Annotated in this window: 50 protein-coding genes (2 of these 50 only partly in view); 28 read left to right on the top strand and 22 right to left on the bottom strand. The window is 69.0% G+C overall.

The features are described from left to right. Positions 1-77, top strand: partial view of a helix-turn-helix domain-containing protein gene (locus FHW81_RS16585; protein WP_078451761.1) — the end only. Its footprint begins 505 nt before the window's first position; 77 of the gene's 582 nt are visible here — the last part of the coding sequence; its start codon lies beyond the left edge, outside the window; it ends in the stop codon at positions 75-77. Positions 78-153: 76 nt separating this feature from the next. Here the strand turns inward: FHW81_RS16585 and FHW81_RS16580 are convergent, their stop codons facing one another. From FHW81_RS16580 to FHW81_RS16570, 3 genes are all read right to left on the bottom strand, one after another. Next, on the bottom strand, positions 154-657 hold the full coding sequence (locus FHW81_RS16580) for a hypothetical protein (protein WP_003113089.1): 504 nt from the start codon (positions 655-657) through the stop codon (positions 154-156). Between the two features lie 298 nt (positions 658-955). Then, positions 956-2209, bottom strand: coding sequence for an MFS transporter (locus FHW81_RS16575; RefSeq protein WP_023128094.1), 1254 nt, complete (start codon positions 2207-2209; stop codon positions 956-958). Beyond that, positions 2209-3384: a serine hydrolase domain-containing protein gene (locus tag FHW81_RS16570; protein ID WP_023128095.1), complete on the bottom strand. Its 1176-nt coding sequence runs from the start codon at positions 3382-3384 to the stop codon at positions 2209-2211. The genes FHW81_RS16575 and FHW81_RS16570 overlap by 1 nt, the downstream gene beginning before the upstream one ends. A 117-nt stretch (positions 3385-3501) precedes the next feature. Between FHW81_RS16570 and FHW81_RS16565 the strand changes: the two genes are divergently transcribed. The 3 genes from FHW81_RS16565 (at position 3502) to FHW81_RS16555 (ending at position 6195) form a co-directional block, all read left to right on the top strand. After that, entirely contained in the window at positions 3502-4395 is an 894-nt protein-coding gene (locus FHW81_RS16565) for a LysR family transcriptional regulator (protein WP_023128096.1), read from the top strand. Positions 4396-4498: 103 nt separating this feature from the next. Next, positions 4499-5797, top strand: coding sequence for an NAD(P)/FAD-dependent oxidoreductase (locus FHW81_RS16560; protein ID WP_003089406.1), 1299 nt, complete (start codon positions 4499-4501; stop codon positions 5795-5797). A gap of 32 nt (positions 5798-5829) precedes the next feature. Continuing rightward, positions 5830-6195: a cupin domain-containing protein gene (locus FHW81_RS16555; RefSeq protein ID WP_003089408.1), complete on the top strand. Its 366-nt coding sequence runs from the start codon at positions 5830-5832 to the stop codon at positions 6193-6195. 484 nt (positions 6196-6679) lie between these two features. Here FHW81_RS16555 and gntR read toward each other — a convergent pair whose 3' ends face one another. Further along, a complete protein-coding gene (gntR, locus tag FHW81_RS16550) occupies positions 6680-7711 on the bottom strand; it encodes a LacI family DNA-binding transcriptional regulator GntR (RefSeq protein ID WP_003107131.1) in 1032 nt (343 codons plus the stop codon). Positions 7712-7905: 194 nt separating this feature from the next. On the opposite strand from gntR, the gene FHW81_RS16545 reads away from it, so the two are divergent. The 6 genes from FHW81_RS16545 to FHW81_RS16520 all read left to right on the top strand — a co-directional run bounded on the left by FHW81_RS16545 (position 7906) and on the right by FHW81_RS16520 (position 14576). Beyond that, positions 7906-8427 (top strand): gluconokinase, GntK/IdnK-type, encoded by a 522-nt coding sequence (locus FHW81_RS16545; protein WP_031684610.1) that lies wholly within the window; start codon positions 7906-7908, stop codon positions 8425-8427. Positions 8428-8523: 96 nt separating this feature from the next. Beyond that, the gene (locus FHW81_RS16540) at positions 8524-9876 is read left to right on the top strand and encodes a GntP family permease (RefSeq protein WP_003107128.1); all 1353 of its coding nucleotides are present in this window, start codon (positions 8524-8526) and stop codon (positions 9874-9876) included. A 25-nt stretch (positions 9877-9901) separates the two neighbouring features. Then, entirely contained in the window at positions 9902-10045 is a 144-nt protein-coding gene (locus FHW81_RS16535) for a hypothetical protein (RefSeq protein WP_003089416.1), read from the top strand. 162 nt (positions 10046-10207) lie between these two features. Continuing rightward, positions 10208-11833, top strand: a complete 1626-nt coding sequence (locus FHW81_RS16530; RefSeq protein WP_003117844.1) for an NADP-dependent glyceraldehyde-3-phosphate dehydrogenase — start codon at positions 10208-10210, stop codon at positions 11831-11833. Between the two features lie 217 nt (positions 11834-12050). Further along, complete coding sequence (locus tag FHW81_RS16525) at positions 12051-13310, top strand: acyl-CoA dehydrogenase family protein (RefSeq protein ID WP_003144055.1); 1260 nt, start codon at positions 12051-12053, stop codon at positions 13308-13310. A 30-nt stretch (positions 13311-13340) separates the two neighbouring features. Further along, positions 13341-14576: an SfnB family sulfur acquisition oxidoreductase gene (locus FHW81_RS16520; protein WP_106120655.1), complete on the top strand. Its 1236-nt coding sequence runs from the start codon at positions 13341-13343 to the stop codon at positions 14574-14576. A 59-nt stretch (positions 14577-14635) separates the two neighbouring features. On the opposite strand, the gene FHW81_RS16515 is transcribed toward FHW81_RS16520, so the two are convergent. The 6 genes from FHW81_RS16515 to FHW81_RS16490 all read right to left on the bottom strand — a co-directional run bounded on the left by FHW81_RS16515 (position 14636) and on the right by FHW81_RS16490 (position 20815). After that, complete coding sequence (locus FHW81_RS16515; protein WP_106120654.1) at positions 14636-16045, bottom strand: LLM class flavin-dependent oxidoreductase; 1410 nt, start codon at positions 16043-16045, stop codon at positions 14636-14638. A gap of 333 nt (positions 16046-16378) precedes the next feature. Then, positions 16379-17143, bottom strand: coding sequence for an ABC transporter permease (locus FHW81_RS16510; protein WP_003107734.1), 765 nt, complete (start codon positions 17141-17143; stop codon positions 16379-16381). Then, positions 17140-18339, bottom strand: coding sequence for an ABC transporter substrate-binding protein (locus FHW81_RS16505; protein WP_033985320.1), 1200 nt, complete (start codon positions 18337-18339; stop codon positions 17140-17142). Before FHW81_RS16505 ends, FHW81_RS16510 begins: the two co-directional genes overlap by 4 nt. Continuing rightward, positions 18305-19141, bottom strand: a complete 837-nt coding sequence (locus tag FHW81_RS16500; RefSeq protein WP_025271093.1) for an ABC transporter ATP-binding protein — start codon at positions 19139-19141, stop codon at positions 18305-18307. Before FHW81_RS16500 ends, FHW81_RS16505 begins: the two co-directional genes overlap by 35 nt. Next, the gene (locus FHW81_RS16495) at positions 19138-20205 is read right to left on the bottom strand and encodes an acyl-CoA dehydrogenase family protein (protein ID WP_003117847.1); all 1068 of its coding nucleotides are present in this window, start codon (positions 20203-20205) and stop codon (positions 19138-19140) included. The genes FHW81_RS16500 and FHW81_RS16495 overlap by 4 nt, the downstream gene beginning before the upstream one ends. Before the next feature lie 49 nt (positions 20206-20254). Continuing rightward, positions 20255-20815 carry a carboxymuconolactone decarboxylase family protein gene (locus FHW81_RS16490; RefSeq protein WP_003089433.1) on the bottom strand — a complete coding sequence of 187 codons (561 nt, stop codon included), beginning with the start codon at positions 20813-20815 and terminating at the stop codon, positions 20255-20257. 104 nt (positions 20816-20919) lie between these two features. On the opposite strand from FHW81_RS16490, the gene FHW81_RS16485 reads away from it, so the two are divergent. Beyond that, positions 20920-21825, top strand: coding sequence for an AraC family transcriptional regulator (locus FHW81_RS16485; protein ID WP_003089436.1), 906 nt, complete (start codon positions 20920-20922; stop codon positions 21823-21825). Here FHW81_RS16485 and FHW81_RS16480 read toward each other — a convergent pair whose 3' ends face one another. Then, positions 21826-23442: an alkaline phosphatase family protein gene (locus FHW81_RS16480; RefSeq protein WP_023088807.1), complete on the bottom strand. Its 1617-nt coding sequence runs from the start codon at positions 23440-23442 to the stop codon at positions 21826-21828. Positions 23443-23538: 96 nt separating this feature from the next. Further along, positions 23539-24450 (bottom strand): LysR family transcriptional regulator, encoded by a 912-nt coding sequence (locus tag FHW81_RS16475; protein WP_003105356.1) that lies wholly within the window; start codon positions 24448-24450, stop codon positions 23539-23541. Positions 24451-24599: 149 nt separating this feature from the next. On the opposite strand from FHW81_RS16475, the gene FHW81_RS16470 reads away from it, so the two are divergent. The 10 genes from FHW81_RS16470 (at position 24600) to FHW81_RS16425 (ending at position 37836) form a co-directional block, all read left to right on the top strand. Beyond that, positions 24600-26969, top strand: coding sequence for a TonB-dependent receptor (locus FHW81_RS16470; RefSeq protein ID WP_003117849.1), 2370 nt, complete (start codon positions 24600-24602; stop codon positions 26967-26969). Between the two features lie 22 nt (positions 26970-26991). Continuing rightward, complete coding sequence (locus FHW81_RS16465) at positions 26992-28332, top strand: aryl-sulfate sulfotransferase (RefSeq protein WP_023088806.1); 1341 nt, start codon at positions 26992-26994, stop codon at positions 28330-28332. 151 nt (positions 28333-28483) lie between these two features. After that, positions 28484-29389 carry an AraC family transcriptional regulator gene (locus FHW81_RS16460; protein ID WP_003089438.1) on the top strand — a complete coding sequence of 302 codons (906 nt, stop codon included), beginning with the start codon at positions 28484-28486 and terminating at the stop codon, positions 29387-29389. A gap of 156 nt (positions 29390-29545) precedes the next feature. Beyond that, positions 29546-30856, top strand: coding sequence for an ABC transporter substrate-binding protein (locus FHW81_RS16455; RefSeq protein ID WP_106120653.1), 1311 nt, complete (start codon positions 29546-29548; stop codon positions 30854-30856). A gap of 75 nt (positions 30857-30931) precedes the next feature. After that, positions 30932-31864 carry a carbohydrate ABC transporter permease gene (locus FHW81_RS16450; protein WP_016561905.1) on the top strand — a complete coding sequence of 311 codons (933 nt, stop codon included), beginning with the start codon at positions 30932-30934 and terminating at the stop codon, positions 31862-31864. 10 nt (positions 31865-31874) lie between these two features. Continuing rightward, on the top strand, positions 31875-32708 hold the full coding sequence (locus FHW81_RS16445; protein ID WP_003105365.1) for a carbohydrate ABC transporter permease: 834 nt from the start codon (positions 31875-31877) through the stop codon (positions 32706-32708). A gap of 39 nt (positions 32709-32747) precedes the next feature. Continuing rightward, positions 32748-33860: an ABC transporter ATP-binding protein gene (locus FHW81_RS16440; RefSeq protein ID WP_003089446.1), complete on the top strand. Its 1113-nt coding sequence runs from the start codon at positions 32748-32750 to the stop codon at positions 33858-33860. A 22-nt stretch (positions 33861-33882) separates the two neighbouring features. Next, a complete protein-coding gene (locus tag FHW81_RS16435; protein ID WP_003105368.1) occupies positions 33883-35358 on the top strand; it encodes a mannitol dehydrogenase family protein in 1476 nt (491 codons plus the stop codon). Beyond that, positions 35355-36863 carry a xylulokinase gene (gene xylB, locus FHW81_RS16430; protein ID WP_003122708.1) on the top strand — a complete coding sequence of 503 codons (1509 nt, stop codon included), beginning with the start codon at positions 35355-35357 and terminating at the stop codon, positions 36861-36863. The genes FHW81_RS16435 and xylB overlap by 4 nt, the downstream gene beginning before the upstream one ends. A 40-nt stretch (positions 36864-36903) precedes the next feature. Next, positions 36904-37836 (top strand): carbohydrate kinase family protein, encoded by a 933-nt coding sequence (locus FHW81_RS16425; protein ID WP_003106865.1) that lies wholly within the window; start codon positions 36904-36906, stop codon positions 37834-37836. A 42-nt stretch (positions 37837-37878) separates the two neighbouring features. On the opposite strand, the gene FHW81_RS16420 is transcribed toward FHW81_RS16425, so the two are convergent. Continuing rightward, positions 37879-39114 (bottom strand): NAD(P)/FAD-dependent oxidoreductase, encoded by a 1236-nt coding sequence (locus tag FHW81_RS16420; RefSeq protein ID WP_003106867.1) that lies wholly within the window; start codon positions 39112-39114, stop codon positions 37879-37881. A gap of 418 nt (positions 39115-39532) precedes the next feature. On the opposite strand from FHW81_RS16420, the gene FHW81_RS16415 reads away from it, so the two are divergent. The 7 genes from FHW81_RS16415 (at position 39533) to FHW81_RS16385 (ending at position 47276) form a co-directional block, all read left to right on the top strand. Further along, complete coding sequence (locus tag FHW81_RS16415) at positions 39533-40768, top strand: SfnB family sulfur acquisition oxidoreductase (protein WP_003106870.1); 1236 nt, start codon at positions 39533-39535, stop codon at positions 40766-40768. 10 nt (positions 40769-40778) lie between these two features. Beyond that, positions 40779-41996, top strand: coding sequence for an SfnB family sulfur acquisition oxidoreductase (locus tag FHW81_RS16410; RefSeq protein ID WP_012614156.1), 1218 nt, complete (start codon positions 40779-40781; stop codon positions 41994-41996). A gap of 17 nt (positions 41997-42013) precedes the next feature. Further along, positions 42014-43402, top strand: a complete 1389-nt coding sequence (locus FHW81_RS16405; protein WP_003106871.1) for an LLM class flavin-dependent oxidoreductase — start codon at positions 42014-42016, stop codon at positions 43400-43402. A gap of 31 nt (positions 43403-43433) precedes the next feature. Further along, on the top strand, positions 43434-44228 hold the full coding sequence (locus tag FHW81_RS16400) for a MetQ/NlpA family ABC transporter substrate-binding protein (protein WP_003115004.1): 795 nt from the start codon (positions 43434-43436) through the stop codon (positions 44226-44228). Then, positions 44225-45334 (top strand): methionine ABC transporter ATP-binding protein, encoded by a 1110-nt coding sequence (locus FHW81_RS16395; protein ID WP_010895607.1) that lies wholly within the window; start codon positions 44225-44227, stop codon positions 45332-45334. Before FHW81_RS16400 ends, FHW81_RS16395 begins: the two co-directional genes overlap by 4 nt. Beyond that, positions 45318-45971 carry a methionine ABC transporter permease gene (locus FHW81_RS16390; RefSeq protein WP_003111646.1) on the top strand — a complete coding sequence of 218 codons (654 nt, stop codon included), beginning with the start codon at positions 45318-45320 and terminating at the stop codon, positions 45969-45971. Before FHW81_RS16395 ends, FHW81_RS16390 begins: the two co-directional genes overlap by 17 nt. 177 nt (positions 45972-46148) lie before the next feature. After that, positions 46149-47276: a glycerophosphodiester phosphodiesterase gene (locus tag FHW81_RS16385; RefSeq protein WP_003122702.1), complete on the top strand. Its 1128-nt coding sequence runs from the start codon at positions 46149-46151 to the stop codon at positions 47274-47276. Between the two features lie 65 nt (positions 47277-47341). Here the strand turns inward: FHW81_RS16385 and zapE are convergent, their stop codons facing one another. The 9 genes from zapE to FHW81_RS16340 all read right to left on the bottom strand — a co-directional run. Then, the gene (zapE, locus tag FHW81_RS16380; RefSeq protein WP_023122514.1) at positions 47342-48496 is read right to left on the bottom strand and encodes a cell division protein ZapE; all 1155 of its coding nucleotides are present in this window, start codon (positions 48494-48496) and stop codon (positions 47342-47344) included. Between the two features lie 171 nt (positions 48497-48667). Next, the gene (locus tag FHW81_RS16375; protein WP_429479490.1) at positions 48668-49798 is read right to left on the bottom strand and encodes a sigma-54 interaction domain-containing protein; all 1131 of its coding nucleotides are present in this window, start codon (positions 49796-49798) and stop codon (positions 48668-48670) included. Then, positions 49795-50979, bottom strand: a complete 1185-nt coding sequence (locus FHW81_RS16370; protein ID WP_003104714.1) for an acyl-CoA dehydrogenase family protein — start codon at positions 50977-50979, stop codon at positions 49795-49797. Before FHW81_RS16370 ends, FHW81_RS16375 begins: the two co-directional genes overlap by 4 nt. Before the next feature lie 29 nt (positions 50980-51008). Further along, a complete protein-coding gene (ssuD, locus tag FHW81_RS16365) occupies positions 51009-52154 on the bottom strand; it encodes an FMNH2-dependent alkanesulfonate monooxygenase (RefSeq protein ID WP_003104713.1) in 1146 nt (381 codons plus the stop codon). 9 nt (positions 52155-52163) lie between these two features. Beyond that, a complete protein-coding gene (msuE, locus tag FHW81_RS16360; protein ID WP_003089470.1) occupies positions 52164-52724 on the bottom strand; it encodes an FMN reductase in 561 nt (186 codons plus the stop codon). A gap of 159 nt (positions 52725-52883) precedes the next feature. Further along, the gene (locus FHW81_RS16355; protein ID WP_003104712.1) at positions 52884-53150 is read right to left on the bottom strand and encodes a hypothetical protein; all 267 of its coding nucleotides are present in this window, start codon (positions 53148-53150) and stop codon (positions 52884-52886) included. Positions 53151-53385: 235 nt separating this feature from the next. Then, complete coding sequence (locus FHW81_RS16350) at positions 53386-54471, bottom strand: sigma-54 interaction domain-containing protein (protein WP_106120652.1); 1086 nt, start codon at positions 54469-54471, stop codon at positions 53386-53388. A 109-nt stretch (positions 54472-54580) separates the two neighbouring features. Continuing rightward, positions 54581-55681 carry a type VI secretion system protein TssA gene (gene tssA / locus FHW81_RS16345; protein WP_014602903.1) on the bottom strand — a complete coding sequence of 367 codons (1101 nt, stop codon included), beginning with the start codon at positions 55679-55681 and terminating at the stop codon, positions 54581-54583. After that, positions 55678-56658: the final stretch of a type VI secretion system protein gene (locus FHW81_RS16340; RefSeq protein WP_429479484.1), read on the bottom strand. It continues 2835 nt past the right edge of the window; the window shows 981 of its 3816 coding nt (coding positions 2836-3816); the start codon falls outside the window, past its right edge; the stop codon is at positions 55678-55680. The genes tssA and FHW81_RS16340 overlap by 4 nt, the downstream gene beginning before the upstream one ends.

Below are 56658 nucleotides of genomic sequence, written 5' to 3'. Positions count from 1 at the left end.
CGCACGGCTACCGCAACCCCGCCGATAGCGAAGCCCTGGCGTACCTGGTGATGACCTACCCGGAGCGCCTGGACTGACCCCCGGCCTTGCTGCCATGGACGAAGAAAGGCCCGCCCGGTCATCCCGGGCGGGCCTTTTCCATCCGGCGACGGATCAGCAGGTGCAGCACATCATCGGCATGCCGTTGCAACTCATCATCATCGGCATGCCGCACTCCATCATCTTCGCCATCAGCATGCAGCAGTTCTTGAACATCTCCATGTCCATGCCCTGCATCGGCATCATCCTGCAGTGCATGGCGTCGCCCTGCATGGAGCACTCCATCATGCACTTCATCGGAGCCATGCCCATCATCGGCATGCCCATCCCCATGCCCATCGTCGGCATCATCGCCATGCAGGCCTGGGACATGCCCATCATCGCCAGGTTGCCGCACTGCATCATCATGGGCATGCCGCAGTTCATCATCATCGCCATCATCTCGGCGCTGTTGCGGAACTGGCCCATGTCCATGCCCATCGCCGGCATCATCTTGCACAGCATGCCGTCGTCCATCGTTTCGCACTGCATGGTCGCCATCATCATCGGCATGCCCATCATGGGCATCATCGGCATGGCGGCATTCATGTTCATCGGCATCTGCATGGCGTTCATCATGGCGGTAACTCCTGTAGGCGAAGCGGGGGTAAGTGCGACTGGGGCCGATTCTAGGCAGCGCCGGCGCACCGGCAAGATGCCGGTGCAACAGCCGCGCCGGGCGCTGCATGGCGGCTACCGGCGAGGCAGCGAAGGCGTTCGGCGCAATGACAGCGGATTCCGCTGCATGACGGAGGAGCGCATCGTCGCGACAGGTATTTCGACGCGATGGATATTCGAATCGGGCCTATCCAAATAACCCAAGTGAATAAACGTTCTAAGACCCGTCGCGTTTTTTGCCTCGCCCGGCGGCGCCCCTCTATTCCGCCGCTTTCCGGCGTTCGGACGATGCCCTGGGGAAACCGCGCGGGCCGACGCGGAACGCGTGCGCGGCATTGCCCCAGGCCAGCGCCGCGGCCAGGCCGATCAGCGGCAGCAGGGTCCAGGGCAGCATCTCGCTGCCCCAGCGCTGCAACACCATGCCGCCCAACGCTCCGCCGCCGGCGATGGCCAGGTTCCAGGCCACCACGATCATCGACTGGGCCAGGTCGGCGCCCTCCCCGGCGGCGTCCGCCGAAGCAGTCTGCAGCAGCGTCGCCGCGCCACCGAACGTCAGCCCCCAGAGGGCCAGGCCGGCGAACGCCAGCCAGCTCCAGCGAGCGCCCAGGCACAGCGCCAGCGCCGCCACGGCGAACAGCGCCAGGCTGGCCAGGACCATCCGCCGCAGGTGCCGGTCGACCAGCACGCCGACCAGCCAGATTCCCGCCACCGCGGCGCTGCCGAATACCAGCAGGGCCAGGTCCACCGAGGCGCCCAGGCCGACCTTGGCGAGGAACGGCGCGATATAGGTGTAGAGGATGTTGTGCGCCAGCACCCAGGCGACGATCACCAGCAATACCGGACGCACGCCCGGCGTGCGCAGCACCCCGAGCAGACGCAGGCGCCGCCCGGCCGGCTGGCCAGGGAAGTCCGGCACGCTGCGCAGCACCCAGCCGACCAGCAGCAGCGCGGTCAGCGACAACAGGCCGAAGGCCCAGCGCCAGCCGAGCAGGCCGCCCAGCCAGGTGCCCAGCGGAACGCCGAGCGACAGCGCCAGCGGCGCACCGAGCATGGCCACCGCCAACGCCCGCCCCTGCTGCTCCGGCGGCACCAGGCGCCGCGCGTAGCCGGCCAGCAGGCCCCAGGCGAGGCCGGCGGCGACGCCGCTGCCGAAGCGCGCCAGCAGGGTCAGGCGGTAATCCGAGGAAACGGCGGTTAGGCTGTTGCAGACGAAGAAGATCAGCAGCGCCAGCAGCAGCACCCGGCGCCGCCGCCAGCCCTGGGTCAGGCTCGCCGCCGGCAGCGCGGCCAGTAGCGAACCCAAGGCGTAGACGCTGACCAGTTGCCCGGCCAGCGCCTCGCTGACCGCCAGCCCCGCGCCGATTTGCGGCAGCAGGCCGGCCGGCAGGGTTTCGCTGAGAATGGCGACGAAGCCGGACATCGCCATCGCCAGCAACGCGCTCAGCGGCAGCCGCGGCGCCACGGCCGACGCAGCGGCCCCGGCGTTCTCCGGAAATGCTTCGCGGCGTCCCATCAGCGCAGCTCCGCGGAACGGTAGACGGCGTCGCGCAGGTCGTTGACGAAGCGTCCCGACATGCCCTCGAACAGGGTGTTGGTGAGCGCCACCACCGACAGTTCGCGGGCCCGGTCGACGAACCAGGAATGCCCGTAGGCGCCGCCCCAGCGCCAGGTGCCGGGAGACTCCGGCGATTGCGCGATGGCCGGGTCACGCAGCACGGAGAAGCCCAGGCCGAAGCCGAAACCGGGATTGGCCGGCAGTTCCAGGCCGGGTACCTGGTCGCGGCCCATTTCCTCCACCAGGCCAGGCGTCAGCAACGGCGCGCCGCCCTGGCGAAGGACCTCCAGAAGGCGCAGCACGTCGCCGGCGCTGCCGATCATCCCCGCCCCGCCAGACGCATAGGCAGACGGCTCGAAGGCCCGACGCGGCTCGAAGCGAATGCCGACGCAGTCCTCGAACGGCGTGACGGTCTCCCGCTCGGCCATCCGCCGCGGGCGTGGCCGGTCGCTGACGTAGACCGCCGCCAGGCGTTGCGCGTCGGCGCAGAGGAAGCCGCTGTCGCGCATGCCGGCCGGAATCCCGACCCGCTGCCGCAGCGCTTCCGCCAGCGGCCGCCCGTCGACCCGCGCCACCAGCGCGCCGAGCACGTCGGTGGCCAGCGAATAGCCCCAGGCGCGGCCGGGCTCGTAGAGCAAGGGCACGGAGGCCAGGCGACGGAGATTCTCGGCCAGGTCGAAGCCCGGCAGGTCCATGCCGTCGGAAATCCCGGCGCGGGCATAGGGGCCGTCTGCCTCGGCTTCGAGGAAGCGATAACCGAGGCCGGCGCTGTGGCTCAGCAACTGCCGCGGCGTGATGCGCGCCTCGCGGCCGTCGGCCAGGCGCGGACGGAACGCCGGCAACCAGTCGGCGATCGGCTCATCGAGGGCCAGCCGGCCCTCGTCCACCAGGCTCAGGGCGGCGACGCTGACGATCGGCTTGCTCACCGAGGCCAGGCGGAACAGGCTGTCCTCGCCCATTGTCCGGCCGGCCTCGCGGTCGGCCAGGCCGGCAGCCCGTCGATAGAGCCACTGCCCCCGGTGCGCCACCAGTACCACCGCTCCCACCAGGCGCTGGTCGGCGAATGCCGCCTCGATCGCCTGATCGACATGTTCCGCCAGGCTGCGCCCTGGCCCTCGTTCGAAACCTGACATGCAGGACTCTCCGCGGACGATGAAGGATGCGGACAGGCTAAGAGCGCTGCAAAAGCGGAAAAAGACGGATAGAGTTCCGCTCTATCCGGACCATCATGTCCGTAATCGGAGCCTTGCATGGACAGCCTCAGCGGTTTCACCGTCTTCGTCCGCGTCGCCGAGACCCGCAGCATCGTCGGCGCCGCCCGGACCCTCGGCGTCAGCGCCTCGGCGGTGGGCAAGCGGGTCGCCCGCCTGGAAGAGAAGCTCGGCGTGCGCCTGTTCCACCGCAGCACCCGCAGCATCACCCTGACCGCCGAAGGCAGCCTGTTCCTCGAGCGCAGCCGGCGCATCCTGGCCGAGATCGAAGCCACCGAGCTGGAGCTGTCGCAAAGCCGCGAGACCCCGCGCGGGCGCCTGCGGGTCAGCCTGCCGCTGGTCAGCGGGCTGGTCCTGCCGGCGCTCGCCGATTTCATGCAGGCCTATCCGGACATCGAGCTAGACCTCGACTTCAGCGATCGCGTGGTGGATGTCGTCGACGAAGGCTTCGACGTGGTCCTGCGCACCGGCCAGCCGGTGGATTCGCGGCTGTCCATGCGCGAACTGGGTGAGTTCCAGCTGAAGCTGGTCGGCTCGCCGGCCTACTTCGCCCGCCACGGCACGCCGCGCTGCCCGGAAGACCTGCTGCGGCACACCTGCCTGCACTACCGCTTCCCCAATACCGGCCGCCTCGAGGAATGGCCGCTGCACCGCGCGGACGGCGAAGCCCCGCCGCAGATCCCGGTGTCGATGGTCTGCAACAACATCGAGACCCGCGTCTGCTTCGCCCTGCGCGACCAGGGCATCGCCTGCCTGCCGGACTTCTCGATCCGCGAGGCGCTGCGCGAAGGGCGCCTGGTCAGCGTCCTCGACACCTTCTGCGAGCGCCGCGCGCGGTTCTTCCTGCTCTGGCCGTCCGGCCGCCAGGTCTCGCCCAAGCTGCGCGCCTTCATCGACTTCGTCGCGCCACGGGTGATCGCCACGCTGGGCTGAAGCGCGCCTGGCAGGGCCGGTCAAGCCGGCGGCAGACAGGAACAAGACCGCGGCGGCCACGGAGCGTCTAATAGGTACATCCACCCCTTGCCAGGCCGCATCCATGATCAACATCGAGACGCCGACCTACTACACGGCGACCAAGAAGTACGAATTGTCCTTCCCCTCCCTGGAAACCGACCTGGACGCCGACGTGGTGGTGATCGGCGGCGGCTTCTCCGGGATCAACACCGCGCTTGAGCTGGCCGAGCACGGCATCACCGACATCGTCGTGCTGGAGGCCCGCCACCTCGGCTTCGGCGGTACCGGGCGCAACGGCGGGCAGATCATGGCCGGCATCGGCCACGACCTGGAGAAGATCCGCAAGGACGTCGGCGAGGACGGCCTGCGGGCGATCTTCGAGATCAGCGACCTCGGCGCCGACATCATCAAGGGCCGTATCGAGAAGTACGCCATCGACGCCGACTTCTGCCATGGCTACGGCTACATGGGCTTCAACGCACGCCAGGCGAAGACCCTGCAGGCCTGGGAAAAGGAATTCCGGTCGCTCGGCTCGCCCCATGAGATCCGTTACCTGCACGGTGCCGAGGTGCGCCAGATCATCGGCTCGGACGCCTACGGCAGTGCCCTGCTGCACATGGGCGGCGGCCATGTGCACTCGCTCAACCTGCTGCTCGGCGAAGCCAAGGCACTGGCCGGCCTCGGCGCACGGATATTCGAATACAGCCCGGCGCTGGAGGTGCAATACGGCGAGCGCATCCGCGTGCGCACGGCCAAGGGCTCGGTCACCGCGAACAAGCTGCTCTGGGCCTGCGACAGCTTCCTCAACCGGCTCGAACCCGAGCTGCACCGCACCACCATCAATACCTACGCGTTCCAGATGATGACCGAGCCGCTGCCGGACGAACTGATCCAGCGGATCAGCCCGATCCGCGGCGCCTACAGCGACATCCGCCCGGTCATCGACTACTACCGGGTGACCAACGAGAACCGCCTGCTGTTCGGCGCCGCCACACCCTTCGTCGAACGCATCCCCGGCGACCTCAAGGCCTGGAACCGCAAGCTGATGCTGAAGATCTTCCCCTACCTGGAGCACGTCCGCATCGACCTCGCCTGGGGTGGGCCGATGGCTTGCAGCGCCAACCTGTTCCCGCAGATCGGCAGCCTCTCGGGGCGGCCCAACGCGTTCTTCGTCCAGGGTTATTCCGGGTTCGGCGTGACCCCCAGCCACATCGTCTGCAAGGTCCTCGCCGAAGGCATGAGCGAAGGCTCGGCGCGCTACGACCTGCTCAGCTCGGTGCGCCGCATCCCGATCCACGGCAAGGACCACTTCCGCCCGCTGCTGCTCAGCGCAGGCAAGACCTGGCACCAGCTCTCCGGCTACTGGAATGGCCGGCGCTGAAACCTACCGATCACTCTACAAGGAGCATTCCCATGGCCATTACCGTTATCCGCCACGGCATCACCCTCGACGAACTGGACGCCTGGGGCAGCGTCGCCGACCTCGGCTCGGAGATCCTCGAAGGCGAGGTGAAAGCCTTCGGCAAGATGACCGCAGGAGCCCCCACCGACCCGGTCAGCGCCGCCTACTTCGGCACCACCGCCGGCAAGTTCCGCATGACCTATCCGTTCAGCGAACAGGCCACGGTGGTCAGCGGCGAGGTCCGCCTCACCGACGAGTCCACCGGCCAGAGCACGCTCTACAAGGCCGGCGACAGCTGGTTCGTCAGCAAGGGCACCCCGGTGCTCTGGGAGGTTGCCGACGGCGGCTTCGTCAAGCATTACTACGCGGTGGCTTGAGACACCGGCGTAACGGCGAGCCATTACGCCCGGAGGCGCTGCCAGCCCTCGACACGCCCCCGTAGGGCGAATAACCGCTCGCGGTTATCCGCCGTGAAACCCGGCGTAACGGCGGATAGCGCCTGCGGCGCTATTCGCCCTACCCGGCAAGCCGTTACGCCCGGAGGCGCAACCCAGCCCTCGACACGCCCCCGTAGGGCGAATAACCGCTCGCGGTTATCCGCCGTGAAATCCGGCGTAACGGCGGATAGCGCCCGCGGCGCTATTCGCCCTACCCGGCGAGCCGTTCCGCCCGGCGGCGCTGCCCAACCCTCGACACGCCCCCGTAGGGCGAATAACCGCTCGCGGTTATCCGCCGTGAAACCCGGCGTAACGGCGGATAGCGCTTGCGGCGCTATCCGCCCTACCTGGCAAGCCGTTACGCCCGGCGGCGCTGCCCAGCCCTCGACATGTCCCTGAACGGCCGCACCGTCGGGCCGCGGGTTCAGGTGCTCTCCCGCGCCATCAGCTCGAACCCCATGTCCAGCGCGCTATCGCGCACCTCCTTGCCGGCGATCAGCGCCAGCAACTGCTCCGCCGCGCGCCGGCCGATGGCTTCGCGCGGGGTGCGGATGCTGCTCAGGCGCGGGACCGTGCAGTCCGAACCCGGCAGGTCGTTGAAACCGAGCACGGCGATCTGTTCCGGCACCTTGACCCCACGGCGCAGGGCCTCCAGCAGCGCGCCCTGGGCCAGGTCGTCGTTGCAGAAGAACACCCCGTCGACCTGCGGCTGGCTGGCCAGCAACTGCACGAAGAGTTCGCCGCCGAGGGCCACCGAGGACGGCCGCGGCGTAAGGATTTCCAGCCCCGGGTCGTAGCAGCCGGCCTTTTGCAAGGCGCGGCGGAACCCCTCGCCGCGCAGCAGGGTGCGCTGGTCGAGCTGGGCGCCGATGTAAGCCAGGCGCCTGCGGCCGCGTGCCAGCAGGTGCTCGGCGGCGGCCTCGCCGGCGCGCAACTGGGAGAAGCCGACGCAATTGAGCCCGGAGCCGGAGTCCAGGTCCATCATGTACACGCAGGGAATGCCGCTGGCCTCGATCATCCGCCGGGCGCTCTCGGTGCGCTCGAAGCCGGTCAGCAGCAGGCCGCGCGGCTGGTAGGCCAGGTAGTTGCGGATCAGGTCCTCTTCCTCGTTGCGCGAGTAGTGGAAGTTGCCGATCAGCACTTCCAGGCCCTGCGGCCGCAGTACCGCGTGGATCGCCTCGAGGGTCTCGATGAACAGCAGGTTGGCCAGCGACGGCACCAGCACCGCCACGCTGTGGCTTTGCGCCGAGGCCAGCGCGCGCGCCGCGGGGTTGGCCACGTAGCCGAGTTCGCGGGCGGCGTCGCGGACCTTCTGCGCCAGTTCTTCGGCGACGCTGGCGACGCCGCGCAACGCGCGCGACGCGGTGATCGGGCTGACCCCGGCGCGGCGCGCGACTTCGTTGAGGGTGGGACGTCCGGTGGTTCGCGTGTTCTTGTCGTTCTTGGTGATGCTCATCGTGGCCTGCTTGCCAAACAAAATTCCAGGCACTAAGGTAGCGCTGTCTCGCGACCTGGGCAATCGCCTGAGGCGGCCTGTCCGCCACTGCCCGCGCGGGATTCGACAGACCACAACGACAAGAAGGCGGAGCCGGGCTCGCGCGATTTTTTCCAGGTCGCAAAGACAGCGCTGTCTCACGCTTGAGGTGTTCCATGCATCCACCCCTCCAAGCCCTGGTCATCATGGGTGTCGCCGGTTGCGGCAAGTCCAGCGTCAGCCAGGCCCTCTGCCAGCGCAGCGGCGCCCACGGCATCGAAGGCGACAGCTTCCATCCCGCCGCCAACATCCGCAAGATGAGCGCCGGCATCCCCCTCACCGACGACGACCGCGCCGGCTGGCTGGACACCCTCGCCGAGCGGCTGCGCCAGGCGGTGGCCGCCGGCAAGCTGCCGGTACTGACCTGTTCCGCCCTCAAGCGCGCCTACCGCGACCGGTTGCGCCGCGCGGTGCCCGGCCTCGGCATCGTCTACCTGGAACTGACCCCGGCGGTCGCCGCCGAGCGCGTCGCCCAGCGCCCCGGCCACTTCATGCCGGCGACCCTGATCGACAGCCAGTTCGCCGCCCTCGAGCCGCCGCTCGACGAACCCCTGACCCTGCGCCTGGACGCCACCCTGCCGGTGGAATGCCTGGCGCAGGCCGCCCACGCCTGGTGGCTGGAGCACGCCGCCGCCTGAATTCTTTCGCTTGTCCGACAAAGATAGCGCTACCCCGAAAAAGCGCTTCAATGAAACAGCAACTCCGGTAGAACAACGACAAAAGGAGAGCCCTCCATGTTCGGCATGTCACACGATGCCTACCTGCTCCTCGACGCCCTGGTGACCATCATCGGCCTGATCGTGCTGATCACCCGCTTCAAGGTGCATCCCTTCATCGCCCTGATCATCGCCGCCGGCTTCCTCGGCCTGACCTCGGGGATGCCGGTGGAGAAAATCGTCAAATCCTTCCAGGACGGCTTCGGCGGCGTGCTCGGCTTCGTCGGCGTGATCCTCGCCCTGGGCACCATGCTCGGCAAGCTGATGGCCGATTCCGGCGGCGCCGACCAGATCGCCCGCACCCTGATCCGCGCCTTCGGCAAGGAGCGGGTGCACTGGTCGATGATGCTCGCCGCGTTCCTGGTGGGCATCCCGCTGTTCTTCGAGATCGGCTTCATCCTGCTGATCCCGCTGGTGTTCATCGTCGCCCGGCGCAGCGGCGTGTCCCTGATCAAGATCGGCATCCCGTTGCTCGCCGGCCTTTCCGCGGTGCACGGTCTGGTGCCGCCGCATCCCGGCCCGCTGCTGGCGATCGGCGTGTTCGGCGCCGACATCGGCAAGACCATCCTCTACGGCCTGATCGTCGCCCTGCCCACCGCCGCCATCGCCGGCCCGCTGTTCGGCGCGCTGGTCTCGCGCTACATACCCGGCACGCCATCGGCGGAACTGGTCGAGCAGATCGCCCACGAGCCCGAGACCCAGGACCTGCCCAGCTTCGGCGTGACCCTGGCGACCGTGCTGCTGCCGGTGTTCCTGATGCTGCTGAAGACCTTCGCCGACGTCGCCTTCCCCGATGGCCACGCGTTCCGCGCCTGGATGGACATGATCGGCCATCCGATCAGCGCCCTGCTCCTGGCCCTGCTGGTGGCGCTCTATACCTTCGGCTACGCCCGTGGCTTCGACTCGAAGAAGATCCTCAGGCTGCTCGACCAGAGCCTGGCACCGACCGCCGCCATCGTGATGATCATCGGCGCCGGCGGCGGCTTCAAGCAGATGCTGGTGGCCAGCGGGGTCGGCGACGTCATCGGCCATCTCGCGGTGAACGCGCAGATCTCGCCGATCCTGCTGGCCTGGCTGGTGGCCGCGGTGATCCGCATCGCCACCGGCTCGGCCACCGTCGCCACCATCACCGGGGCCGGCATCGTGGTGCCGGTGATCGACCTGATTCCCGGCGTCAACCGCGAGTTGCTGGTGCTCGCCACCGGCGCCGGCTCGCTGATCCTCTCCCATGTCAACGACGCCGGGTTCTGGCTGGTCAAGCAGTACTTCAACATGAGCGTCAGCGAGACCTTCAAGACCTGGACCGCGATGGAGACCATCCTCTCCGTGGTCGGCCTGGTCTTCATCCTGTTGCTGTCGCTGGTGCTCTGAGCACCAGCCCGACCGGAGTTCAGCCATGACCGAACCAATGCAACGCCCCGACCACGAAGCCTCGCGCTGGCCGCGCGACTTCGATATCCGCCAGCGCTATGCCGAGCAGCAGGAACTGCTTGAGCCACCGCCGGCGCGGCCCCGCGAAGAGCCTACCGCCGACGCCTGAAGCCAGCCGGCGCCATGCCTTTGCTCCCGCCCCCACGAAGCGGGAGCAAAGGCTGATTTCCGGCAAGGGCGCGACGGTTTTCCTGCTGAAACGATTTACCTTCGATCCGGACCGCGCTACAACAGTCCCACGCCTTTCATCCACGTCATTCGAGGCCCCGCCATGACCGCCCCGCTCCACCTCGATTCGCTGTTTCCCAGCCTCGACGCCATTCCCGAGCAGTACCGCCCCGACGCCCCCATCGAGCAGCGCGACTACCTGGTCGACGGCCAACTGCGACATTGGGACGGCCCGCTGGCGCCGGTACGCAGCCCGGTATTCCTCGCCGAGGCCGACGGCGAGCGCCAGGTGATCCTCGGCAGCACCCCGCTGCTCGACGCCGACGCCGCGCTCGCCGCGCTCGACGCCGCGGTGCGGGCCTACGACCACGGCCAGGGCCTGTGGCCGAACCTGCGGGTGGCCGAGCGCATCCAGCACGTCGAACGCTTCCTGGCGCGGATGCGCGAGCAACGCGAGGCGGTGGTCAAGCTGCTGATGTGGGAAATCGGCAAGAACCTCAAGGACTCCGAGAAAGAGTTCGACCGCACCTGCGACTACATCGTCGATACCATCGAAGCGCTGAAGGAACTCGACCGCCGCTCCAGCCGTTTCGAACTGGAACAGGGCACCCTCGGCCAGATCCGCCGGGTTCCGCTGGGCGTGGCGCTGTGCATGGGGCCGTACAACTACCCGCTGAACGAAACCTTCACCACCCTGATCCCGGCGCTGATCATGGGCAATACGGTGGTGTTCAAGCCGGCCAAGTTCGGCGTGCTGCTGATCCGCCCGTTGCTGGAAGCCTTCCGCGACAGCTTCCCGCCAGGAGTGATCAACGTCATCTACGGGCGCGGCCGGGAAACCGTGTCGGCGCTGATGGCCAGCGGCAAGGTCGACGTGTTCGCCTTCATCGGCACCCATTCTGGCGCCAGCGACCTGAAGAAGCTGCACCCCCGCCCGCACCGCCTGCGCGCCGCCCTCGGCCTGGACGCGAAGAACCCGGGTATCGTCCTGCCGCAGGTCGACCTGGACAACGCGGTGAACGAGGCGGTCACCGGCGCGCTGTCCTTCAACGGCCAGCGCTGCACCGCGCTGAAGATCCTGTTCGTCCACGAAAGCGTGCTGCGACCGTTCCTCGACAAGTTCAGCGCGCGCCTGGCCAGCCTCAAGCCGGGCATGCCGTGGGAACCGGGAGTGGCGCTGACGCCGCTGCCGGAGCCGGGCAAGGTCGACTATCTCGAAGGCCTGCTGAACGACGCCCTGGCCAAGGGCGCACGAGTGGTCAATGCGGGCGGCGGCGAGCATCGGCAAAGTTTCTTCTACCCCGCTCTGCTGAGTCCGGTGAGCCCGGACATGCGCCTCTACCACGAGGAGCAGTTCGGTCCGCTGGTGCCGGTGGTGCCCTATCGCGAGCTGGACGAGGTGATCGACTACGTCCTGCGCTCCGACTACGGCCAGCAGTTGAGCCTGTTCGGCAACGACCCGGCGCAGATCGGCCGGCTGGTCGACGCCTTCGCCAACCAGGTCGGCAGGATCAACGTCAACGCCCAGTGCCAGCGCGGCCCGGACAGCTACCCGTTCAACGGCCGGAAGAATTCGGCGGAAGGCACCCTGTCGGTCCATGACGCGCTGCGGGTGTTCTCCATCCGCACCCTGGTGGCGACCCGCGACACCGAGGCGAACAAGACCCTGGTCAGCGAGATCATCCGCAACCGCGCGTCGAACTTCCTCACCACCGACTACATCTTCTGAAGCGCCTGTCCCTCTCCCGCCGGGAGAGGGACCTGCCGCCACCTCCCCCACTGTCCGCCAGGCAGCAGCCGCGCAACAGGCTGCCGCCCCGGCAACACCTCCTGCTCGCGCGAACCCGCGCAACCAGTGGCCTGCGCGGGTCGGCACAGGCTGTGCAACGGCCCGGACTCCAGGGTAGCCGTCGACCGGACGGCCCCGCTGCCTACCAGGAGTCCGCATGAACGCCCGCGTCCATCCCGAAGCCACCGCCGCCAGTCTCTCCGAAGGCGCCGACTACGAACTGCTCGCCCAGCGTTTCCGACCGATCTTCGCGCGCATCGCCGAAGGCGCCGTCGAGCGCGAACGGCAACGCGAACTGCCCCACGAGGCGATCGCCTGGCTCAAGCAGGCCGGCTTCGGCGCCGTGCGCGTGCCGCGCGAGCACGGCGGCGCCGGCGCCTCGCTGCCGCAGTTGGTTCAGTTGCTGATCGAACTGGCCGAGGCCGACTCCAACATCACCCAGGCCCTGCGCGGCCACTTCGCCTTCGTCGAGGACCGTCTCAATGCCGAGCCCGGCCCTGGCCGCGACCGTTGGCTGCGGCGCTTCGTCGAGGGCGACCTGGTCGGCTGCGCCTGGACCGAGGTCGGTTCGGTACGGCTGGGCGAAGTGCTCACCCGCGTCTCGCGCAAGGACGACGGTCGCTGGGTGGTGAACGGCAGCAAGTACTACAGCACCGGCAGCCTCTTCTCCGACTGGATCGATCTGTATGCCCAGCGCGACGACACCGGCGCCGACGTGATCGCGGCGATCCGCACCGACCAGCCCGGCGTGCGCCAGAGCGACGACTGGGACGGCTTCGGCCAGCGCACCACCGGCAGCGGCACGTCGCTGTTCGAGGACGCCGAGGTGGAGGAAGAGAACCTCATCGACTTCGCCAGCCGCTTCAAGTACCAGACCGCGTTCTACCAGTTGGTCCTGCTCGCGGTGCTGGCCGGCACCGGCCGCGCCGCCTTGCGCGACGTCGCCGCCGAGGTGCGCGGGCGGACCCGTATCTACAGCCACGGCAATGCCCCGCGAGTCAGCCAGGATCCCCAGGTGCAGCAGGTGGTCGGGCGCATCGCCGCGCGCGTCTACGCCGCCGAGGCGGCCACCCTGCGCGCCGCCGAAGCGGCCCAGCGTGCCTACCTGGCGCGCTTCGTAGGCGACCCGCAGGCGGAGAAGGAGGCCAATGTCGCCGCCGAGATCGAATCGGCCAAGGCCCAGGCGATCGTCGCCGAACTGGTGTTGCAGGCCACCAGCGAGCTGTTCGACGCCAGCGGCGCTTCCGCCGTCGGCCGCGGCAAGCAGCTCGACCGCCACTGGCGCAATGCGCGCACCGCCGCCTCGCACAATCCCCTGATCTACAAGCAACGGATCGTCGGCGACTGGGAGATCAACGGCAGCGAGCCGCCCTACGTCTGGCAGATCGGCAGCGGTCCGGCCACGGCGTCCCGCTGAACCTCGCCCATCCCATCGCAAGGAGTTGCCATGAGCGCACTGGAAAAGAACGCCGCCGATCCCTATCGGCAACCGCTGCCACGGACCCCGGCCCGGCGCATCGCCGACGACGCCGAGGCGATCCGCGTCGCCCGCGAACTGGCCGGGCTGTTCGCCGAGGAAGCCTCGCTGCGCGACCGCCAGCGCCGGCTGCCGGTGGCCGAACTGGAAGCCTTCTCGCAGAGCGGCCTATGGGGCATCAGCGTACCGCGCGCCTACGGCGGCGCCGAGGTCGGCTACCGGACCCTGGCCGAAGTACTGAAGATCATCGCCGCGGTAGACCCGTCCCTGGCGCAGTTGCCGCAGAACCACCTGGCGGTGCTCGACCATTTGCGCCTGGACGGCAGCGAGGAGCAGAAACGCTTCTTCTACGGCCTGGTGCTAGACGGCGTGCGCTTCGGCAACGCCTTCTCCGAACGCCACAGCCGTACCGTCGCCGAATTCCAGACACGAGTGCTGGCGGATGGCGACGGGTTCCGCATCGACGGCCGCAAGTTCTATTCGAGCGGCGCCCTGCTCGCCCACTGGGTACCGGCCGTCGGCCTCGACGCCGAGCAGCGCGCGCACCTGGCGTTCATCCCGCGCGACGCGCCGGGGCTGACGGTGATCGACGACTGGTCCGGCTTCGGCCAGCGCACCACCGCCAGCGGCACCGTCATCCTGGACAACGTGCGGGTGCCGGCCGAGCACGTCATCCCGGTGCACCGCGCCTTCGACCGCCCCACCGCCGCCGGCGCCGTATCGCAGTTCATCCAGGCCGCCATCGACGCCGGCATCGCCCGTGGCATCCTCGCCGAGACCGTGCAGCAGGTGCGCCGCCACGCGCGGCCATGGATAGACGCCAACCAGCAGCATGCCTGGGAAGACCCCTACACCATCCAGCAGGTCGGCGACCTGCGCATCCGCGTGCGCGCCGCGGAAGCCGTGCTCGACCTGGCGGCCGACTCCATCGAAGCGGCGCTCGCCGCCCCCGACGAGGAGAGCGTGGCCGCCGCCTCGATCGCGGTGGCCGAGGCCAAGGTGCTCACCACCGAAGCCGCCCTGCTCGCCGCCAACCGGCTGTTCGAACTGGCCGGCACGCGCTCGACCCTGGAGGAACTCAATCTCGACCGCCACTGGCGCAACGCCCGCACCCACACCCTGCATGACCCGGTGCGCTGGAAATACCATGCCATCGGCAACTACCAGTTGAATGGGGTGAAGCCACCGCGGCACGCCTGGCTCTAGGAGCCGTCCCGGGCCCTGGGGCGGATATCGCCACTGGCGTCATCCGCCGTCCGCCCAGGTCAGGCCGGCAGCGCGTTGCGCCCGGCCTCCTTCTCCCAGAGCGCCCGCAGGTCGCGATAGCCGGCCGCCGGATGGGAATCCGGCAGACGCGGGCCGTCGCCGAACAACTTCTCGCGCAGAGTCCCCGGCGCATATTCGGTCTTGTACACCCCGCGCTTCTGCAACTCCGGCACCAGCAATTCGACCACGTCGCTGAAGGTTTCGTGGGCCAGCGCATAGGCCAGGTTGAAGCCATCCACGTCGGTGTCCGCCACCCACTCCTGCAACAGGTCGGCGACGGTCGCCGGGCTGCCGACGAACAGCGGGCCGAAGCCGCCGATACCGACCCAGTCGGCCAGCTCGCGGACCGTCCAGGTGCGCGTCGGATCGGCGCTGGAAAACGCTTCCACCGCCGATTGGATCGCATTGGTGTGGATGTGCCGCAGCACCTGGTCCGGCCGATACTGGCCGAAGTCGATCCCGGCCCAGCCGGAGATCAGCGCCAGGGCCCCTTCGTAGCTGACGAAGGCGCGGTATTCGTCGAACTTGGCCCTGGCCTTGGCGTCGGTTTCGCCCAGCACCACCGTCTGCAGGTTGAACACCAGTACCTTGCGCGGATCGCGGCCGGCCTCGGCGACGCGCTGGCGGATGTCGGCGACCGCCTGCTTGAGCACGGTCTTCGATGGCGCGGCGACGAACACGCACTCGGCGTGCTCGGCGGCGAAGCGCTTGCCACGACTCGACGCGCCGGCCTGGTAGAGCACCGGCGTGCGCTGCGGCGACGGTTCGCAGAGATGGATGCCGGGTACCTGGAAGTGCTCGCCGACATGGCGGATCTCGTGAATCTTGCCCGGGTCGCTGAAGATCCTTCGGCGACGGTCGCGGAGCACCGCGCCGTCCTCCCAACTGCCTTCGAAGAGCTTGTAGAGCACCTGTAGGTATTCGTCGGCATAGTCGTAGCGGCGGTCGTGGTCGAGCTGGGCCTGCTGGCCGAGGTTGCGCGCGCCGCTTTCCAGGTAGGAGGTCACTACGTTCCAGCCGATCCGGCCCTTGGTCAGGTGGTCCAGGGTCGAGAGTCGGCGGGCGAAGGGATAGGGATGCTCGAAGGACAGCGAGGCGGTCAGGCCGAAGCCCAGGTGGCGAGTCACCGCGGCCATCGGCGTGATCAGCGCCAGCGGGTCGTTCACCGGTACCTGAGCGGCCTGGCGGATCGCCGCGTCGCCATTGTCGTCGAGCACATCGTAGATGCCCAGCACGTCGGCGATGAACAGTCCGTCGAAACGGCCGCGTTCGAGCAACCGCGCCAGGTCGGTCCAGTACTCCAGGTCCTTGTACTGCGAGGAGCGGTCGCGCGGATGCGCCCAGAGGCCGGGCGACTGGTGGCCGACACAGTTCATTTCGAAGGCGTTGAGACGGATTTCGCGCGGCATGGGGACTCCTTGGCTTGCCTGTGCATCCGGCACCCCGTGCACAGCCCGTGCCGGGCCGCGGGGCCGCGCCGGACAAGGCCTGGGTGGCAAGCCCCTGTCGCTGTGCGGGCGCAACTGCTGGGCAAGTGTTGGTGGATCAACACATTCGCCCGCCCCACCCGAGCCCCGAATCCCGAATCCCGTAGGGCGATAGCGCCCTGGCGCTATCCGCCAGCGCACCGGTACCCCGTCCGGCGGATAGCCGCGAGCGGCTATTCGCCCTACCCGAGCTCCTCGTAACCCGTAGGGCGAATAGCGCCCCGGCGCTATCCGCCAGCGCACCGGTACCTCGTCCTACCCGAGCGCCCCGTGCGCCCAGCGCCGGTAGAGTCCGCGCGCCGCCGCGTCGAGCAGGTAGCCGAGCAGGCCGATCAGCAGCACCATCGCCATCAGCTCGGAGTACGCCAGGCGGTCGCGGGTGTCGAGGATGTAGTAGCCGAGCCCGGCGCTGACGCCGAGCATCTCGCAGGGCACCAGGACGATCCAGAGGATGCCGATGGCCAGGCGCACGCCGGTCAGCACATGGCCGAGGATGCCCGGCAGGATCACCCGGCGCAGGGTTTCCCAGGGCGTGGCGGCGAGGCTGCGGCTCAGTTGCAGCCAGCGCGGGTCGAGCTGGCGCACGCCGGCGGCGGTATTCAGCAGGATCGGCCAGAGCGCGGCGAAGGCCAGCAGGAAATAGATCGGCTGGTCGCCCACGCCCATCAGCATCACCGCGATGGGCATCCACGACAGCGGCGAGATCATCCGCAGGAACTGGAACGCCGGAGTGGTCGCCGCTTCCAGGTTGCGCGAGGCGCCCACCAGCAGCCCCAGCGGCACTCCCACCAGCAGCGCCAGGAACAAGCCCAGCAGGACCCGTTTCAGGCTCACCAGCACGTGCTCGTAGAGTTCGCGGCGTTCCAGCAGTTCACCCAGGCTGAGCAACGTCGCCTGCGGCGAGAAGCGTGCCGAAAGGCCGTCGGCGGCGCCGAACAGGGCCACGCCGAGCCACCACAGGGCGAACAGCGTCAACAGCCCGGCGACGCCTAGCGCGCCCTGGCGCAGCGTCTGCCTCACGGGCTGATCTCCTCGCTGCGCTGGAAGCCCTCGGCGAGGCCGAACGCCTGCAACCCGCCGACCTCTGCCAGGGCCTGGCGGACGAAGCGGTCGTCCACCAGGTCACTGGCCACCTGGCGCGGATCGAGGCTGGCGAGGAAGACATTATTGCCTTCGATCAGGGTGTCCTTCAGCCGCCGCACCAGTTCCTCGGTATAGCTCGGATAGGGATAGGGCTGGAAGTCGATGCGCCGCTCCTGCCAGTCGGCGTGGCGGATCGCGCCGCTGGCGAGATAGGCCTGCTGCTCCTCGGCGCCCGGCGCCAGCACCCGGCCGAGGACCTCCGGTGCGTGCGGCGTATAGCGGTTGGCTCCGGCCTTGGACAGCAACTGTGCGGCCTCGGCGCGGTGCTCGCGAGTCCATAGCTGGGCCTTGACGATGGCGTTGACCACCTTTTGCGACCACTGCGGCCGCCGCTCCAGGTCGTGTTCGTGCATGAACACCACGCAGCAGGCGTGGTTGCGCCAGACATCGCCGGTGAAGCGCTGTACCCGGCCGACCTTGAGGTTCTCCGCCAGGGCGTTGAACGGCTCGGCGACGATGTAGCCGTGGATGCGCTTGCTGGCCAGCGCCGGTGGCATGTCCGAAGGCGGCAGCACCACCAGGTTGACCTCGTCGGCGGCCAGCGCCGCGCCCACCGCACGGCTCACCGCGCGCAGGCCGTTGTCGCGCAGCAGTTGCTGCAACACCACGTTGTGGATCGAGTACCAGAACGGGATCGCCACGCTCTTGCCGCCGAGCTGGCGCACGTCGGCGATCTCCGGAGCCACCGTGAGCCCCGAGCCGCCGACGTGGTTCCAGGCCACCACCTTGGCCGGCACCTTGCTGCCGTAGCGGGCCCAGACGGTCATCGGCGACAGCAGGTGGATGACGTTGACCTGGCCGGAGATGAACGCCTCGATCACCTGCGCCCAGCTACGCAACAGCACCGGCCGTTCGGCCTGGATGCCCTCGGCCTCGAACAGGCCGTTGGCATGGGCCACCAGCAAGGGCGTGGCGTCGGTGATCGGCAGGTAGCCGATGCGCACCGGCGCGTCGGGTTCGGCGGCGGCACGCGCCTGCAGGCTGCTCAGCAGCGGCAACGCGCCGGCAGCGCTGAGTAGCGCGGCGAGCTTGAGGATGTCACGTCGGGAATGGGTCGGGTCGTCCAGGCACATGGGAGGCCTCCGGCTGAGCGATGGGATGGGCATGGGTGCGGCTCGCCCGCCGTAGGGTTTTCAGGATCTCGATGCGCAACGCGCCCAGTTCCTCGACCAGCTCCGCGCGTGGCTGCGGCAGGTCGATGCGCCACTCGCCGAGGGTCCGCGCCGGGCTGTCACCCAGTAGCAGGATGCGTTCGGAGAGCAGCAGGGCCTCGTCGATATCGTGGGTGATCAGGACCACGGCGGTGCCGCGCTCGTGGATCGCCCGCAGCAGCAGCTGCTGCATGTCGGCGCGGGTCACTTCGTCCAGCGCGCCGAAAGGTTCGTCGAGCAGCAGCACTTTCGGCTGCCGCGCCAGGCAGCGGGCCAGCGCGGTGCGCTGGGCCATGCCGCCAGAGAGTTGCGCCGGGTAGCGGGCATGGGCATGTTCCAGGCCGACCGCGGCGATCGCCTGGTCGACGCGGGCCTGGCGGGTGGCCGCGTCGAGGTGCGGCTGGCGGGCGAAATCGAGGCCGAAGGCGACGTTCTTCTCCAGGTTCAGCCAGGGCAGCAGGCTGGGGTCCTGGAACGCCACCGCGACGCCCGGATGCGGTCCGCGCAGGGGCTCGCCGAGTACCCGCACGCTGCCGGCGGCCGGCTCCTGCAGGCCGGCCAGCACGCGCAGCAGGCTGGACTTGCCGACGCCGCTGGGACCGAGGATCGAGACCACCTCGCCGGCGCCCAGGCGCAATTCGAAATCGCCGAGCACCGCCTGCCAGCCGGCACCGCGCGGATAGCCGAGGGCGATCCCGCGAGCGTCGAGGAGCGCCTCGCTCATGCCTTGGCCTCGGCCTGGCGTTGCAGTTCGGCGCGCAGTTGCACCAGGCTCGGCGTAACGATCGGGACGAACGCCGACTCGCGCCAGCGGCGGGCGAAACCGGCGCCGTGCTCGCTCAGGTAGGCCTTGCCGCCGCTGGCCTGCAACTCCAGTTGCACGGCATTGGCGGCGGCTTCGGCGAGCCCGATGCGGATGCGGAACAGGCGTGCCGGCTGGCTGGCGAACTCGCCGCTGGCCAGTCCGGCGTGCAGCGCCGCCACGTGCCCGTCGAGGGTTTCGCGCTGTGCCGCCAGCTCGCCATCCAGCAGCGAACGACTGCCGCCCAGGTGCCGCTGCACTTCGTCCAGTGCGCGGCGCGCCAGGCCGATGGCCATGCCGCATTGCAGGCCGAGGAAGGCCGGGCGCACCCGTGGCAGGAACTGCCGGGCGTCGTCGTGCAACAGCCAGTCGCGCCCGACCGCCACCGCGCGCAGATCGAGGGCGGCGGTGTTGCTGCATTGCAGGCCGAGCAGGCGCAGGTCCGCCGAGCGCTGCAAGCCGGCGAGGCCTTCGGGAATCGCCAGGACGAAGGGCTTGCCGCCCTCCCCGTGTTCGATCGCCGCCGCCACCACGAAATCGCCGCTGCGCAGGTTGGTCACCCACGGCAGGCGACCGTCCAGGCGCCAGCCGGCCTCCTCCGCGTGCGCCACCACCTGCAGCGCCTCGATCCCGGAAAGGAACTTCATCGCGTTGGACAGCCCGGTGGCGCCGGCCAGGCGGCCGGCCAGCAGGTCGCCGAGCAGGCGTTGGCGCAGTTCCTGGTTGGGACTCTGCAACAGGTACTCGATGAAGGCGCGCTGGCCCCAGAAGACGAACGCCGCGGTCAGCGAGCGCGCCGCCACTGCGGCCACCCGCTCCACCGCGTCGGCGAGCGTGCCGCCGGCGCCGCCGAGGCGTTCCTCCACCGCCACGCCGAGCACGCCGGCTGCGGCCAGGCGCGGCAGCAGCGCGGCGGGATCGGCGTCGCCGCGGTCGAGGGCGTCGGCCTGGCGGTCGAGCCAGTCGCTCAGGGTCGGGTCAAGCATGGTCGTCACTCCTTGCGCCGGCGCGGCATGCCGCCCGGCAAGCGCAGGCTCAGGCCTGCGGGTTGGTCCAGCGATATTGCTCCAGCTCGGCATTGAGCGGCGTGCGGGCGAACACGTTGGCGAAGTTGCAGAGCGTCGCCAGGCTCACCCCGAGGATCACTTCCAGGGCCTGGGCCTGGTCGAAACCGGCGGCGCGGAAGGCTTCGAACTGCTCGTCGGTGACCGCACCGCGGCTGGCGATCACCGCGCGGGTGAAGTCGGCCAGGGCTTCGTAGCGGGCATCGGGCAGTTCGCCGCGGGCGCGCAGGGCCTCGATCACCGGCTCCGGCAGGCGCGCCTTGTTGCGCGCCACCGCGGTGTGCCCGGCAACGCAGAAGTCGCAGCCATGGGTGGTGGCCGCCACCAGTTGCACCACTTCCCGCTCGGGCAGGCCGAGGCTGGCCTTGGCGTTCAGCCCGGACACGGTGAGGTAGGTTTCCAGGGCGGCCGGCGCATTGGCCAGCACGCCGAGCAGATTCGGGATATAACCCGAGTTGTTCAGCGCGGTCTGGAGGAACGGACGCGCCGCCTCGGGGGCGTTTTCCAGGGTGAGCACGGGAACGCGTGACATGCTTTCGACTCCGGTGGTTGAGGTGTCGAAGAAGTCTCTTGGTAATAAGAAATCCATTCAATATTCTAAAGTCGCTATCACTTGCTCTTGAGTCTTTCCCTTAGATGAATTCGTCCAACCCCCTTGTCGATTGGTTATTAGACAGCCTCGAAGTCGACACCAGCCTGTTCCATGTCGGTCGCTACTGCGGCGGCTGGCATGCCTCCACCCACGGTCTGGCGCGTGCCAGCTTCCACCTGGTGGTGCAGGGACACTGCTGGGCGCACGTCGCCGGAAGCGCCCGGGGCTGGCGACTGGACAGCGGCGACGCGCTGTTCTTCCTGCGCGACGTCGAGTTCCGCCTGTCCAGCGAGGCCACCGCCGAGGCCGCGCGCTGCCAGCCGCGTGGCGAAATGCAGGCGCTGGAGTGGAACGCGGCAGACGGTGCCGGCCTGGTCTGCGGGTTCTTCCACTTCCATTCGGGATTGTCCGGGCTGATCGTCGACGCCCTGCCCGACTGGCTGATCCTGCGCGCCGGCGATCCGGCGCTGGACGCGGCGCGACGCCTGTTCGCCCTGATCGTCGACGAGTGCCGCCGCCAGCCGGCGCCGTCGCCGGTTCTGCTGGAGCGCCTCAGCCACCTGCTGTTCCTCTACGTGTTGCGCCAGCAGGTGCTCGACAACCCGACCCTCGGCGGCCTGGTGGCACTGGCACGCCAGCCGCAGTTCGCCGGCCTGCTGGAAGCGCTGATCGAGGCACCCGAACAGCCCTGGAGCCTGGAACAGATGGCCGAACGCACCGGACTCTCGCGCTCGGCCTTCTTCAAGCGCTTCAACGAACTCAGCGGTCAGTCGCCGGGGCAGGTCCTGCTGGCCCTGCGCATGCACCGCGCCTGCGCCCTGCTGCGCGCCGACGCCAGCGTCGCCGAGGTCGCGGCGGCGGTCGGCTACCAGTCCACCGCCGCCTTCACCCGTGCCTTCCACAAGGCCACCGGACAGCAGCCGGGGGCCTATCGCAAGGCCAGCCGCTGATCACCAGAGACCGATCGGTACCAGGCGCCCGCCTTCCGGCTCGCCGTAGCGGAACGCCTGGCCGCGCAGGTCGATCTCCGCGTTGCTGATGGTAGTCCGCCGCTTCAGCCCGCGCAGCCAGTCGAACAGCATCCCGGCATGGGCCTCGCGCACCGCCGCATGCGCCGGGTCGGCGCCGAGGTCGCGCAATTCGCCGGGGTCGCTGGCAAGGTCGAACAGTTGGGCGCGGAAGCCGTCGTAGGCGATGTACTTCCAGCGCTCGCTGCGCACCATGTACATGCGGCAGGCATCGATGGGTCGGCCCAGGCGCTCCCGCGCCGGCGCCTGGAAGGCGTAGTCGTACTCGGCGATGGCGTAGCGGCGCCAGTCCGCCGGCGGCGCGCCATGGACGAAGGGCAGCAGCGAACGGCCCTCGATGCGATGGCTGGCGGGCTCGACGGCGAAGGCTTCGAGGATGCTCGGCAGTACGTCGATGGACTGCACCAGCGCCTCCTCCACCCGGCCGCGGGTGGCGTCCGCCTCGGGGCGCGGATCGCGGATCAGCAACGGCACGCCCACCGCCGACTCGAGGAGGAACTCCTTCTCGCCCAGGCCGTGGTCGCCGAGGAAATCGCCATGGTCACTGGTGAAGACGATCAGGGTATCGTCCCAGCGCCCGCTGGCGCGCATGTGCTGGAAGAGCCGGCCGAGCTGGTCGTCGACCTGGCGGATCAGCCCCATGTAGGTAGGTATCACCTGCCGGCGCACGTCTTCGCGGGAGAAATTGAGGCTCTCGCGATGTTCGCGGAAGGCGCGGTACACCGGGTGGTCGCTTTCTTCGCCGGGCGCCGCGCGTAGCGCCGGGAGCACCTGGTCGGCGCGGTACAGCGCGTGGTACGGCGCCGGCGCGATGTAGGGCCAGTGCGGCTTGATGTAGGACAGGTGCAGGCACCAGGGACGCTCGCCCTGCTCGTCGATGAAATCCATGGCGCGACGGGTGGTATAGGCGGTCTCGCTGTGCGCCTCCGGCAAGCGTGTCGGCAATCCGGCATGGCGCATCCGCCAGCCGCTGAGGATTTCCCCGTCGGCGCTGGCGGCGGAGTTGGCCCAGTCGTGCCAGGGGTTGTCGCCGGTGAAGCCGAGGCGCCGCAGGTAGTGGGTGTAGGGCGCGCGTTCGCGCTTGTCGGCGAAGGCCGGGTCATCCGGGTAGACCCCGTCATTGCGGTCGTAGGGCTCGAAGCCGGCTTCGGCGAGGGCCGCGCCGCGCGCGCTGGCCGGATCGATGCCGAGCCGCCGCATGCCTTCCAGGTTGGCCGTGGCGTGGGTCTTGCCGACCAGCGCGGTGCGGACTCCCGCGGCGCGCAGGTAGTCGCCCAGGGTCAGCTCCTCCAGCGGCAGCGGCACCGCGTTCCAGGCCACCTGGTGGCTGCTGACGTAGCGCCCGGTGTACGAGGACATCCGCGACGGCCCGCAGATGGTGCCCTGGGTATAGGCACGGGCGAAGCGCACGCCCTCCGCGGCCAGGCGGTCGATGTTCGGCGTGTGCAGATAGGGATGGCCGTAGCAGGACAGGTAATCGCGACGCAGTTGGTCGCACATGATGTAGAGGACGTTGCGGATCGGCTTGGGCTGGCTCATGACGGCTCGCGAAAAGGAAACGACGCTTCATTTCGCGGTCCGCCGCGTCCGGCGGCAAGCGCATTCGGAACATAGTTGGCATGCGTGCGACGCAATTCAGGTGGCGTCGTCGACCCGCTTCAGTTCGTCGATCATCGCCTCCGCCAGCGGCGACAGGCTGTAGCCGGCGCGGCTGACGATGCCGTAGCGGGTATGCAGTTCGTCGAGGTCGTCGGGCAGCTCGCGCACCCGCAGCGGACGCAGGCCTCCCTGTCCCGGCGGCGCCAGGTCGCCGAGGCCGCTGCTGATGCCGATGGCATCCGAGGCGAGAACCACGCCGAGCAGGCTATGGCCGTTCTCGCACTCGATGGCCGGGCGGAAGTCGGGACGCCCGCTGAGGTCCACCAGCACCTTGCGGATGTTCGGCGGGCTGATGTTGGTCGCCAGCGGGAAGCTCAACAGCTCCTCGGCGGAAACGCTCTCGCGAGCGGCCAGTGGATGCCCCTCGCGGCAGCAGAAATGCCAGCGCCGGGGACGCAGGCGCGAGGTCCGGTATTGCGGGTCGGCCTCGAAATGCCGGGTGTCGGCGACGAAGAACTCGAACTCCTCGGCCTGCAGGCGGCGGTTCAGCGCCTGCCAGTGTTCGACCTGGAAACTCACCCGCGCCTTCGGATAACGCACGTTGAAGCGCCCCACCGCACGCGGCACCAGCCAGGTGGCGGGAGCCGGCCCGGCGCCGAAGCGCAGTTCGCCGGCCTCCAGGCCGTTGAACAGGGCGATCTCGTTGGCCAGGTTGTGCGCGCCGCTGACCAGCCGGCGCGCATGTTCGAGGACGATCAGGCCCTGCTTGGTCGGACGCAGGTCCTTGGCCGCGCGGTCCACCAGGCGGCAGCCAGCGCTGTGTTCGAGCGCCTGGATGCTGCGGCTGAAGGCCGATTGCGAAAGGTTAACCGCCAGCGCCGCGGCGACGAAGCTGCGGTGCTCGTGAAGGGCGATGAAGTGGCGGAGCTGGCGGAGATCGATATGCATTTTCTACATGGAAAATATCGGGCGAATGCAATTGCCGGGGACGGCGTGGGCTTTTTATAAAGGCAATCTCTTATTCCGTAAAAGCAATATAAAACATAAATAAATAACCATACGGAATTAGCAGTCACCCCTTCATCCAGGACCCACACATGAATCGCCGACCCGCGTACCGCTCCATCCCGTCGTCCCGCAGCGCACCGTTCCGCCGTCGCCTGCTGCCCCTGTCGATCTGCCTGGCCTGCGCCGGAGGGGCGCAACTGGCCGGCGCCGACGACACCCCCGCGGGCACCGAAGAGGCGCGCCAGGCGCAGCCGGCCACCACCCTGCAGACCGTCACGGTGACCTCGCGGCGACGGGTGGAAAACTCCCAGGATGTGCCCACCGCGATGAGCGTGCTCGGCGGCGAAACCCTGGAGAGCCAGCGCATCTACCGGGTGCAGGACCTGCAGCAACTGGTGCCGAGCACCAACGTCGCCTACGTCCACGCGCGCCAGTCCAGCGTGTCGATCCGCGGCCTCGGCAACAACCCGGCCAGCGACGGCCTGGAAGGCAGCGTCGGGCTGTACCTCGACAACGTCTACCTCGGCCGCCCCGGCATGGCCTCGTTCGACCTTCTCGACATCGAGCAGCTGGAGGTCTTGCGCGGCCCGCAGGGCACCCTGTTCGGCAAGAACACCACGGCCGGGGTGATCAACATCGGCACCCGTGCGCCGAGCTTCACTCCGGAGCGCAGCGTTGAGATATCCGGCGGCGAGGACGGCTACTTCCAGGCCAGGGGCACGATTTCCGGACCGCTCGGCGAGACCCTCGCCGGGCGCCTGTCGGCCTACCGCACCCGCGACGACGGCTACGTGAAGAACCTCCACGACGGCAATACCCTCAACGGCGGCGCACGCCAGGGTTTCCGCGGGCAGTTGCTGTTCAAGCCGAACGACGACTTCAGCCTGCGCTGGATCGGCGACTACAACGAGGAAGACTCCGACAATGGTGTCCTTACCCTGTTCAGCAGCGGCCCCACGGTGAACGGCGTGAACCGCTACGAACAGCGCGCCGCTGCGGCCGGCGCGACGCTGGTGGACGGCCATCGGCGCAAGGTCAACTTCGACTCGGACCAGCAGGTCACGGTGTTCCAGGGCGGAACCTCGGTGGAAGCCAACTGGAAGCTGGCCAACGACTTCACCCTCACTTCCATCAGCGCCTACCGCTGGTGGGATTTCACGCCGCGCAACGACGACGGCCTGGACGTACCGGCGGCCTATAACGCCGGAGTCTCGGTGCGCGACAAGCAGTGGTCGCAGGAAATCCGCCTGGCTTCGCCCAGCGGCGGCTTCTTCGACTACGTGCTCGGCGCCTACTACTTCGGCCAGGACCTCGACAACAAGTCCTTCACCGACTACGGGCCCAGGGCAGACATCTGGAACGGAACCCCCGCCGGCGCCCTGAGCGACGTCAGCACCCGCGGTCGCGGGCACATCGACACCGACAGCTACGCGCTGTTCGCCCAGGGCACCTGGCACCTAACCGAGCGCCTGGACCTCACCGCCGGCGTGCGCGGCACCTACGAGGAAAAGTCCGCCTGGGTCGAACGCTACGCCCCGCTCGGCGGCGCCGCGGTGAGCGGCGCGGCGGCGGCCGCGCGCAACGGCAGGGTCGGCGCCTACGACAGCGGCGACATCGGCCTGCACAGCGTCAGTCCGTCCGCTCTGCTCAGCCTCAGCTACCGCTTCAGCGACCAGGTTCTGGGCTACGCCTCGCTGTCCCACGGCGAGAAATCCGGCGGCGTCAACCTGACCGTGGCCAGCGCTCCCAGCGCCGGTGCCGACTCGCTGCTGATTGGCACCGAGCGCGCCAACGATGCCGAGCTGGGGTTGAAGACCACCCTCCTCGACAACCGCCTGATCCTCAACGGCAACCTGTTCTGGACCGTGGTCCACGGCTACCAGGCCAATGCCTACGACGAGGCCAACCGCACCCAGTACCTGACCAATGCCGGCGATGTGCGCTCGCGCGGCCTGGAGTTCGAAGCGACGGCCCTGCCGATCCGCGGCCTGACCCTGAATTTCAATGCGTCCTACAACGACGTTCGCTACCTGTCCTACAAGAACGCCCCGTGCGCCCCCGAGGTGGCCTTCCAGACCGGCGCCCCGGCGTCCTGCGACCTCAGCGGGCACCAGGTGGTCGGTGCCTCGAAGTACATCGCCAACCTCAATGGCGAGTATCGCTGGAAGCTCGACGATGGCCTGGAGCCCTACCTCACCGCCAGCTACGCGTTCCGCTCCAGGGCGGTGGGCACCATCGACGATTCCGCATACGGACAGATCCCCAGCTACGCCCTGGTCAACGCCTCCGCCGGCCTGCGCGGCGACTACGGGGACGGCCAGTGGGACCTGTCCCTGTGGCTGAAGAACGCTTTCGACAAGACCTACTTCACCAGCCTCTGGAATTCCGCCAACGGCGGCTACGCCGGCGTGCTCGGCACGCCGCGCACCCTGGGCGTGACCGCCCGCTACGACTTCTGAACCGATCGCCGAGGAACCCGCCATGCCCAGATTCCCGATGCTCCTGCTCAGCGCCGCGCTGCTCGCCGCCGGCGCCCATGCCGCGCCCAGCGTCTACCCCACCGGAGTTACCCGCTACGACCCGCAGAAGGCCTTCAACCAGTACGTGATCTTCAGCGGCGCAGACCGCAAGACCCACCTGATCGACATGAACGGCAACGAGGTGAAGCGCTGGGACTACCCCGGCTTCCCCGCCGCCGTGATCGACCCGGCCCTGAACGGCGGCAAGCGCGGCCATGTGCTGCTGCAACTGGCCGACCTGGCCGCTCCGGACAAGCTGGCCTCGCCCGGCAACGGCCTGGCCAACCAGGCCCTCGGCGAGCTGGACTGGGATGGCAAGGAGGTCTGGCGCTGGGGTGACCAGGCGCCGGGCGGCGCCGCCCATCAGCACCACGACCAGCGCCGGCTGGCCAACGGCAACACCCTGCTGCTGGCGAACAAGGTCCACGCGGTGAAGGGCTTCGCCGTGCCCCGGGTAATCGATGACGTGATCTACGAGGTCACGCCGCAGGGCAAGCTGGCCTGGAGCTGGACCGCTTCGGAGCATCTCGACGAATTCGGATTCACCGCCGACCAGTTGAAGCGGGTACGGGCCAGCGAGAACCCCGACTACCTGCACATCAACAACCTCGCCCCGCTCGGCGAGAACCGCTGGCACGCTGCCGGCGACCGGCGCTTCGCCCCGGAAAACCTGCTGCTCGACTCACGCAACGCCAACTTCATAGCGATCGTCGACAAGGCCAGCGGCAAGGTGGTCTGGCGCCTCGGCCCGAACCTTCCGCCGATCGACCCGAAGAGCGCCCGTAAGCTGCCGCGCCCGGTGGACCAGATCAGTGGCCAGCACGACGCCCACCTCATTCCCGAGGGCCTGCCGGGCGCCGGCAACCTGCTGGTGTTCGACAACCAGGGTGACGCCGGTTACCCCTCGGTACAGCGCGGGCTGGTCTCCGGCTCGCGGGTACTGGAAATCGACCCGCTGAAGAAGCAGATCGTCTGGCAATACACTGCCGAGGACTCGCAGCAGCCCGGCTGGGCCTTCTACAGCGCCTTCATCAGCAGCGCGCGGCGCCTGCCCAACGGCAATACGCTGATCGACGAAGGGCAGAACGGACGCTTCTTCCAGGTAACGCCCGGCGGCGAGATCGTCTGGGAGTACGTCAGCCCCTACTTCGGCAAGGCGCCGCGCGGCGACGCCCGGAGCAACTGGGTCTACCGCGCGCTGCCGGTGGCCTACGACTGGGTGCCCGAAGGTACGCCGCGCGAGGAGAAGGCGGTGAACCTGGCGGTTCCCGGCGCCACGCCGCAGGTCACGGCGCGGCGTTGAAGCGGATGGCGGCGGATAGAGCCACGGCCCGCTACCCGCCCCTGCGGCCACCCGGCGCCACGCAGGGGAGCGAGGCTCGCGGGTGGTCCCCTGCACAGCCCCGCCGCTTCGGGCTAGGATGTGCCTTCGTTCCCCCGGTCGGCCCGCGCCCATGCCCAGAGCCAGCAAAGTCACCGATCCGTCCTACGAGCTGATGGACGATCACGAAGGCCATTCGCTGATCTACCGCCAGCACGGCTTCCCCAGCCCGCTGGTGCGCTGGCACTTCCACAAGGAATACGAGCTGCACCTGATCGTCGCCAGCTCCGGCAAGGTATTCATCGGCGACTACATCGGCAACTTCGCCCCCGACACCCTGTTCCTCACCGGTCCCAACCTGCCGCACAACTGGATCAGCCAGGTGGAGCCCGACGAGGTGGTGGCCCGGCGCGACATGCTGGTGAACTTCACCGACGAGGTGCTGGAGGACGGCAGCGGCGTATTCTCCGAGCTGAACCGCCTGGCCCCGCTGCTGGCGCGGGCGCGCTACGGCATCGAGTTCCGCGACCCGGCGCTGATCGGCGAAAGCCGGCGACTGTTGCAACGCATCGCCGACAGCGGCGGCATGACCCGCCTGGGATACTTTTTTATCCTCATGGAACAGCTCGCCGAATGCGAGGACTACCAGTTGCTCTCTACCGTCACGTCCTCGCAACTGGCCGACGAGCACAACGTCGAACGGATCAACCGGGCGGTGGACTACATCTTCCAGCACTACGCCCAGGACCTCACCCAGGAGCAGGTCGCCGCCCACCTGGGCATGACCCCCACCTACTTCTCGCGCTTCTTCAAGCAGGCCGCCGGGCGCGGCTTCGTCGAGTTCGTCAACCGCCTGCGCATCAGCAAGTCCTGCGAGCTGCTGGCCCGCAGCGAGCTGCCGGTGACCGAGGTGTGCTTCGAGTCGGGCTTCAGCAACCTGTCCAATTTCAACCGGCGCTTCCAGCAGCTCAAGGGCATGACGCCCACCGGCTACCGGCGCCTGGTGACCCAGCGGCTGACCGAGCAGAACCTGCTCTGAGCCGCCAGCGCCCCACCCGGCGGTGCAAAAAAGTATCGGTCGAAGTGCAGTCGAGGCTTTGTCGGTTGCGTGACGCGCCTGTGTAATCGGCAGCGAGCGACACAAAAACAATAATGTCTTCCGCGCCGCCCGCCGGCCCGGAAGAGGAGTTCACCGATGAACGACTCGATCAAGGCCTGCCTGGCCGCCGCCTGCCTCGCCCTGCCCCTGCTGGCCCAGGGCGCCGAGGCCCTGACCATCGCCACGGTCAACAACAACGACATGATCCGCATGCAACGCCTGTCCAAGGTGTTCGAGGAAAGCCACCCGGACATCGCGCTGAAATGGGTGGTGCTCGAAGAGAACGTCCTGCGCCAGCGCCTGACCACCGACATCGCCACCCAGGGCGGACAGTTCGACCTGCTCACCATCGGCATGTACGAAGCCGCGCTGTGGGGCGCCAAGGGCTGGCTGGAGCCGATGAGCGGGCTGCCCGCCGACTACGCCCTGGACGACCTGTTGCCCTCGGTGCGCGACGGTCTCTCCGTCAAGGGCACGCTGTACGCCCTGCCGTTCTACGCCGAAGCCTCGATCACCTACTACCGCAAGGACCTGTTCCAGCAGGCCGGGCTGCGGATGCCCGAGCAACCGACCTGGACCCAGCTCGGCGAATTCGCCGCCAGGCTCAACCGCCCGGATCAGGGCCAGTACGGCATCTGCCTGCGCGGCAAGGCCGGCTGGGGCGAGAACATGGCGTTGATCGGCACCCTGGCCAACGCCTTCGGCGCACGCTGGTTCGACGAGCGATGGCAGCCCGAATTCAGCGGCGGCGAATGGAAGAAGGCTCTCGACTTCTATGTCTCCACCCTCAAGCGGTACGGCCCGCCCGGCGCCTCCAGCAACGGATTCAACGAGAACCTGGCGCTGTTCAACAGCGGCAAGTGCGCGATCTGGGTGGACGCCAGCGTCGCCGGTTCGTTCGTCACCGACAAGAGCCAGAGCAAGGTCGCCGACGCCACCGGCTTCGCCTTCGCCCCCCGGGAAGTCACCGACAAGGGCGCCTCCTGGCTGTATTCCTGGGCCCTGGCGATTCCCGCCAGCTCGCGCGCCAAGGACGTGGCGAAGGCCTTCGCCACCTGGGCCACCTCGCAGGCGTACGGCAAGCTGGTGGCGGACAGGGAAGGCGTGGCCAACGTGCCGCCCGGCACCCGCACCTCGACCTACAGCGAGGCCTACCTGGCCGCCGCGCCGTTCGCACGGGTCACCCTGGAATCGCTGAAGCGCGTCGATCCCAACCATCCGACGCTGAAGCCGGTGCCCTATGTCGGCATCCAGTTGGTCACCATCCCCGAGTTCCAGGCCATCGGCACCCAGGTCGGCAAGCTGTTCTCCGCCGCCCTCACCGGGCAGATGAGCAGCGACCAGGCGCTCGCCGCCGCGCAGCAGAGCACCGCCCGCGAGATGAAGCGCGCCGGCTATCCGAAGTAGTCCGCCGCCGGGCGCAGCCGCGCCCGGCGCGGCGCTGCTCGAGCGCTTGTCCTTGAAGATCCAGACGGAGTCGCCATGAACACCTCGGCCCTCGATACCCCGCTCCCGGCCCGTCCCGCCCGCCGCCGTCTCCAGCGCCGCCGGCGCGGCCCTGGCTGGCTCCTGGTCAGCCCCTCGGTGGCGCTGCTGCTGTTGTGGATGATCGTGCCCCTGGGCATGACCCTGTATTTCTCGCTGATCCGCTACAACCTGCTGTATCCCGGCGAGAATGCCTTCGTCGGCGTGGAGAACTTCACCTTCTTCGTCACCGACGCCGGCTTCCTGCCCGGCGCGCTGAACACCCTGCTGCTGGTGGGCAGCGTGCTGGCGATCAGCGTGGCGTTCGGCGTGCTCATCGCCGCGCTGCTGGAGGCCGGCGAATTCTTCGGCCGCGGCGCGGTGCGGGTGTTGCTGATCTCGCCGTTCTTCATCATGCCGACGGTGAGCGCGCTGCTCTGGAAGAACCTGATCTTCCACCCGGTCTCGGGCATCCTCGCCGCCGTCTGGCGCCTGTTCGGCGCCGAGCCGGTGGATTGGCTGGCGCACTATCCGCTGCTGTCGATCATCCTCATCGTCTCCTGGCAATGGCTGCCCTTCGCCATCCTGATCCTGATGACCGCCATGCAGTCCCTCGACCAGGAGCAGAAGGAGGCTGCCCGCCTCGACGGCGCCGGTCCGCTGGCGATCTTCTGGCACCTGACCCTGCCGCACCTGGCGCGGCCCATCGCGGTGGTGCTGATGATCGAGACGATCTTCCTGCTCTCGGTGTTCGCCGAGATCTTCACCACCACCAGCGGCGGCCCCGGCTACGAATCGACCAACCTCGCCTACCTGATCTACAACCAGGCGCTGCTGCAGTTCGATGTCGGCATGGCCTCGGCCGGGGGCCTGATCGCGGTGCTGATCGCCAATATCGCCGCCATCGTGCTGGTGCGGATGATCGGCAAGAACCTTACCGAGCGCAGCTGAGGAACCCGCCATGCTGACACTCAAGCAATCCCGCCGCCTGCGCAATGCCCTGCTCGGCCTGCTCTGCTGGGGCATCGCCCTGCTGCTGTTCTTCCCGATCTTCTGGATGCTGCTGACCAGCTTCAAGAGCGAGATCGACGCCTTCGCCACGCCGCCGCAGTTCATCTTCCAGCCGACCCTGGAGAACTACCTGCACATCAACGAGCGCAGCGACTACTTCGCCTACGCCTGGAACTCGTTGCTGATCTCCTCCTCGGCGACTCTCCTGTGCATGCTCGTCGCGGTGCCGGCGGCCTACTCCATGGCCTTCTTCGAGACCCGCCACACCAAGCGCACGCTGCTCTGGATGCTGTCGACCAAGATGCTTCCGCCGGTCGGCGTACTGATGCCGATCTACCTGCTGGCCAAGCAGTTCGGCCTGCTCGATTCGCGGCTGGCGCTGATCATCGTCTACACCCTGATCAACCTGCCGATCGTGGTCTGGATGGTGTACACCTACTTCAAGGACATCCCCGTGGACATCCTCGAAGCAGCGCGCCTGGACGGCGCCGGCACCTGGCAGGAGATCGTCCGCGTACTGCTGCCGATCGCCCGCGGCGGGCTCGCCTCGACCCTGCTGCTGTCGCTGATCCTGTGTTGGAACGAGGCCTTCTGGTCGCTCAACCTGACCTCCTCGGCCGCCGCCCCGCTGACCGCCCTGGTCGCCTCCTATTCCAGCCCCGAAGGACTGTTCTGGGCCAAGCTCTCGGCCGTCTCCACCCTCGCCTGCGCGCCGATCCTGGTCTTCGGCTGGATCAGCCAGAAGCAGCTGGTACGCGGCCTTTCCTTCGGCGCCGTGAAATGAAGCGCATCCCCATCCTTTCGTCCACGGAGGTATTCCGCCATGGCTGATCTCAAGATCCGCAACCTGCAGAAAGGCTTCGACGGCCAGGCCATCATCAAGGGCATCGACCTCGACGTCCGCGACCGCGAGTTCGTAGTCTTCGTCGGCCCCTCCGGCTGCGGCAAGTCGACCCTGCTGCGCCTGATCGCCGGCCTCGAAGAGGCCAGCGGCGGCAGCATCGCCCTCGACGGCACGGACATCACCGACACCCCGCCGGCGAAACGCGACCTGGCGATGGTCTTCCAGACCTACGCGCTGTACCCGCACATGACGGTGCGCAGGAACCTCTCCTTCGCCCTCGACCTGGCCGGCGTCGACAAGCGCGAGGTCGCCGCCAAGGTCGACGCCGCCGCACGCATCCTCGAACTGCAAGCGCTGCTGGAGCGCAAGCCGCGCCAGCTCTCCGGCGGCCAGCGGCAGCGGGTGGCGATCGGCCGGGCGATCGTGCGCAACCCGAAGATATTCCTCTTCGACGAACCGCTGTCCAACCTCGACGCCGCCCTGCGCGTGCAGATGCGCCTGGAACTGGCGCGGCTGCACCAGGAACTGGCGGCGACCATGATCTACGTGACCCATGACCAGGTCGAGGCGATGACCCTGGCGGACAAGGTCGTGGTGCTCAACGGCGGGCGCGTCGAGCAGGTCGGCTCGCCGCTGGAGCTTTACCACCATCCGGCCAACCTGTTCGTCGCCGGCTTCCTCGGCACGCCGAAGATGGGCTTCCTGCGCGGCCATCTCAGCCGCAACCAGGGCGAGCGCTGCGAGGTCGCCCTCGAATGCGGCGCGCGCGTCGGCCTGCCGCTATGCGCCGGCGAGCTGGCCACCGGCAGCCCGGTGACCCTCGGCATCCGCCCGGAACACCTGAACATCGCCCGCCCGGGCCATGCCTTCCAGGGCCTGCTGCGGGTCGCCGCCGACGTCAGCGAACGCCTGGGCAGCGACAGCTTCTGCCATGTCCGCGCCGACTCGGGGGAAATGCTCACCCTGCGCGTGCGCGGCGATTTCGCACCGGACTACGGCGCCCCCCTGGAGCTGGGCTTCGATCCGGCGCACTGCCACCTGTTCGACAGCAACGGCCAGGCCCTCGACAAACGACTGCAACAGGCGGCCTGAAGCCGCCAGCGGGAACCCACCGATGAAACTCAACCGGCAGCACCTCCCCCTGCTGGCGACCGCTGTCGCCCGCCCGTCCTACGACCCCGCGCAACTGCGCCAGGGCATCGTCCACATCGGCGTCGGCGGCTTCCACCGCGCGCACCAGGCGGCCTACACCGACGCCCTGATGAACCGCGGCGAAGCCCTCGACTGGGCGATCTGCGGCGCCGGCCTGCGCAGCGACGACCGCGCCATGCACGACGCCCTGGCCGCCCAGGACTACCTCTACACCCTCTACGAGCTGGGCGACCAACCGGACACCGAGGTCCGCGTGATCGGCGCCATCAGCGGCATGCTGCTCGCCGAGGACGGCGCCGAGGCGCTGCTGGAAAAACTTGCCGAGCCGGCCATCCGCATCGTCTCGCTGACCATCACCGAAGGCGGCTACTGCATCGACGATGGCAGCGGCGAGTTCCTCGCCGAGTTGCCGCTGGTGCGCCACGACCTGGCCAACCCGCGGACCCCGCGCGGGGTCTTCGGCTTTCTCTGCGAGGCTCTGCGGCGGCGCCGCGACACAGGCGTGCCGGCGTTCACCGTGATGTCCTGCGACAACCTCCCGCATAACGGCGAGGTGGCGCGCAAGGCGCTGCTGGCCTTCGCCGAACGGCTCGACCCGGGGCTGGCGCGCTGGATCGCGACGCACGTCAGCTTTCCCAACGCCATGGTCGACCGCATCACCCCGATGACCAGCCCCGCCCACCGCCGCCAACTGGCCCAACGGCACGACGTGGAAGACGCCTGGCCGGTGGTCTGCGAACCCTTCGTGCAATGGGTGCTGGAAGATCGTTTCAGCGCTGGGCGCCCGGCCTGGGAAAAGGTCGGCGTGCAGTTCACCGACGACGTCACGCCCTACGAGGAGATGAAGATCGGCCTGCTCAACGGCAGCCACCTGGCGCTCACCTACCTGGGCTTCCTGCGCGGCTACCGCTTCGTCCACGAGACCCTCGGCGACCCGCTGCTGCGCCGCTACGTGCGGGCCTTCATGGACCGCGACGTGGCCCCGCTGCTGGCACCGGTACCGGGGATCGACCTGGAACGCTACAAGGACAGCCTGGTCGAGCGCTTCGCCAACCGCGCCATCGCCGACCAACTGGAACGGGTCTGCTCGGACGGCTCGTCGAAGTTTCCCAAGTTCATCGTCCCCACCGCCAATCGGCTGATCGCCGCCGGCCGGCCGCTGGAACGGGTGGCCCTGGTGGTGGCGGCCTGGGCGCTGTACCTGGGCGGGGTCGACGAGCATGGCGAACGCTACCCGATTCCCGATCCGCGCGCCGCCGAATGCCAGGCGCTGGTTGCCGAACGCCACGGCCTGGGCCGGCGCCTGCTCGGCGTGGAGACCGTGTTCGGCCCGGCGATCCCGGCCTCGGCGGCCTTCGTCGAGGCCTTCGAGCGGCTCTACGACAGCCTGCGCCGACACGGCGTCAGCGAAACCCTGCGCCAGGTACTCGGCGAATGACTCCGGAGGGCCGCATGCACGGATTGTTCCTCGGCATCGATTGCGGCACCCAAGGCAGCAAGGCGCTGCTGCTCGACGCCGGCAGCGGCCGCACGCTGGGCCTGGGCAGCGCCGCGCAGCGCCCGCCGGAAGGCCGCGACGGACGCCGCGAGCAGGACCCGGCGGACTGGCTGGAAGCCATGGCCAGCGCGGTACGCATGGCCCTGGAAGAAGCCGCGGTGGACGGCCGCGAGGTCCGCGCCCTGGCGGTTTCCGCCCAGCAGCATGGGCTGCTCCTGCTCGACGCCGAGGGCCGGGCGCTGCGCCCGGCCAAGCTCTGGTGCGACACCGAGAGCGCGGCGGAGAACCGCGAGCTGCTGGAAGCCCTCGGCGGCCCGGCCGGCTCGCTGGAACGCCTGGGACTGGTGCTCGCGCCGGGCTACACGCTGTCCAAGCTGCTCTGGAGCAGGCGCCGCTTTCCCGAGCTGTTCGCCCGCGTCGCGCACATCCTCCTGCCCCACGACTACCTCAACCACTGGCTCACCGGCCGCGTCTGCAGCGAAGCGGGCGACGCCTCCGGCAGCGGCTACTTCGACGTGCGCCGGCGCACCTGGGCCAGCGACGTGCTGGAGCTGGTCGAGCCGGGCGGACGCCTGGCGGCGGCGCTGCCGGAGCTGATCGAGCCCGGCGCCTGCATCGGCAACCTGCGCCCCGAAGCGGCCGCCGCCCTCGGCCTGGCTCCCCACACGCGGGTCGCCGGCGGCGGCGGCGACAACATGCTCGCCGCCATCGGCACCGGCAACATCCGCCCCGGCCTGCTCACCGCCAGCCTGGGCACCTCCGGCACCCTGAGCGCCTATGCCGAGCGGCCGCTGGTCAGTCCGCACGGCGAGCTGGCGACCTTCTGCGCCTCGTCCGGCGGCTGGCTGCCGCTGGCCTGCACGATGAACCTCACCGGCGCCTGCGGCCTGGTACAGGACCTGCTGCACCTCGACCTCGACGAATTCTCCCGGCTGGCCGCCCAGGCGCCGGTCGGCGCCGAGGGTCTGCTGATGCTGCCGTTCTTCGACGGCGAGCGGGTTCCGGCGCTACCGCATGCCAGCGCCAGCCTGCATGGCATGACCGCGGCCAACCTGAGCCGCGCCAATCTTTGCCGGGCGGTGCTCGAAGGCACCGCCTTCGGCCTGCGCTACGGCCTCGACCTGCTGCGCGCCAGCGGCCTGCCGGGCGAGGAAATCCGCCTGGTCGGCGGCGCGGCGAAGAACCCGCTGTGGCGGCGGACGCTCGCCGACCTGCTCGGCCTGCCGCTGGTCTGTCCGCGGCAGACCGAGGCCGCCGCCCTTGGCGCGGCGCTCCAGGCGGCCTGGAGCCTGGGCCGCGAAAGCGGCGCCGGTGAAAGCCTGGAAGCCCTGTGCCGTCGCTGCGTGGCGCTCGACGAGTCGACCCGCACCCAGCCCCAGGCGCGACAACAGGCGGCCTACGAACAGGCCTACCGGCGTTACCTGGAGCACCTGCCTCCGCGATAATGGTCGCTTTCCTTCCTCTTCTGGCGTTTTGGAGATCTGCATGTACCTGGTGTGTGGCGAGGCCCTTTTCGATGTCTTCAGCCTGGAAAGCGCTGCGCGCAGCAACGAGCTGGGCTTCACCGCGATCGCCGGCGGCTCGCCGTTCAACGTCGCCGTCGGCCTGCGCCGGCTGGGCGTGGAGGCGGCGCTGTTCGGCGGGCTGTCCAGCGACTACCTGGGCACGCGGCTGCGCCGGGTGCTCGAAGAAGAAGGCGTGGACTGCGGCTTCCTGGTGCCCAGCGACGCCCCGACCACCCTGGCGATGGTCGGCCTCGACGCCAGCGGCTCGGCGCAATACCAGTTCCGCGGCGACGGCTGCGCCGACCGCCAGGTGCGCCTGGAACACCTGCCGACGCTGGATGGGCGGATACGCGGGCTGCACGTCGGCTCCTATACCCTGGTGGTGACACCGGTGGCCGACACCCTGCTGGCGCTGGTCCGGCGCGAGAGCGGCCGGCGCCTGGTCAGCCTGGATCCCAACGTGCGCCTCGACCCGCAGCCGGACATCGACCTCTGGCGGCGCCGGGTCGAGGCCTTCGCCAGTCATGCGCACCTGATCAAGGCCAGCGAGGAAGACCTGGCCCTGCTCTACCCCGGGCGCGACCCCGGCGAGGTGGCCCGCGGCTGGCTGAACCCGCGCTGCCGGCTGGTCTTCGTCACCCACGGCGGGGCCGGCGCCAGCGTGCACTGCACCCACGGCAGCTGGAGTCGCCCGGCGGATACCGCCCTGCCACTGCGCGATACGGTCGGCGCCGGCGATACCTTCCAGGCGGCGACCCTCGCCTACCTCCGCCGCCTCGACGCCGACAGCCCGGCCGGGCTAGCCGCGCTGTCGCGGGAAGCGATCGACGCGATGCTCGCCTTCGCCATCCGCGCGGCGGCGGTCACCTGCTCGCGGGTGGGGCCGGACCTGCCGTTCGCCCACGAGCTTTGAGGCCGGCCGTGCGGAGGGTCAGGCCGAGGGCTGCCGCCCGGTCTAGCGCCCCGGCCGCGCCAGCCACTCCCGGCCCTTGAGCATGGCGTTCCAGTACACCCAGGGCAGTACGTGGCGCTTGAGCAGCCAGGCGAAGCGGCTGGCCGCGGTGGGCTCCAGCGGGAAGGTCGGCAGCAGCTTGCCGGCATAGCCGAACTCCGCCAGCACCACCCGGCCGCGCTCGACGGTCAGCGGACAACCGCCGTAGCCGTCGTAGCGCAGCGGCAGGCCACGGCCGCTGCGCAGGCCGAGAAGGTTCTCGGCCACCACCACGATCTGCTTGCGCGCCGCCGCCGCGGTCTTCGCGTTGGCGGTGCCGCAGACATCGCCGAGGGCGAAAATCTCGCCATGACGGACATGTTGCAGGGTCGCCGGGTCGACTTCGCACCAGCCGGCCGCGTCGCCCAGGCCGCTGGCGGCGACGAAGGTCGGCGGCAGCTGCGGCGGCACCACGTGCAGCAGGTCGAAGTCCTTTTCCGCCAGATTGGTGTTGCCGTCGGCGTCCTTCACCTCGAACCAGGCCTTGCGCGCCGCGCCGTCGACCTTCACCAGGTTGGAATTGAACGCCAGCTCGGCCGAATACTTGCGCACGTACTCCATCAGCGGCGGAACGAAATCGGCGACACCGAACAACGCCGCGCCGGCCAGGTCGAACTCGACCTCGATGTCCTGCAGCACGCCCTCCCGCAGCCAGTGGTCGCAGGACAGGTACATGGCCTTCTGCGGCGCCCCGGCGCACTTGATCGGCATCGCCGGCTGGGTGAACAGCGCCTTGCCGCCGCGCAGGCCGCGCACCAGCTCCCAGGTGTAGGGCGCCAGGTCGTAGCGGTAGTTGGAGGTGACGCCGTTGCGCCCCAGGGTCTCCTCCAGGCCCTCGATGCGCTCCCAGGCCAGGCGCAGGCCGGGGCAGACGATCAGGTTGCGGTATTCCAGGCTGTCGCCGCCCTCCAGCAACAGTCGGCGCGCCTCGGGGTCGACCCGCTCGACGCGGGTGCGCAACCACTCCACGCCGGGCGGGACCAGCCCGGCCATCGGCCGCGCGGTGTCGCCCTGTGCGTAGGCGCCGCCACCGACCAGGGTCCAGCCCGGTTGGTAGTAGTGGGTGTCCGCCGGCTCGATCAGGCTGATACGCAACCCCGGCGAACGTTTCAGCAGGCTGGCGATCACGCCGATGCCGGCCGCGCCGCCGCCGATCACGGCGATGTCGGTGGTGAGTTCTGAAGCGTTAGCGCTCTGCATGGGAGTTCCTTCGACGATCCGAGTGGGTGGGCGCGCGCCAGGCCGCCGCGCGCGAAACCCTATCACCCTAGCAGCACGGCGCTGGCGCGCGGCATCCGGCTGTAATCCGCCGGTAACTGTTGCCCTGGCAACAGCGGAGCAACAGGCAGCGCCCGCGGACCAGCAGAAACTGTTGGAGAAAACCTCCAACTCTTTGATTTTTCTATGGATTAGCAAACGGCACGGCTTGTGCAAACAGACCCGGCAGAGGCTTGGCGATCGCGCCAGCCACCTATCCGAACTGCCAGAGGTGCCCAGCGAGCATGTCGTTACCGCCTGTTTCCCCTCCCTCCTCCAGGCGTTCCACCCGCACCACCGAACCCGCGAGCCGCGCCACACCGATGCCGCTGGCGGAACCACCACGCTGCAAGGCTGAACCATGACCGACGAAACCGCACCCAAGGATCTTCGTGACCAGGCGCCCCGGCTACTCCCGGCACGCCTCATCGAGAACGACGCCCAGGCGTTGCAGGCCGCCCACGAGGTAGCCGGACTGGCCCGTCGCGAAGCGGCGCTACGCGACCGCGAACGACGCCTGCCCTGGCAGGAACTGGAACTCTTCACCCGCCTCGGCCTGGGCGGCATCGGCATTCCCCGCGCCCATGGCGGCGCGCAGGTTTCCCATGTGACCCTGGCCGAGGTGTTCCGTGTCATCTGTGCCGCCGACCCGGCCCTCGGACAGATTCCGCAGAACCAGTTCGGCCTGCTCAGCGTGATCGACAACGTCGCCAGCCCGGCGCAGAAACGCAAGCTGTTCCGTGGCATCCTCGACGGCCGCCGGCTGGCCAACGCCGGCCCGGAGCGCAATACCCGCCACACCCTGGAGCTGAAGGCGCGGGTCCGTCGCGACGGCGACGGCTACCGGGTCAGCGGCGAGAAGTTCTACTCCACCGGAGCCTTGTTCGCCCATTGGGTGGCGGTCAAGGCCATCGACGAGGAGGAGCGCGCGGTGATGCTCTTCGTCGAGCGCGGCGCTCCCGGCCTGCGCATCGTCGACGACTGGTCCGGCTTCGGCCAGCGCACCACCGCCAGCGGCACGGTACTGCTGGACGAGGTTCCGGTAGCCGGCGACATGCTGATCCACAACGGCCTGCTGGCCGAGATCCCGAGCCTCCAGGGCGCCGTCTCGCAACTGATCCAGGCCGCCATCGACGCCGGCATCGCCCAGGCGGCGCTGGACGACGCCCAGGCTTTCGTCCGCGAACGCAGCCGGCCCTGGATCGACGCCCAGGTCGAACGCGCCAGCGATGAGCTCTACAGCATCGCCGAGGTCGGCCGCCTGCAAATCGAGCTGCACGCCGCCAACGCCCTGCTGGAGAAGGCCGGCCAGGTCCTCGACGAAGTGGCCGCGCGGCCGGTGGACGCCGAGTCGGCGGCACGCGCCTCGATCGCCGTGGCCGAGGCCAAGGTGCTGAGCACCGAGATCAGCCTGGCCGCCAGCGAGAAGCTCTTCGAGCTGGCCGGCAGCCGTGCCACGCTCGCCGAGTTCAACCTCGACCGGCACTGGCGCAACGCCCGCACCCATACCCTGCACGACCCGGTGCGCTGGAAAGTCCACGCGGTCGGCGACTACTACCTGAACGGCGCCCGTCCGGCGCGTCACTCATGGATCTGAGGAGCGCCCGATGAGCCTCGCACACGCTACGCGCGACAATCCCACGGCCGCTGCCCATCGCATCGGCAGCGACGACGAAGCCCTGGAAACGGCCCGCGAGCTGGCCGCCCTGTTCGCCCGCGAAAGCATCCAGCGCGACCGCGAGCGGCGCCTGCCGCTGGAAGAACTGGAACTGTTCTCCCGCTCCGGCCTGTGGGGCATCGCGGTGCCCCGCGAATACGGCGGGGCCGGCGTCTCGCGGGTGACCCTGGCGAAGGTGGTGGCGATCGTCAGCGCCGCCGACAGTTCCCTGGGGCAGATTCCGCAGAACCATTTCTACGCCCTCGAAGTGCTGCGGGTGAACGGCTCGCCGGCGCAGAAAGGTCGCCTGTTCGGCGCCGCCCTGGCCGGCGAGCGTTTCGGCAACGCCCTGGCCGAGATCGGCACGCGTACCGCCAGCGAGCGCCGTACCCGCCTGCGCGCCGACGGCGACGGCTACCGCCTGGACGGGCGCAAGTTCTACTGCACCGGCGCACTCTACGCGCAGCGGGTGCCGACCCTGGCGGTGGACGACGAGGGCCGCCAGCAACTGGCCTTCGTCCCGCGCGACAGCGCCGGGCTGGAAATCGTCGACGACTGGTCCGGCTTCGGTCAACGCACCACCGGCAGCGGTTCGGCGCTGTTCGACCGGGTAGCGGTGGCCGCCGAGGACGTGGTCTCGTTCCAGGACGCCTTCGAGCGCCCGACCACCGTCGGCCCGCTGGCGCAGATCCTCCACGCGGCGATCGACGCCGGGATCGCCCGCGGCGCCTTCGAGGACACCCTGCGTTTCGTCCGCGAGCGCGCCCGGCCCTGGGTCGACTCCGGCGTCGACAAGGCCAGCGCCGACCCACTGACCATCCATGAGATCGGCCGCCTGGCGATCCGCCTGCACGCCGCCGAAGCGCTGCTGGAGCGTGCCGGGCGGGTGCTCGACCGGGCCACCGCCGAGCCGGACGCGGAAAGCGTGGCGGCCGCCTCGATCGCCGTCGCCGAAGCCCGCGCGCTGACCACCGAGGTCGCCCTGCTGGCCGGCAGCAAGCTGATCGAGCTTGGCGGCAGCCGCGCCTGTCTCGCCGAACTCGGTCTCGACCGCCACTGGCGCAACGCCCGCGTACACACCCTGCACGACCCGGTGCGCTGGAAGTACCACGCGGTCGGCGACTACTACCTCAACGGCCGCCTGCCGCCACGCCGCGGCACGCTCTGAACGCCGAAGGAACCGCCATGAGCAAGAAGCAGATTCTCCTAAACGCCTTCAGCATGAATTGCGTCGGCCATATCAACCACGGCCTCTGGACCCACCCGCGCGACCGCTCCAGCGACTACCGCAAACTGCGCCACTGGACCGAGCTGGCCCGGCTGCTGGAGCGCGGCCTGTTCGACGGCCTGTTCATCGCCGATATCCTCGGCGTCTACGACGTCTACCAGGGCGGCATCGAGGTGACCGCCCGCGAAGCCGTCCAGTTGCCGGTGAACGACCCGCTGATGCTGGTCTCGGCCATGGCCGGGGTCACCGAGCACCTGGGTTTCGGCGTCACCGCCAACCTCACCTACGAGGCGCCCTACCCGTTCGCCCGGCGGCTCTCGACCCTCGACCACCTGAGCGACGGGCGGATCGGCTGGAACATCGTCACCGGCTACCTGGAAAGCGCGGCCAAGGCCATGGGCCAGTCCGCGCAGATCGAGCACGACCGCCGCTACGACCGCGCCGACGAGTACCTGGAGGTCCTCTACAAGCTCTGGGAGGGCAGCTGGGAAGACGACGCGGTGCTCGCCGACCGCCAGCGACGGGTCTACGCGCGGCCGGAGAAGATCCACAAGATCCGCCACCATGGCGAGTTCTACCAGGTCGAGGGCTACCACCTCGCCGAGCCCTCTCCACAGCGCACCCCGGTGCTGTTCCAGGCCGGCTCCTCGGAGCGTGGCCTGGCCTTCGCCGCGCGCCACGCCGAATGCGTGTTCGTCTCCGGACAGACCCGCGAGGCCACCCGCCAGCTGGTGCAGCGCATCCGCGCGGCGGTGGTCGGCGCCGGCCGTCGCGCCGAGGACATCAGGATCTTCATGGGCATCAACGTGATCGTCGCCGCCACCGCGGCCGAGGCCCGCGACAAGCATGCCGAGTACCGCCGCTACGCCAGCCCCGAGGCCGGCCTGGCGCACTTCGCCAGCTCCAGCGGCATCGACCTGTCGCGCTACGGACTCGACGAGCCGATCCGCTACGAGAAGAACAACGCCATCGAGTCGGTGGTGAAGAACCTCACCGTGGCGCGCACCGACTCCACCGTGCGCAAGCTCCTCGACCAGTTGGCCCTGGGCGGCCGCTACGTGACCCTGGTAGGCGACCCGCGCCAGGTCGCCGACGACCTCGAAGGCTGGATCGCCGATACCGGCCTGGACGGCTTCAACCTGACCCGCACCGTGGAGCCGGAGAGCTACGCCGACTTCATCGACCTGGTGGTGCCCGAGTTGCAGGCACGCGGCAGCTACAAGACCGCCTATGCCCCCGGCACCCTGCGGGAGAAGCTCTTCGGCGGCGGCCGCGCGCGCCTGCAGGCGGAACACGCCGGCGCCGCCTTCCGCCAGCCCCCGGCCGCACGCCAGCGCCAGGCCTGACCCCACTTTCCCTTTCGTTCAGGAGCCCACCATGCTGAACACCCTGAAAACCCTGAGCCTGGCCGTCCTCCTCGGCAGCGGCCCGGCCCAGGCCGCCGACGCCCCGCTGAAGATCGGCACCACCGCCGCCTTCGCCCCGCCGCTGGAAGTCGCCGTGAGCGAAGCCGGCAAGCAGGGACTGAAGGTCGAACTGGTCGAGTTCAGCGACTGGAACGCCCCCAACATCACCCTCGCCCAGGGCGACATCGACGCCAACTACTTCCAGCACGTGCCCTTCCTGGAAAACGCCAACCGCGAAGGCGGCTTCCAGTTGAAGCCGTTCGCGCCGGGGATCATCAACAACGTCGGGCTCTATTCGAAGCGCTACGCCAGCCTCGCAGAGTTGCCGGAAGGCGCCAGCGTGGCCATCGCCAACGACCCGATCAATGGCGGCCGCGGCCTGCAACTGCTACAGAAGGCCGGCCTGCTGAAGCTCAGGGACGGCGTCGGCTACAAGGCGACCCTCGACGATATCGTCGACAACCCGAAGGACATCCGCATCACCGAGCTGGAGGCGGTGCAACTGGCGCGCGCCCTCGACGATTTCGACCTGGCCCAGGGCTACCCGCACTACCTGCGCCTGGCCGGGACCATCGACCCGACCCGGGCACTGCTGTTCGACGGGATCGACAACCGGGAATACGTGATCCAGTTCGTCACCCGCGGCGACTACCAGGACCGCGACGGCCGCCTGGCGCGCTTCGTCGACATCTACCAGCATTCACCGGTGGTCCGCGCCGCGCTGGACAAGGCCCATGGCACGCTGTACCAGCCGGGCTGGGAGTGACGGCCATGACCGTTCCCCCGAGCCTGCTGCCCCTCGAACCGTTCCCGACGGCGCCCGACACGCGCGCCTCCACGCCGCACATCCGTCTCCACGGCCTGGGCAAGCGCTACCCCGGTGGAGTCCAGGCCCTGCGGGAGATCGACCTGGAAATCCGCCGCGGCGAAGTGTTCGGCATCATCGGCCGCAGCGGCGCCGGAAAGTCCTCGCTGATCCGCACCCTCAATCGCCTGGAGCGTCCCAGCGAGGGGCAGGTGCTGATCGACGACGAAGACATCGGCGGCTACGACGGCCAGCGCCTGGTCGCCCTGCGCCGACGCATCGGCATGATCTTCCAGCACTTCAACCTGATGTCGGCCAAGACCGTGCGGCAGAACATCGCCCTGCCGCTGCGGGTGGCCGGGGTGCCCCGGGCACGGATCGAGGAGCGGGTCGCCGGGCTGCTGCAACTGGTCGGCCTGGAGGAAAAACGCGACGCCTATCCGGCACAGCTCTCCGGCGGGCAGAAACAGCGCGTCGGCATCGCCCGCGCGCTGGTGCACCAGCCGCAGATACTGCTCTGCGACGAAGCCACCTCGGCGCTGGACCCGGAGAGCACCCAGGCGATCCTCGCGCTGCTGCGCGACATCAACCGCCGGCTGGGCCTGACCATCGTCCTGATCACCCACGAGATGGCGGTCATCCGCGAGATCTGCGACCGCGTGGTGGTCCTCGAATGCGGCCGCATCGTCGAACAGGGCGAAGTCTGGGAAGTCTTCGGCGATCCGCGCCATGCCGTCACCCGAAGCCTGCTCGGCAGCCTGCGCGCCGCCCTCCCGGCCGACCTCCAGGCGCGCCTGCGCCAGGCTCCCGGCGCCGGCGACCCGGTGCTGCTCGATCTCCAGTACACCGGCGCCAGCCGACGGGTACCGGACCTGCTGGCCATCGCCAGGGCCATCGGCCAGCGCGTCGACCTGCTCCACGGCGGCATAGAGCGTATCCAGGGCCGCGCCCTGGGGCGCCTGCTGCTACAGGTCGGCGCGCCGCCCGGCGAGCTTCCCGGCGTGCTGGCCAAGGCCGCGCTGGTGGCGGACAAGGTGGAGGTGCTCGGCCATGTCGCCCATGCTTGAACGGCTCTGGCAAGGTTTCCTCGATACGCTGCTGATGATCGGCGCGTCCTCCGCCATCGTCCTGCTGGTGGGTATCCCGCTGGCCCTGGTGCTGGTCACCACCGGGCCGGGCGGGATCTTCGAGGCGCGCCTGCTCAATCGCATCCTGGGCGGTCTGGTCAACGTGCTGCGCTCGGTACCCTTCCTGATCCTGATGGTGGCGCTGATTCCCTTTACCCGGATGATCGTCGGCACCAGCTATGGAGTCTGGGCCGCGGTGGTGCCGCTGACCATCGCCGCCACGCCGTTCTTCGCGCGGATCGCCGAGGTCAGCCTGCGCGAAGTCGACCACGGCCTGGTGGAGGCGGCCCAGGCGATGGGCTGCGAACGCCGCCACATCATCTGCAACGTACTGTTGCCGGAGGCGCGACCGGGCATCGTCGGCGGCTTCACCATCACCCTGGTGACCATGATCAATTCCTCGGCCATGGCCGGCGCGATCGGTGCCGGCGGCCTGGGCGACCTGGCCTACCGCTACGGCTACCAGCGCTTCGACACCCAGGTGATGCTCACCGTGATCATCGTCCTTGTGCTGCTGGTCACGTTGATCCAGTTCGGCGGCGACCGCCTGGCCCGCCTGCTGAACAAACGCCTGTAGAATCCGCCCTCCCGGCCTGGGAGGGCTGGCGCTTTGCCGAGGGCGACAGGAACCAGCGTCGCCGCGACAGCGCATCTTTCCCCGCGCCGGACAGACCTGTATCTGTCGTCCTCCGGTCATCCGGCGACGCCAGACTGGTCGGCAATCCCGTGAAAAAGAAAGAAGGAAAGGCGCCTCATGCGGCAAAGATTCTGGCAAGGAACATTCAAGACCCTGGGCCTCCTCGGCCTGACGGCGGGGCTCGCCGCCCAGGCCGCGGAGCCGTCCGGCAAGGCCCTCAGCGCCGCCGCCGGCGTGCCCTGGCCGGCGGTCATCGCCCACCGCGGCGCCTCGTACGACGCCCCCGAGGAAACCGCCGCGGCCTACCTGCTGGCCCGCGACCTCGGCGCCGACTACCTGGAAGCCGACGTGCAGCGCAGCCGCGACGGCGTGCTGGTCGCCCTCCACGACGACACCCTGGAGCGCACCACCGACGTCGCCGAGGTCTTCCCGGAGCGCGCCAAGGACCCGGTGAGCAGCTTCACTCTCGCCGAACTCAAGCGCCTGGACGCCGGCTCCTGGTTCAATCGCGCCTTCCCCGAGCGCGCCCGGCCCGGCTTCGTCGGCCTGCGCATCCTCACCCTCGACGAGATGCTCGACATCGCCGAGGGCGGCGCCAACAAGCCGGGCCTGTACCTGGAGACCAAGGTACCGGCGCAATTCCCCGGCATCGAAGACGACCTGCGCAAGCTGCTGGAACGCCGCGGCTGGCTGCAACCCCGCGAGCGCGCCGCCGCCGGGCATGTCGACGTGGCCCACGGCAATGGCCGGGTGATCCTGCAGACCTTCGAGAAGAGCAGCCTGGAGCTGCTGCAAGAAAGCATGCCGCAAGTGCCGAAGATTCTCCTGCTGTGGCTCGGCGACGGTTACCTGGAAGCCCGTTCGCCAGTGACCTTCAAGGAATCCGGGGAAACCGACAAGGCGGCCTTCTACGCCAGGCAGGAAGTGAAGTCCGAAGCCGAGTTCGGCGCCTGGCTGGACTGGGCCAAGGCCCACGGCGCGCTGGGCACCGGGCCCTCGGCGACCCTCAGCGAACGCGGCGAACAGAGCTACGCCGACCTGGTGAAACCCTGGATGAACCGCATGACCCACGCGCGCGGGTTGTTCATCCATGCCTACTCGGTGGACTCGGCGGAAGACTTCAAGGCCCTAGGCGCGGCCGGCGTCGACGGTTTCTTCACCAACCGCACCTCGGAACTGCTGAAGTTCCAGGGCCGCCCGGCGGCGCAAGACATGGACGCGCTGCTGCGCCGGCACGGCTACTGAGCCTCGGCCTGGCCGGCGGATGAGCGCGGGCGGCCATCCGCAGTTCCCGCTTCGGCGGCGCGGCGCTAGCCGGCGCTGTCGCTGCCGAAGCGTGCCAGCTGCATCTCGCGCAGCCGGCTGAGGGTGCGACGGAAGGCGAAGGCCAGGTAGCCCTCGGTATAAAGTGCCTCCAACGGCACCCTGGCCTCCAGGTAGAGCGGCACCTTGCGGTCGTAGCATTCGTCCACCAGGGCGATGAAGCGCCGCACGCCGTCGTCGTGCACCGACAACTGCGGCAATTCGCGATCCCCCGCCTCCACCAGTTGCGCGCCGTCCTCGGTGCCACGGGCTATGCGGCCTTCGCGCTGGCTGGCGCTCAGGCACGGCAGGTCGTCCATCAGGATCGCCCGGTAGCGGTCGCAAAGGCCGATGAAGTCCAGTGCCGACAGCGGCGCCTCGCAGAGCTGCGCATAGCTGCACCAGAGCACCGATTCGCTGTGCCGGTGCACCGCCAGCGGGCGGTGCCCCAGTTCGAAGGGCTGCGTGGATGCCGCTTCGCCGGCACTCAGGCGCGCGAAGAGTTCGGCGAAACCGCTCGCCTGCCCCGCCTCCACCACCCAGTAGCGTTGCTCGGCCCGGCCGGGATGCAGGCGGTGGTCCTGGCCGCCATCCACCGCGACCACCGCCATGTGCCGCTGGATCGCCTCGATCGCCGGGAGGAAGCGTTCGCGGTTGAAACCGTCGGCGTACAACTGCTCCGGTGGCTGGTTGGAAGTGGCCACCAGCACCACGCCCTCCTCGAACATGATGCGCAGCAGGCTGCCGAGCAGGATGGCATCGCCGATATCGCTGACGAACAGCTCGTCGAAGCACAGCACCCGCACGTCCCGCGCCAACTCGCGGGCCAGGGCGCGCAACGGGTCGGCTGTACCGGTCAGTTCGAACTGGCGCTGGTGCACCCATTGCATGAAGTGGTGGAAGTGCTGGCGCCGCGCGGGCACGCGCAGGCACTGGTAGAAGTGATCCATCAGCCAGGTCTTGCCGCGTCCTACCGGTCCCCACAGGTAGACGCCCTGGATCGCGCCGTGGCGGTGAGCTTCATGCAGGGCCTGGAAACAACGCTCCAGCGCCTCGGCGGCGCGCCGCTGCGCCTCGTCGGGAGCGAAACCGCGCTGTTCCACGGCCTGGCGATAGACGGCGAGCGGCGACATGGCCGGCAGATCGGGAGAGGTATCGGGCATCGGGCAGTTCCACCTGGCGCAGAGCGCGGAGCCAGACGCTCCGCAAAGCGCCGAGTCTACTGCGCCCGGCTGGGTTTGGGCGAATGCCGCAGCGCCGGCACGGCGGATAGTCGCGGGAGGTTGGCCGAATAACCGCTTGCGCTTACCCGCCGCGATCCCGAGCGCCTGAACTCAGATCGACAACCGCACCGCCCGCTCGCCATCGATCCGCTGGCCACCGCGCTTGTTCACCACCAGTTCGCCGATGGCGATCAGCCGCGTGCGCGTGACGTTGCGGCTGAGTCCCAGCAGGTTGGCGGTATGCACCTGGTTGCCGTGGCAGAAACGGTACGCCGCGCGCAGCAGGGCATCTTCGACCCGCCCATGGAGGTTCTCGCCCTGCTCTTCGAACAGACGCTGGAAAGCCTGCTGCAACAAGTGCTCGGCGGCGCCGCTCGCCGGGCCCCCGCGCGCTAGCTCCTCGCCACGCTCCAGGCGCAGGTTGGACAGGTGCAGGTCATCCGCGCGGATCAGCCCGTCGCGGCAGATCAGCAAGGTATGGTGGATGACGTTCTCCAGCTCGCGGATGTTCCCCGGCCAGGAATAGGCACGCAACTTCTGCGCCGCCTCCGGGCTCAACTGGCTCTGGCCGTAGCCCAGGCGACGGCTGTATTCGGCGATGAAGTGGCGGGTCAGCGGCAGGATGTCGCCGGGTCGCTCGCGCAACGGCGACAGTTCGAGACTGACGACATTGAGCCGGTAGTACAGGTCCTCGCGGAAGTGCCCGGCATTGATCGCCCGCTCCAGTTGCACGTTGGTCGCCGCCAGCACGCGCACGTCGATGGGGATGCTCTTGCGCGACCCCAGGCGCACCACCTCGCGCTCCTGCAACACGCGCAGCAACTTGACCTGGATCGGCATCGGCAGGTCGCCGATCTCGTCGAGGAACAGGGTGCCGCCGTTGGCCTCCTCGAACCAGCCGGCCTTGGCCGCCAGGGCGCCGGTGAAGGCGCCCTTCTCGTGGCCGAACAGCTCGGCTTCCACCAGTGACTCGGAGAAGGCCCCGCAGTTGACCGCCACGAACGGACCGGTGCGCCGCGCGCTGAGGTTGTGGATATGCCGCGCCACCAGTTCCTTGCCGGTGCCGGTCTCGCCGATCACCAGCACGCTGGCCTCGCTCGGCGCCACCTGGCGCAGGTGTTCGAGCAGGGCCTGGCACTTCGGATCCTCGAAGACCTGGGCGGTGGCGCGGATCGAGGTCGCCAGGTTCGGCGAACGTGGCAGCGTCAGCAGCCGGTCGGGAGTATGGGTAGAAGCGTTCATGAGTAGAAGGTCGGTTGCGGCGGTGACTGGTTCAGCGCCCAGTCGCCCAGCTCGCGGATCTTGTAGTCCAGCGGGTCGTGCAGGGTCTGGGTGCGCAGGTTGCGCCAGTAGCGGTCCAGGCGCAGGGCGGCGTGAGTGGAGCGGGCGCCGGTGACTTCGAACATGCGGTTGCACAGGTCGAGGCCGTTGCGCGTCGCGGCGACCTTGGCGGCGGCGATGGCCAGGGCCAACTGGCCGCGCTCGCTGGCGTCCAGCGCCGGGCCCTTGGACCAGGCGGCGTCGAGGCGCTGCGCGGCGCGCTCGACCAGCGCCCGGGTGCTTTCCAGGCCGACCCAGAATTCGCCGTAGCGCGCCAGCACATAGGGGTCGGCATTGGCCTCGGCGACCTCGGAGCGGAACCACGGTCGCGCTTCGCGCAGGGTGTACTGGCGAGCCTCCTCGAAGGCGCCTTCGGCGATGCCGAGGAACACCTCGGTGAAGATCAACTGGGCGATCAGCGGCCGCAGGCAGGCGAACGGCGTGCTCAGCGGCCCGGGATCGAGCAGCAACTCGCTCTCCTCCACCCGCACCCGCTCGAAGATCGCGCTGCCGCTGTCGGTCTGCCGCTGGCCCATGTTGTCCCAATCCTGGCCCAGGCTGATACCGCTGCGCGCGGTGGGGATGGCGGCAATCAGCAGCGCCCCGCCCTCGCCGTCCAGTGCCGAGGCGATGAGCATCTCCGAATCGCGGGCGCCGGAGCAGAAGCTCTTCTTCCCGGAGAACTCGCGCCAGCCGTCGAAGCGCCGGGCCACGGTACGGTTGTCCAGCGGGTTCAGCGCGTTGCCCCAGAACCAGCGGTTGCGCGCGGTCAGCTCGAACCACGGCTGCCATTGCTCGGGCCGCGAGAACAGGCGCACGGTGGCCAGCATCAGGTGCTGGAAGCCATAGACGTGGGCGATCGAGCTGTCGACCCGGGCCAGTTCGCGCACGGTTTGCAGGGTTTCGCTCCAGCTCGCCCCCAGGCCGCCGTATTCGCGCGGGATGATCAGCGACAACAGGCCGCTGCGGCGCAACGCGTCGCGCTCGGCCTTCGGGGTACCGCCGGCGACGTCGCGCTCGGCGGCGTTCTCGGCGAAATCGGCGGCCAGGCGCCGGGCGATCTGCAACGGCGTTTGCGCCTCGGGGCGGGTCTTCGCATTCACAGGGGGTTTCTCCTCGGGGGCCCGGCTGCTCAAGCGCCGGCGCGAGCCGGCAGCACGTCGTTGGCGATCATTTCGCCGAACGGCCCGGTCAGGTTGGTCAGCCCACGGCCGGCCAGGCTGGCGTAGGGTTCGGGCAGCAGCGGGAAGACCAGTTCGGCGAAGCGGTAGGCCTCTTCCAGGTGCGGATAGCCGGAGAAGATGAAGCTGTCGATGCCGAGCTCGGCGTATTCCCCGATGCGCTCCGCCACCTGCCGCGGATCGCCGACCAGCGCGGTGCCGGCGCCGCCGCGCACCAGGCCGACCCCGGCCCAGAGGTTCGGCTGGATCTCCAGGCGATCGCGGCGGCCGCCGTGCAGCGCGGCCATGCGTCGCTGGCCTTCGGAGTCGAAACGGGCGAAGGACTGCTGCGCGGCGGCGATGGTTTCGTCGGAGATGTGTTCGATCAGCCTGTCCGCGGCGCGCCAGGCTTCTTCGGCGGTTTCGCGGACGATCACATGCAGGCGGATGCCGAACTTCACCGTACGCCCATGGCGAGCCGCTCGCTGGCGCACGTCGGCGATTTTCGCCGCCACCGCCGGCAACGGCTCGCCCCAGGTCAGGTAGACGTCCACCTGTTCGCCGGCCAGTTCGTGGGCGGCCTCCGAGGAACCGCCGAAGTACAGCGGCGGATACGGCCGTTGCAGCGGCGGATAGAGCGCCTTGGCGTTCTCCACGTGGATGTGCTTGCCGTGGAAGTCCACCGCCTCGCCCTGCAGGACGCGCCGCCAGACCCGAAGGAACTCGTCGGTGACCTCGTAGCGCTCGGCGTGGCCGAGATGGATGCCGTCGCCGCGGTTCTCGTCGGGATCGCCGCCGGTGACCACGTTGATCAGCAGGCGCCCGCCGGACAGGCGGTCGAGGGTCGCCGCCATCCGCGCCGAGACGGTCGGCGAAACGATTCCCGGACGGATCGCCACCAGGAAGCGCAGGCGCTCGGTCAGCGGCGCCAGCGCCGAGGCCACCACCCAGGAGTCCTCGCAGGAGCGTCCGGTGGGGATCAGCACGCCGTGATAGCCAAGGCTGTCGGCCGCCTGTGCCACCTGCTTCAGGTAAGGCAGCGAGACCGGCCGCGCGCCCTGGCTGGTGCCGAGGAAGTGGCCATCGCCGTGGGTCGGGAGGAACCAGAACACGTTCATCGGCGCACCTCAGGCGATCTTCAACAGTTCGGAGCGTCCGCCGAACAGCGGCGCGGCGCGCTCGGCGGCGAGGCGGATGCGCGCCTTCAGCGGCTCGCTGACGATCCGGTAGTTGTCGAAGTCGGCCTCGCTGGCGTAGACCCCGATGGGCAGGGTGATCGCCTGGAAGAAGCTGAACAGCGGGCGCAACTGGTGGTCGAGGACCAGCGCGTGGCGCTCGGTGCCGCCAGTGGCGGCGAGCAGCACCGGGGTGTCGATCAAGGCGTTGAGGTCGATCAGGTCGAACAGGTGCTTGAGCAGGCCCGGATAGGAGCCACGGTAGACCGGCGAGGCGACCAGCAGCAGGTCGGCGCTTTCGATCTCGTCGAGCACCGCCTGCAGTTCCGCCGGCGCCTGGTTGCGCGCCAGGGTAGCGCCCAGCGGCGCGGCGATGTCGGTCAGCTCGATGACCCGGCTGTCGATCGGCAACGACTGGCCAAGCTCGGCGATCAGGGCCTGGGTGAGTACCAGGGTGCGGGACGGGCGATAGGTGCCGCCGGAGACGGCGACGACTTTGAAGGGGCTGGTCATGGGATTTCCCTGTGGACTGTTGCGCTAGGTGCAGTGCCCTGGAGCAAGGGCCGTACCAACGGGGAAATGTGCGTTTTCCGGGCAGTTGCGGCGGGTTTCCGGCCTCGGCCTGTCAGCCACGCAACAGCGCTGCTGTCCGACTGTTGCCCGGGCAACAGTTCAGTTCAGCTTGTAGGCCTGGAGCAGGAATATCTGGAATGCCCGCGCCGAATGCTGGTCGCCCGGCGGCAGAACGAACGGCGGCAGGCGCCCCTTGCGCCGCTTGACGTCGGCCCAGCGCTGGCCATTGCGCGAATGGAACTGGCAGAACGGCTGGTCGCCCAGGTAGAACACCCCCGGCCGCGGCTCGCGGATGCGCGGCCAGCGGCGCAGGCAATCCAGCAGCGGGCCTAGGTCGGCGAGTTGTTCCGGCGAACAGTACGGCATGCAGCGATCCTCTTCGCCGGGTCGGGAAACCAAGGTTGCTGTGACTGGAGGACCAGGCGGACTCGGCGCGGCCGGGAAAGCGGCTACCGGGAGCGAGCGACACAGGCGAGCGGAGCGAGGCATGGCGACGTCCCTGGTCCGGCCAACGAGATTCACCGCTCCGTTGTAGAACAGCCGCCGTCCGGGTTCTTGCCGGTTTTGTGGGGGAATTGTGAAAGACTGTAAAGCGCCACGCTCACTTGCCCACCAGCGAGACCACGTTGTGCCGTGGCGAGGTTTCCAGCTCGCCGATCTTCTCCAGGCGGGCGCGCACGATGTTGCGGCTGATCCCCAGCAGGCGTCCGGTCTGCAACTGGTTGCCGTGGCAGAAGCGATAGGCGGCACGGAACACGGTTTCCTCGATGTGCTCGTAGAGATCCTCGCGGTTTTCCTCGAACAGCGCCTGCAGCGCCGCCTCCAACGCCGAGCCGGCGGCGCTTTCGGGAGCGCGGCGCAAGCCGTTCGGCTCCTGGCGCGCACGCATGTCGATGAGGTGCAGGTCGGCCGGCTGGATCAGACGGTTGCGGCAGACCAGCAGCGCGTGGTGGATGGCGTTCTCCAGCTCGCGGATATTGCCCGCCCAGGAATGCCCGAGCAGCTTGCGCTCGGCTTCCGGGCTCAGGCTCGCGCTGGTGTAGCCGAGGCGCCGGCAGTGCTCGACGATGAAGTACTCGGCCAGCGGCAGGATATCGCCGCGGCGCTCGCGCAACGGCGGCAGTTGGATGGTCGCCACGTGCAGGCGGTAGAACAGGTCCTCGCGGAAGTGTCCGGCGACCACCGCGTCAGCCAGGTCGACGTTGGTCGCCGCCACCAGCCGCACGTCGATGGGGATCGGCCGGCGCGAACCGAGCCGCACCACCTCGCGTTCCTGCAGCACGCGCAGCAGCTTGACCTGGATGCTCGGCGGCAGGTCGCCGATCTCGTCGAGGAACAGGGTGCCGCCGTTGGCTGCCTCGAACCAGCCGGCCTTGCTCTGCAACGCACCGGTAAAGGCGCCCTTCTCGTGACCGAACAGCTCGCTCTCCACCAGGCTCTCGGCGAAAGCACCGCAGTTGACCGCGACGAACGGGCCGCCGTTGCGTCCGCTGAGGGCGTGGATATGGCGCGCCACCAGCTCCTTGCCGGTGCCGGTCTCGCCGATGACCAGCGCGTTGGCCTCGCTGGGCGCCAGGCGCTCGATGCGCTCCAGCAGCTCGCGGGAACGGGGGTCGTTGAACACCAGCACGGTGGCGCGCGCCGATTTGGTCAGCTCGCGGGCGTGGGGATGGGTGATGACGGACATGCTGGGTTCCGAGCCGGGGAATGTGCGCCCATCTTGCCCCAGGAACCCATAGATTAAAAAATTCTGAATTCGTATTTATATATTCGAATAAAAAATATAACCCCGCTCATTAGGGCAGTACGCCAAGCAGCGACCAGACTCGGCGCGCCTCCGAGTCCGCATTGATCAGCTCCGCCAGCAACTCGCTCAGCGGCTTGTTGCCCCACTCCACCGCGCGCTTGATCAGGTAGGGAACCGGGCTGTGCGGCTCGGTGCGCGCCAGGTAGTCAGCGATCAGCAGCAATTGCCGGTAGGCGTCCTCGCGACTGGTCGGCGCGCCAGCCGGCCCGCTCGGCGCGCTCGCCGGGACGCTTTCCTCGCCGTCCGCGTCGCCTTCGCTGGCATCCGCCTCCGCGACCGGGGGCTGTTCTTCGGACAGCGGCGCTTGCGGGTGCATGGCGATGAACTCCTTGAGCAAGGCCAGCCATTGCGCGATGACCTCGCGCAATGGCTGGCAACTGGGGGCGAGTTCGCCCAGGCAGCGGTCGCACCACTGTTCCAGGCGCAGTAGTTGCTGCTGGCAGGCGAGCAGGCTGGCCTGCTTGCGCTGCCATTGCACCAGGGGCTCCGCGCGCAACGCTTCGTCTAGCTTCTTCTGCTGAAGTTGCGCCGCTTCCAGCGCCGCCTTGGCGCTCTTGCTGTCGCCGCTGGCGACCTGCTGGCGCTGCAACCTCTGCCAGGCATAGAGGGTGATCTCGGCGAACGCGCCCTGCCCCATCAGCGGCAGGCGCGTGTGCAGCAGCTCGGCATAGCGGCGCAACAGCCAGTCGATGGGCGGCACCCGCCACGACTGGTCGCCGTCCTGGGCTTGCGGATGCACCTCCTCGGGGTAGCGCTCGCAGAGTTCCGCCAGCAGCACCAGCGCGCGCTGCAATCCGCCCAGCCCGCCGCGTTGCAGCCAGGCCTCGCCGAGCCAGGCGGCGAGCATCAGGTCCTTGCTGCGCCGCTGCAACAGATCGCTGGCCAACTGCTCCACCGCGGCCCAGTCGGCGCGCTTGGCCTCCGCCTGCCAGACGCCGGTCGGCAGGCTGCTGTCATCCTCCCGGCGCAACTCGCGCAGGCGGTCGTAGTCCGGGTCGTAGCGCAGGCTGGGGCCGCACGGCTGTCCGGGGTCGATCGGTTCGAGCAGCACTTCCAGGGACAGGGCGTTGCCGGAAAGAGGCAGGGTCATGGGGTACCTCCCGTGCTGGCGACGGTGGCCGGCAACAGCGTCGCGAACGGCGATTGCGGCGCGCGCACCGGCAGCGGCTGGATGGACAGCGGGGTCTTGCCGCCCAGGCTCATCAACGACAGGCGGAGGAACATCCGCGCCTCGTTTTCCGGGCTGTAGGGCGCATACACCGGCAGTTGCAGGACCAGCGGAAACTCCGTGTAGTCGACGTTCGGCGGGCGCTGCCGGGAGAAGTGCGCGCGCATCATGCGCAACAGCGCCCAGGAGCCCTGGTAGCTCCAGCCGGCCTCGAGGTCGGCCACCGCCAGGCTGGCCTGGCGCGGGTCGTCTGCCGGACGCTGCGAGCCGTTCTTCGCCCAGCGCAGCATGATTTTCAGCGGATCGCCGACATTCCAGGTCAGGCCCTTGTCCTGCGCGCCGGGGAAACGGCTTTCCTGGTCGCCCGAGTACAGGCTCCAGGCGATCACCTGGTCGGCGCCGCGTTCCAGGCTGCGGTCGCTGCGCCAGTCGATGTCCAGGGCGACGCCGAGCAGGCCCGACTTGTCGCGCTCGAACAGCGGGCCGAGCCAGCGCTGCGCCTGCTCCAGGCGGCGGACGAAGTCCTCGGCGGCCGGCAGGTCCGGCGAGCGAACCTGGGCCAGCCCTTCGCGCACCTGCGGCAAGCGCGTCTCCATCAGTTTCAGCAGGTGCCGCACCCGCCCCGGCTCGGCATCGGCCGCTTCCAGGCTGTAGGCGAACGGGAAGCGTCCGGCGAGGTACTGGTTGAAGTAGTCGGCGAGGTCCTTCCAGGCCTGCGCCGCCTGCTGCTGTTGCAACGACTGGCAGCGCCCGAGCGCGCCCTGGCGCAGGTCCACCAGGCGCGTCGCCAGGTCGCTGCGGCTGGACGGCAGGAGCACGCCGTTGAGAATGTCGGCGCAACTGCCGATGTCCATCTGGTTGAAATCGTTACCCACCAGCTTCGCCAACTGCGCCGCGGT

It is taken from the genome of Pseudomonas sp. RC10-4-2 (assembly GCF_050433085.1).
Taxonomy (GTDB): domain Bacteria; phylum Pseudomonadota; class Gammaproteobacteria; order Pseudomonadales; family Pseudomonadaceae; genus Pseudomonas; species Pseudomonas aeruginosa.
This window is presented reverse-complemented; position numbering and strand designations above follow the sequence as displayed.

Bases quoted from the DNA above. Each gene is read 5' to 3' on its own strand.
- FHW81_RS16580 (WP_003113089.1), bottom strand. From the start codon at position 657: ATGATGAACGCCATGCAGATGCCGATGAACATGAATGCCGCCATGCCG.
- FHW81_RS16575 (WP_023128094.1), bottom strand. From the start codon at position 2,209: ATGGGACGCCGCGAAGCATTTCCGGAGAACGCCGGGGCCGCTGCGTCG.
- FHW81_RS16570 (WP_023128095.1), bottom strand. From the start codon at position 3,384: ATGTCAGGTTTCGAACGAGGGCCAGGGCGCAGCCTGGCGGAACATGTC.
- FHW81_RS16565 (WP_023128096.1), top strand. From the start codon at position 3,502: ATGGACAGCCTCAGCGGTTTCACCGTCTTCGTCCGCGTCGCCGAGACC.
- FHW81_RS16560 (WP_003089406.1), top strand. From the start codon at position 4,499: ATGATCAACATCGAGACGCCGACCTACTACACGGCGACCAAGAAGTAC.
- FHW81_RS16555 (WP_003089408.1), top strand. From the start codon at position 5,830: ATGGCCATTACCGTTATCCGCCACGGCATCACCCTCGACGAACTGGAC.
- gntR (WP_003107131.1), bottom strand. From the start codon at position 7,711: ATGAGCATCACCAAGAACGACAAGAACACGCGAACCACCGGACGTCCC.
- FHW81_RS16545 (WP_031684610.1), top strand. From the start codon at position 7,906: ATGCATCCACCCCTCCAAGCCCTGGTCATCATGGGTGTCGCCGGTTGC.
- FHW81_RS16540 (WP_003107128.1), top strand. From the start codon at position 8,524: ATGTTCGGCATGTCACACGATGCCTACCTGCTCCTCGACGCCCTGGTG.
- FHW81_RS16535 (WP_003089416.1), top strand. From the start codon at position 9,902: ATGACCGAACCAATGCAACGCCCCGACCACGAAGCCTCGCGCTGGCCG.
- FHW81_RS16530 (WP_003117844.1), top strand. From the start codon at position 10,208: ATGACCGCCCCGCTCCACCTCGATTCGCTGTTTCCCAGCCTCGACGCC.
- FHW81_RS16525 (WP_003144055.1), top strand. From the start codon at position 12,051: ATGAACGCCCGCGTCCATCCCGAAGCCACCGCCGCCAGTCTCTCCGAA.
- FHW81_RS16520 (WP_106120655.1), top strand. From the start codon at position 13,341: ATGAGCGCACTGGAAAAGAACGCCGCCGATCCCTATCGGCAACCGCTG.
- FHW81_RS16515 (WP_106120654.1), bottom strand. From the start codon at position 16,045: ATGCCGCGCGAAATCCGTCTCAACGCCTTCGAAATGAACTGTGTCGGC.
- FHW81_RS16505 (WP_033985320.1), bottom strand. From the start codon at position 18,339: ATGTGCCTGGACGACCCGACCCATTCCCGACGTGACATCCTCAAGCTC.
- FHW81_RS16500 (WP_025271093.1), bottom strand. From the start codon at position 19,141: ATGAGCGAGGCGCTCCTCGACGCTCGCGGGATCGCCCTCGGCTATCCG.
- FHW81_RS16495 (WP_003117847.1), bottom strand. From the start codon at position 20,205: ATGCTTGACCCGACCCTGAGCGACTGGCTCGACCGCCAGGCCGACGCC.
- FHW81_RS16490 (WP_003089433.1), bottom strand. From the start codon at position 20,815: ATGTCACGCGTTCCCGTGCTCACCCTGGAAAACGCCCCCGAGGCGGCG.
- FHW81_RS16485 (WP_003089436.1), top strand. From the start codon at position 20,920: ATGAATTCGTCCAACCCCCTTGTCGATTGGTTATTAGACAGCCTCGAA.
- FHW81_RS16480 (WP_023088807.1), bottom strand. From the start codon at position 23,442: ATGAGCCAGCCCAAGCCGATCCGCAACGTCCTCTACATCATGTGCGAC.
- FHW81_RS16475 (WP_003105356.1), bottom strand. From the start codon at position 24,450: ATGCATATCGATCTCCGCCAGCTCCGCCACTTCATCGCCCTTCACGAG.
- FHW81_RS16470 (WP_003117849.1), top strand. From the start codon at position 24,600: ATGAATCGCCGACCCGCGTACCGCTCCATCCCGTCGTCCCGCAGCGCA.
- FHW81_RS16465 (WP_023088806.1), top strand. From the start codon at position 26,992: ATGCCCAGATTCCCGATGCTCCTGCTCAGCGCCGCGCTGCTCGCCGCC.
- FHW81_RS16460 (WP_003089438.1), top strand. From the start codon at position 28,484: ATGCCCAGAGCCAGCAAAGTCACCGATCCGTCCTACGAGCTGATGGAC.
- FHW81_RS16455 (WP_106120653.1), top strand. From the start codon at position 29,546: ATGAACGACTCGATCAAGGCCTGCCTGGCCGCCGCCTGCCTCGCCCTG.
- FHW81_RS16450 (WP_016561905.1), top strand. From the start codon at position 30,932: ATGAACACCTCGGCCCTCGATACCCCGCTCCCGGCCCGTCCCGCCCGC.
- FHW81_RS16445 (WP_003105365.1), top strand. From the start codon at position 31,875: ATGCTGACACTCAAGCAATCCCGCCGCCTGCGCAATGCCCTGCTCGGC.
- FHW81_RS16440 (WP_003089446.1), top strand. From the start codon at position 32,748: ATGGCTGATCTCAAGATCCGCAACCTGCAGAAAGGCTTCGACGGCCAG.
- FHW81_RS16435 (WP_003105368.1), top strand. From the start codon at position 33,883: ATGAAACTCAACCGGCAGCACCTCCCCCTGCTGGCGACCGCTGTCGCC.
- xylB (WP_003122708.1), top strand. From the start codon at position 35,355: ATGACTCCGGAGGGCCGCATGCACGGATTGTTCCTCGGCATCGATTGC.
- FHW81_RS16425 (WP_003106865.1), top strand. From the start codon at position 36,904: ATGTACCTGGTGTGTGGCGAGGCCCTTTTCGATGTCTTCAGCCTGGAA.
- FHW81_RS16420 (WP_003106867.1), bottom strand. From the start codon at position 39,114: ATGCAGAGCGCTAACGCTTCAGAACTCACCACCGACATCGCCGTGATC.
- FHW81_RS16415 (WP_003106870.1), top strand. From the start codon at position 39,533: ATGACCGACGAAACCGCACCCAAGGATCTTCGTGACCAGGCGCCCCGG.
- FHW81_RS16410 (WP_012614156.1), top strand. From the start codon at position 40,779: ATGAGCCTCGCACACGCTACGCGCGACAATCCCACGGCCGCTGCCCAT.
- FHW81_RS16405 (WP_003106871.1), top strand. From the start codon at position 42,014: ATGAGCAAGAAGCAGATTCTCCTAAACGCCTTCAGCATGAATTGCGTC.
- FHW81_RS16400 (WP_003115004.1), top strand. From the start codon at position 43,434: ATGCTGAACACCCTGAAAACCCTGAGCCTGGCCGTCCTCCTCGGCAGC.
- FHW81_RS16390 (WP_003111646.1), top strand. From the start codon at position 45,318: ATGTCGCCCATGCTTGAACGGCTCTGGCAAGGTTTCCTCGATACGCTG.
- FHW81_RS16385 (WP_003122702.1), top strand. From the start codon at position 46,149: ATGCGGCAAAGATTCTGGCAAGGAACATTCAAGACCCTGGGCCTCCTC.
- zapE (WP_023122514.1), bottom strand. From the start codon at position 48,496: ATGCCCGATACCTCTCCCGATCTGCCGGCCATGTCGCCGCTCGCCGTC.
- FHW81_RS16375 (WP_429479490.1), bottom strand. From the start codon at position 49,798: ATGAACGCTTCTACCCATACTCCCGACCGGCTGCTGACGCTGCCACGT.
- ssuD (WP_003104713.1), bottom strand. From the start codon at position 52,154: ATGAACGTGTTCTGGTTCCTCCCGACCCACGGCGATGGCCACTTCCTC.
- msuE (WP_003089470.1), bottom strand. From the start codon at position 52,724: ATGACCAGCCCCTTCAAAGTCGTCGCCGTCTCCGGCGGCACCTATCGC.
- FHW81_RS16355 (WP_003104712.1), bottom strand. From the start codon at position 53,150: ATGCCGTACTGTTCGCCGGAACAACTCGCCGACCTAGGCCCGCTGCTG.
- FHW81_RS16350 (WP_106120652.1), bottom strand. From the start codon at position 54,471: ATGTCCGTCATCACCCATCCCCACGCCCGCGAGCTGACCAAATCGGCG.
- tssA (WP_014602903.1), bottom strand. From the start codon at position 55,681: ATGACCCTGCCTCTTTCCGGCAACGCCCTGTCCCTGGAAGTGCTGCTC.